This is a genomic window from Collimonas sp. (assembly GCF_035566375.1).
In the GTDB taxonomy this organism is placed as follows: Bacteria; Pseudomonadota; Gammaproteobacteria; order Burkholderiales; family Burkholderiaceae_D; genus Collimonas.
In genome coordinates, this window is sequence record NZ_DATMRK010000030.1 from 114,865 (window position 1) to 171,694 (window position 56,830).

Sequence of the window (56,830 nt, forward strand, 5' to 3'; positions counted from 1 at the left end):
CAGGGGCGGGGCGAGAGGTCCAGATGCGGCTTGGTGGGCATATGGTTGGAAGTAAGGCTGAAAACCAATGAAGCTGAGCATCATGTTATTCCTCCTGTTGTACTGCCATGTGCCGGCGCCGCATGGTGGTGCGCGCCGCATCATTTTTATTGTGGCCAGGGTTGACCATGGGGATGGAGTTTATCCCCACATTTTCCTCAGCGGCAATGTATTTAATTGTTACGGGGAAACAAAATTGTAACGAAATGATTCGAGGTGATACAGTTGTCCAGCCATTGCATGCGAATGATTATTGGTAAAAAAAATGACAGCCGCAGCTGTCATTTTTTTGCCTGAATCTGATCTGAATCTGATCTGAATCTGATCTGAATCCGATCTGATTCTCGATCAAATTCTCGATCAGGATCGCTACATTTATTTAAACAGCAAACGGATCGAATCCCACGCGCGGCCGAAGATGGTGGCCTGGTTCACGTCTTCCAGCGCCACCACCGGGAATTCGGCGATGGTCTTGCCGTCGGCGTTTACCTTGACTGTGCCGACCTTGGCGTTTTGCTTGATCGGTGCGATCAGCGGGTCAGTGCGTTCCAGCACCGGCTTGATCTTGTCGGCGATACCCTTTGGCACGGTTACGTAGACATCATGCGTGAAGCCGATCTTGATCTGGCTCTTGGCGCCTTTCCAGACTTGCGGCGTATCGATTGCCTGGCCCTTGGCGTACAGCTTGACGGCGTCGAAGTTCTGGAAACCCCAGTTCAACAGTTTTTGCGCTTCCTGGGTACGGGTGCCGTCGGAGTTGGTGCCGATTACCACGGCCAGCAAACGACGATCGCCGCCGGCGTTCGGACGTTTGGCGCTGGCGATGATGGAGTAGCCGGCGCTGCTGGTGTGGCCGGTCTTCATGCCGTCGACGGTCGGATCCAGCCACAGCAGGCGGTTGCGGTTAGGCTGGGTGATTTTGTTGTAAGTGTATTTCTTGGTCGAATCGATTTTGTAGAACTCGGGGAAATCGACGATCACGTGGGCTGCCAGCGTCGCCAGATCGCGCGCGGTGGAGTAAGTGTCGGCGCTTGGCAGGCCATGCGGATTGCCGAAGTGGGTCGATTTCATGCCCATCCGTTCAGCTTCGTGGTTCATCAGCGCGACGAAGGAATCTTCGGTGCCGGCCACTGCTTCTGCCAAGGCTACCGCAGCGTCGTTGCCCGATACCACCATCAAGCCGTACAGCAGGTCATTGATCGATACCGGCGTGGCTGGATCGATGAACATTTTCGAGCTGCTTGGATCGACCTTCCAGGCGCGCACCGAGACGTTGACCATCTGGTCCAGGCTGATCTTCTTGTCCTTGAGCGCATCGAAAACCACGTAGGCAGTCATGATCTTGGCCAGCGAGGCCGGCTCGATGCGCATGTCTGGATCTTGCGACGCGACTACCTGGTTGCTGGTGGTATCCAGTAATAGCCATGATTTGGCGGCCACTGTCGGCGCCGGTAATGTCTGGGCAAAGGCTACGGATATGGAGAGGACAGTTGCAGCGAGCGCCGCGAGTATTTTTTTCATGGAGTATCGAGTAATGAAATCAGTAGCAATAAACCAGCGCCATTGTGAACAATGAGCAACTTTATTTGCGTAAGGGGTTGAAAAATGCGTAAGCGGAGGCGGCAAACAAACAACCGCATACAACCATGCTGACAGAATTATAGCCTCACCGCCTGCCCGGCCGGCTCAATCGCTATGCAAAGGTGCTTGCACAGCGATTGAACCGAGGCCTTTCCGCGGCCTTTCAGCGATGCCACATTTCGACCATGAGATTCTTGATATGTTGCAGCCGGCGATGAAAAAAATGATCGGCGCCGGGAATCACGATTACCGGGATGTCTTGCGGGCGCGCCCATTCGAACACGGCTGTAAGCGGAATCGTCTCGTCCAGTTCGCCGTGAATCAGGATGCTGTTGGCCGGCACGGTTGGCATCGGCCATTTGCCGGCGGCGGTGCCGACTAGCACCAGCCGTTCGGCCGCTGTCCCAGTCTCAGTCAGGCGCTGCTGTAATTGCGCTTGCACGAAAGTGCCGAATGAGAATCCGCTCAGCGCCAGCGGCAGATCGGGATATTGCTGGCGCATGTGAGCCAGCAGCAGCGCCATGTCATCGGTCTCGCCGCGGCCCTCGTCGTGGACGCCGTCGGATTTGCCGACACCGCGGAAATTCATGCGTGCCGTTGCATAACCCAGCGCCAGGAAACCGCGCGTCAGCGTATGCACCACCTTGTTGTCCATGGTGCCGCCGAACAGCGGATGCGGATGGGCCACCAGCGCCAAACCGCGCGGTGCGGCAAATGTTTGCGGATCAGGCAGGTCTAGTGCACATTCGAGCTGGCCGGCAGCGCCAGTGATGAAGAAGGGAAGCGTTTGGGCGTTCATTGACTTAATTCGGGGTGATGAAGAGAAGACGGAAAGCGTTTTTGCCAGTGGGTCTGTTTAGATTTTCAAGCGTTCGACAATTTTTCCGCCGACGATATGGACATCGATGATTTCGTCGATATCTTGGGTGTCGACGTAGGTGTACCAGACGCCTTCCGGATAAATCACCAGCGCCGGCCCCTGTTCGCAGCGTTCCATACAGCCCGCCTTGTTGATCCGCACCTTGCCTTCACCGGCCAGGCCGAGTTGCTTGACGCGGCGCTTGGCGTGTTCTTGCGCGGCTTGCGCACCGGCATTGGCGCAGCAGACGCGTTCGCCCGGCTCGCGTTGGTTCAGGCAAAAGAATACATGGTGTTCGTAATACGGTTTGTCGCTCATTGCAATATTCTTGGAAGGTTGGGTATAGCAGGGATCATACACCGCCGGCATCTTCATTTCAGGAGGCGGCCTGGCTCTATCCTATCTCGATTCGCGCAACTGCAGCTTGCGGCGCCGCATGTGCATCGGGTGAAACAGGAACCAGAGCGTGCAAAACGGCCACAGCAAGGCCAGGAACTGGGCGACGCCGTTAAAGTTCAGGAATTTCCCCTGTGACCAGGTTTGCAAGGTTTCGGTGTAATAGGGATTGTCCGGCATGATATTCACCAGCAATAAAGCCATGATCAAGGTCAGCCCGGCCAGGCGGCGTTGCGCCAGCTGCGGCGCGTAAGCCAGGCCGCCCAGCATCAGGCCGCCGATCAGCAAACCGCCGAACGAACCCGGGGTCAGCCAGACCAATGCATTGTCCGGCGCGAACAGCAGCGCTGTCGCCAGCGTCTTGGTCATCAGCGTGACAAACACCAGCAGCAAGGTCAGCGGCAGTTTCGGTGCTTGCTGGCGCAGCACGATCAGGAAGGTCAGGGCGGCGCCGGTCAGGCCGCAAGCGGTGATGATGGTTTCGGTCAGCCAGTATTGGTCGGCGCTGAATTGAATATCGTTGGTCAGCCAGCCTTGCAGATCGACGGGCTGTTCCAGCAGGTCGGACAGCCAGGTGGAGAGCATGGAGGTGAACTGGCCGAAGCCGAACAGATGGCTGAGCGGATAAATCTGCGCCAGCGGCCATAGCGCCACTACCACCATGCCTTGGCTGGCTTCACGATTGAACCAGCGGTCGCGCAGTTGCAGCAGGCGGTTGTCGGGGCCAAAGCGCGGCCGCAGGATGGCGCCCAGCACCGCGCCGAGCAGGGCGCCGACGCTATTGGTCATCAGATCCAGGTTGGAGGCAACGCGAGTGGGTAAAAAGGTTTGCACCGCTTCCATGCAGCCGGAGATCAGGATCCCGGCCAGGGTCGCCAGCAGTACCGCCCAATACGGCGACCAGCGGCGCCAGCGCTGCAGCGGTAGCGACAGCACCATCAGCATGCCTAGCGGCAGGTAGCCGGCGACATTGGTCCAGACATCGAACACGGTCCAGTAATGCGGCAATGGCGCGCGCAGATAGGCAAACGCTGTCAGGCCGAGATCGCGCCAGCCGGCAAACGGATACCAGCTGGCGTAGACGATCAGCAGCAGATAAATCAGCAGGCTGACGCGGGCAAATGATGGCGCGGCAGCGGAAGTTGCGCTGGTCTTTTGTTCGGTCATTATTTTTTCGGCGCTACCGTCGCCAGCCAGCTCATCAGATCATCGATCACGCCATCGTTGGCGGCCACAAAAGCACTGGCGGCGCCGGCGGCGTCGGCACTGGGGGCCGTGGCCTGGCGGCTGAAATTCTTTTGCGCCAGCAGCACCCTGCCATTGAACAGCGAAGCGCGCACTTGCAGCGTGGCCACGCTGTGCGACGGCGTATCGAAGGTTTGCGTGAAGTCATCCAGATCGATCCGCAGCAAGGGAATGTTGAGCGCTGCATCGGACATCGCCAGCACCGTGCCGCCAGCCTGGGCCAGGCGTGATTTCAGGCGTTGCTGGAACAGCTGCGCCGGCGGCATGGTCCAGCGGCTGCTGGCGTAAGGGCGCGGTTGCAGCTGGTTGGCGTAGGCCAGGCGGAAGAACATCATGTTGTTGTCGAGCCAGGCGGGTGCATTGACATCGGCCAGGCTGATGGCTGGCAAGATCGTTGCGGCCGTGGTGGCGACAGGGGTGGCAATTGCAGCAGCCGGCAGCAGACCCAGATCGTATTGGGTGGGCGCGTCGATCTTGCTGGCGCAGCCGGCGACCAGTGCTATTGCGGCTAAAGACGGCAGGATTCTTGGCATGGTCATGGCTTAACCTTAGTTATTTTTAATCAGTTGCGGACAGAGTAATCTTAGCTTGGCGGCACTTAAACTCTGCCCCCGATTTGTTATCTGGCGGGAGCGACAAATCCAGCTTCCCCCGGGCCCGGAGGCAGGCTTGTACCTCCAAACAAAATGCTTTGCGGCTGCTGCTTGAATTGGTCCAGGGTCTGGTTCAGGGTGCGCATCGACGAACGCGCTTCCGTGGCCAGGGTGTTGAAACGCGGCAGTGCATCGTATTCAACGCCGTTGGCGGCCGAACCGATATTTTGCACCGCTCCCGCCAGATTAGCGACGGCTCCGTCCGGTCCTTGCAGGCTGGCGGTCAGGGTATTCAGGTTTTTGCTGAGCACGCTCATGTTGTTGGAGAGCGTCGTGACCGAGGTCAGCGCCTGGTTCAGTTCACTGGTCAGGGCAGGCAACTGGCGCAAGGTCGGCTGCAACTGCTCCGGAATGGGTCGGTATTTGTCGGCGGTCTGGCTGACGTCGCTGAACGCTTTGAGCATGGTTTTCTGATTCTCCGGGTCCAGCAAGCCGTTGAGTTTGTCCACCATCTCGCTGGCCCGCGCCAGGATCGCCGCGCCCTTGGTCTGCAGATTATCGAACAGGCTGGGGCGCAATTCTATGCGCGCCAGATGCTGTTTGCTGCTGTCGAGTTTGAGCGGCTTGCTGCCATCGTCGTCCAGCTGGATATAGGCAATCCCGGTCACGCCCTGATAACCCAGTGTGGCAAAGGTGGATTGGGTCATTGGCGTATCCGGATTGATCTTGATCCTGATCAGGATCTGCCCCGGCGCTTTGGGATCGAAGCTGATGGTATCGACTTTGCCTGCATCCAGGCCGCGGTAGCGGACATCGGCTTGCGGGTTGAGCCCCGGCACCGAGAGTTTGGTGGCGATCTCGTAAGGAATCCGTTCCACCCGGTCGCTGTTGAACCACATGACGCCGAGCAGCGCCGCAATCAGCAAGGCTACCGTGAACAGCCCGGCGATCAGGGCGTGCGCTTTATTTTCCATAAAACTTCCTATCTACGCTTTCCTGCAACCGCTGATTTGCATGCTATCCGCAAGTGTCATGCTCAAAACGATTGGCAGTGAGAAAAAATGATTCAATAAACGGATGGCGCACCTGCATCACGCGCTCCGGTGTGTCGTAGGCGATCACATGTTTGTCCGCCAGCACCGCAATCCTGGTCGACAACGCCAGCAGCGGCTCCAGATCGTGGGTGATCATCACCACGGTCAGGCGCATGTCCTGGTGCAGCGAGCGGATCAGTTCGATAAAGGCGGCCGACGATGCCGGATCGAGCCCGGCTGTCGGTTCATCCAGAAACAGCAATTCCGGTTCCAGCGCCAGCGCCCGTGCCAGCGCCACCCGCTTGACCATGCCGCCCGACAGATCGGACGGCATTTTCAGCGCATGTTCAGGGCCGATGCCGGCCATCTGCAGCTTGAGCAAGGCCGCATCCCTGATCAGCCGGTCCGGCAAGGCGCGCAACTCGCGCATCGGCAACGCCACATTGTCTAGCACCGTCAATGCCGAAAACAAGGCGCCCTGCTGAAACAACATGCCCCAGCGATTTTGCAGCGCGTACATTTGCTCGACATCGGCCTGATTGATGTCGGTGCCGAACACCATTACGCGGCCCGTGGTCGGCCGGTTCAAGCCCAATATCTGCCGCACCAGGGTCGTCTTGCCGGAGCCGGAGCCGCCCACCAGGCCGACGATCTCGCCGGCGTCTATGCGCAGATCCAGATCCTGATGGATCACCGCCTGGCCGAACTGGGTCCAGAGCTTATCGATTTCGATGATCGGCGTCGGTTCAGCCATCAGAATCCCACGCCGCTGAAAATAATCGCAAATATGGCGTCGGCGACGATGACGATGGTGATGGCGCTGACTACCGAAGTGGTGGTGCCATGTCCCAGGCTTTCGGTATTCGGTTCGATGCGCAGGCCGAAGTAACAGGCCACCATCGCAATCAAGCCGCCGAACACCGCGCCTTTGCCGAGACCGATCAGATAATTGGGCAACGGTACCGCGTTTGGCAACTGCTGCAGGAAATAGGTCGGCGACAGACCCAGCTGCAATTGCGCTGCCACCATCCCGCCCAGGAGCGCGATCGCATCGGTCCAGATCACCAGCAAGGGCATCGCCACCAGCAACGCCAGCACGCGCGGCAAGATCAGCCGGAAGCCGTGCGGCAAGCCCATCACCAGCATCGCATCGAGTTCTTCGGTGACCCGCATCACGCCCAGTTGCGCGGTGATCGCCGAACCGGAGCGGCCGGCCACCAGGATCGCCGCCAGCAACGGCCCCAGTTCGCGGATGATGCTCATGCCGAGAATATTCACCAGGTAGACATCGCCGCCAAAGGTATGCAATTGCTGTGCCGACAAAAACGACAGCACCACGCCGATCAGGAAACCGACCAGCGCAGTAATCCCCAGGGCCTGGTAGCCGACATGGTAGATATTGGCGGAAATCTCTTTCCACGGCGCCCGCTGCGGTACTTGCAGCATGCGCAGGAAATCCAGCACCAGTTGTCCCAGCAGGGTGATGAAGCCGGATATATGCGCCAGGATGTCGACGCCGACGTCGAAGATCACATTCAACAGGCGGCGGCGCGGCGGTTTGGGCGGCAGCGCCAGGGCGCCGGCGCTGGCCAGGCGCTGGAAGAAATCGCGGTGTTGCGGCGCCAGGGTTAATTGTTTGGGCCGGGTTTTACCCCATGCATTCCATAAGAATTGGGCGCCGATATGATCCAGCCTGCCGATACCGGATAAATCCCAGCGCAGCGTATCGGCTTGCCTGGCCAGGACTCTCAATTTGGCTTGCAGCGCCTTGATCACTCCCGGCTGCGTCAAGGCATGTACCTGCCAGTCGCCGTGCGCGGCAACCAGGCTGCCATCTTTGAAATCGAGAACGGGAGGTGTGGAATCTGGGTTCGGCATCGCATCAGTTTAAGGGAGAATCGCTGTTAGCACTATTGCAGTAATGATAAAACCAGGCCGCGACAGGCGATCGGATCAGCGCATTGGCAGGAATCGGCGCGAATTGGCACGAATTGGCAATTAGCAGCGAAATATGCCATAGGGTGGTCAAACTAGCTGTTTTTTATTGTGTTTTCTCGCGTGATCGCATGCATAGCCAGCCGCATTTCGCTCGCATTTCGCCCGCATTTCTCCATAACTCCCGCTACAATGCGCGGCATGACTGCACAATCCACTGCACCCCCTGTTGCCCCAATTTCGCCCGCGAGCGCTTTGTCCGCCGCCCGTATCGCCGCATTTGCCGGCCATCACGCCGAGCAATGCCAGATCGAAGTAGTGGCCGAGACCGGTTCCACCAACGCCGATCTGCTGGCGCGCGTCGCTAGCGGCGATCAGCCGGGCACGGCCGGCGCGCGTGCGCTGAGCGCCCCGACCTTGCTGGTGGCGCAGACGCAAACCGCTGGCCGTGGCCGCGCCGGTCGTGCCTGGCTGACGGCGCCGGCGGCAGCGCTGACGTTTTCGCTGGCCTGGCCGTTTGCCGCACCGTTGCAGGCGCTGGTCGGTTTACCGCTGGCGGTAGGCGTGACGATTGCCGAGACCCTGGCCGATTTTGGCGTTGAGGTCCAGTTGAAATGGCCGAACGATGTCTTGCAGAGCGGCCGCAAACTGGCCGGCGTCCTGATCGAAACCGCGACCGCACCGGAGCAGCAAGGCCAGCAGGTTTGGGCGGTGATCGGCATCGGCATCAATCTCGCCATGCCGGAACAATTGCAAGAACAGATCGGCCGCCGTACCGCCAATCTGCCGGCATCGGCGGCGCGGGATCGCGAACTGTTGCTTGGCGCATTATTGAGCGGGCTTGCGCAAAGCATGCGGCAATTCGAAAGCCAGGGACTGGCGGCTTTTGTCGAGCGCTGGAACCGCTTGCATGCGTTTGCCGGCCAGCAGGTGCTGATCCTGGACCAGGGCAAGACACTGCACGAAGGCCGGGCGCTGGGCATCGACCGGATCGGACGCTTGTTGTTGCAGACGGACGGCGGCAGCAGCCCGATTGCCATCATGGCCGGCGATATTTCATTGCGCCCGAAGGAGGGCTGATCCATGGCTATGTTGTTGATCGATGTCGGCAATACCCGCATCAAATGGGCAGTCGCGGAACTATCGGAGCCTGGCAGTTTGCCGGGCCAATGGCTGGAAAGCGGCTCGGCTGCGCTCAGCGAACTGGTGCGGCTGAGCGAACGCTGGCGCAAGCTGGCGGTGATGCGCATACTGGTTTCAAATGTTGCTGGCGAGCATACACGGGGGCGTTTGCAGACGCTGCTGGAGACGGTTTTCGGCGCTGACATGCCGCCACACTGGTTTGTCTCGCCGCCGCAATTGGGCGACCTGCGCAACGCCTATCGCGATCCGGCGCAACTGGGTTGCGATCGGTTTGCGGCGGCGCTGGGGGCGCAACGCTTGTTTCCGCAACAGGCCTTGATTGTCGCTACTTGCGGCACGGCTACCACGATCGACGCCGTCAGCGCAGACGGCGTATTCACTGGCGGCATGATCCTGCCGGGCCTGGGCTTGATGGCAACTTCGCTGGCGCGCAGCACCGCGCAATTGCCGCACATTACGGATCACGTGCAAGTCAGTACGCTGTTTGCCGACAATACCGATGACGCTATCGTCAGCGGCTGCATCAACGCTCAGGTCGGCGCCATCGAACGCGCGGTTGCGCTGCATCAGCAGCAATCCGGCGACAAGCGCATACGCTGTATCGTGGCAGGCGGCTCGGCGGCGTTGATTGCGCCGTATCTGTCCATAGCGCATGAAACCGTTGATAATCTGGTATTGATCGGTCTACAAACTGCCGCAGTGACACTCTAAAACTATGTTGAAACTCATTTTCTGGCTGCTGTTATTGGCGAACGCCGCTTTGTTCGCCATGCAAAAAGGTTATCTCGGCGCGCTCTACAGCGACGGCCGGGAGCCGACCCGCATCAGCAAGCAGTTGCAGGCGGATAAAATCAAGATGACGCCAGCCGACGCTGCTCCTGCTGCTGCGGTGGCCAGCGCAGCCAGTACGGCGCCAGCACCGACAGCCGCCGAACTGGCGCCAGTGGCCTGTACTGAAGTCGGCAACTTCAATGCAGCCGAAGCACGGCGTTTTTCGAGCCAGCTGGCGGAACGCACGCCCGCCGTCAAATTTGTCCGCCGTGAAATCCAGGAAGTGGCCAGCCATATGGTGTACCTGCCATCGCTGGGCAGCAAGGAAGCGGCGGATAAAAAGGCTGACGAGGTGCGCCGGCTCGGGATCAGCGACTTTTTTGTGATCCAGGATTCGAGCGCGCTGCGCTATGGCATTTCCTTGGGTATTTTCAAGACCGACGAAGCGGCGCAGAAGCAAGTGGCCAACCTGGCCAAGCGTGGCCTGAGCGGCGCCAAGGTCGGCACGCGCAGCGTCAGTTCCAGCAAAGTGGCGTTCCAGCTGCGTGATTTGGGCGGCGATGCAAAGCTTGCCTTCGACAAGATCAAGGCCGATTTTCCTGGCCAGGAAGTGCGCAGCTGTCCCTAATCGTTGTTTTTAAAGCGACGGTTTCTGCTGCTCGGCGGCGCTGGCTGGTTCCTGTTGCAGCAAGCGTTGCAGGCAAGCCGGGCAGTAGCACTGCGCTGCCGCTGCCAAGTCAGCCCCGGCCAGCGGCGGCAACAGGCTGCACCAGCAGGGCTGATCGGCATGCTGGCCGGCGCCGCAAAAAAACTGCTGTTGGCAGACGGGGCATTGCGCCATGATGCTTTTCCTTTGCGTGGTTTGCGTGGTATTGCGTAGTGGCCAGGGACGCCAGCGATCCTGATGTCGATCGCCGATCAAGGCAAATTCTCGGGCGCGCAAAACGACGCACTTGCGCGCACTTGCAACGTCATGATAACGATCCTGGCGGCCTGTGCAACCAGCGCCACACTTGCGGCGCTTGTCACAGCTTGTCACACCTAAGCAAGCGCATTTCCATGTAAAATCGCGCTGATCCATCGCGCAGCGATTTTTAACTCCCCCGAGTTGCAGTCTTTGCACCCCTTTTACTTTCTTCCGACAAACTGTCTGAGGTCGACGGGTCGTTAGCCGCCGGTATTGGACCGGGCCGCGACCACCCCGCACCCCAAGCTTTTCGGAACTCTCTTGTAGGACTGTTCATGGCCGATTTGACCAACAATCTTGCCAACGTTGCACCAGGAATCAAAGCAGAAATTCTGGCCGAGGCGTTACCGTACATCCGTCAATTCCACGGTAAAACCATTGTCGTCAAATACGGCGGCAATGCAATGACCGAAGAGCGCCTGAAGCATGGCTTCGCGCGCGACGTGATTTTGCTGAAACTGGTCGGCATGAATCCGGTGGTGGTGCACGGCGGCGGCCCGCAAATCGACAACGCTTTGAAGAAAATCGGCAAGCAGGGCACTTTCGTGCAAGGCATGCGTATCACCGACGAAGAAACCATGGAAGTGGTGGAGTGGGTACTGGGTGGTGAAGTGCAGCAGGATATCGTGATGCTGATCAACCATTACGGCGGCCAGGCGGTTGGCTTGACCGGCAAGGACGGCGGCTTGATACGCGCCCGTAAATACCGCATGCCGGACCGCGAAAAGCCGGGCGAATTCCTCGACATCGGGTTTGTCGGCGAAATCGAAGCCATCAATCCGGCAGTGGTCAAGGCCTTGCAGGATGACGCTTTCATTCCGATCATTTCGCCTATCGGCTTTGGCGCCGACGGCCAGGCTTACAACATCAATGCCGACGTCGTGGCAGGCAAGATCGCTGAGATCCTGCATGCGGAAAAACTGATTATGATGACCAATATTGCTGGCGTGCAAGACAAGCAAGGCAATCTGGTCACTGATCTGTCGGCACGTGAAATCGATGAAATGTTCAAGGATGGCACCATCTCCGGCGGCATGCTGCCGAAGATTTCATCGGCGCTGGATGCGGCCAAGTCGGGCGTCAACACGGTTCATATCATCGATGGCCGGATTGAGCACTCGCTGCTGCTGGAAGTGTTGACCGAACAGGCGTTCGGCACCATGATCCGCTCGCACTAAGGTCGCGCGAGAGCCGAGGACAGAAAAAGCAGACAAGCGCAAGGCTTAGGCCTTGCGCTTTTTTTTTAATTGTTCATATTTTAGGCAGGGACTAACAAGGCCAGGTGCTCCGGCTCCAGATAGCACCACTCCCCCAGTTCCAGTTCCAGCGCGTCCAGCGTCAGGCCGCCGATGGCGGTACGGCGCAAGGCGGTGCAATGGTTGCCGGCGGCGACCAGCATGCGCTTGACCTGGTGGTATTTGCCCTGTTCCAGCACGATCTCGATTTCATGCGAGCCCAGCATGCGGCAGCTGACGGCAGCCAGGGTTTGCGGCTCATCATGCAATTTGACGCCAGCCAGCAGGCTTTGCACCAGTTCCTCGGTCACCGGTTCATGGGTGGTGGCAACGTACAGCTTCGGCACATGGCGCTTGGGCGAAGACTGGGCGTGGATAAAGCTGCCGTCGTCCGACATCAGCAGCAAGCCGGTGGTGTCGTGATCGAGCCGCCCGACCGGCTGCACATCGCGCCAGCTGAATTGCTCCGGCAGGATGCTTAGCACGCCGGGGTGATGGCTGGGTTTGCGCGAGCATTCGATATCGGCTGGTTTGTTGAGGACGATGTAGACGTGTTCGCGATAGGTCCACTCTTCTTCGAACAGAGTGAACACCAGGCCGTTGGTGTCGGGCGTGGATTTATAGTCGGTAACGGCGGCGCCGTTGATGACGACTTCACCGTCTTCAATTAACTCACGGCAATATTTTCGGCTGCCGAAGCCCTGCGATTGCAGGATTCGGTCTAAGGTCAGTTTAGGCATGGCGGGAATGTAGCAGAACGGGGTGAGGACGGGAAGAGGGCGGCAGTTTGCTGACTGTGATTAATGGCGCGTGACAATCGGCCTTAGCTTATTTGTCCGTTGGCGGCCACTGCTGAGCCGTGTGTTTTACACGTAAGATTTCGATCTGCGCGGCGAGTGCGCGATAAATCACCACATAATTCGTATGGACGACTAATTCTCTGGTGCCGCGCTTGCGGCCAGCGCGCCCAATTTCCGGATGCGTTGCAAGCGGCGTTAGCTTGTCTTCGATGAGGTCAACCATTTTTTCTGCGTTCACAGGACTGTCTTTGGCGATCTCCTGGCCGATTTTGATCAAGTCGTTGATGGCCTGTTTCTTCCAGTGTATGGCGTACACGTGCCGCCTTTAGGCGGGCTTGATCGCAGCACGAATCTGGCGCATGGCTTCATCGTGCTGGACCGTTGGGCTAGTGTCGTCAATGGCTTGCTGTATTTCGGTTTTTAGCCACTTTGTATAAGCGGCAGCTGCATGTGCGTCTTTCATCGCAGCAGCCCGATCGGGCCGTTTGCGTGCCGCCGCAGTATTGGGGTCATAGTTGACAGCGTCTACGTCGAAATATGGGATGCCAATTCCTTTCAGGTAGTCAACCAGCGTTTCCAGCTTGCGAAAGATGCGCACCTGGTGGCTGCGCTGGGCGGCCAGTGCGCGCTCAGTATTGCCGTATTTGACTAGAATCCCCCAGCCGCCTTGCTGTCCAATAACGTGTGCGCTGTGCACGACACCTGCCGCGGCTAGCGTAGTCAAAGTGGTGTGATCGATGGTTTGAGTTGTCATGTCCTTACCCCGCAATTTTTAGATAACTATCTATTAAATTATCCGCAATTTATAGAAGTTTGCAAGTTTGGTTGATGACGATGTAAAAATAACAAGGACGTTTATGGCTGGGCTTCAGAATTCTATTTTATCTTTTTGATAAGGAGGCAAAAGGTCTGTTTTTGACAGTAATTTCCTAAATTATGTGCGGCAGGCGGCAATCTGAATCCAGATCGCCGCCTGCTCATCATTTACGCCAGTTGCTTGGCGGCGTTCAACTTGGCATAGGCAGCCAATCGCAGTCTTCCAGGTTCAGGCCAGGCCCAGTTCATTCAATGTCTCCAGCAAATCGCTGCGTTCTTCATTGCCAGAGTTGCAATCGACCAGGGTAGTGGCGTCGACCCTGCCTTCCGGGTTGTAGAATTTTTGCAGCTCCGGCGTCACCGCTTGCAGCCATCCCGCACCGGAATTACTTCATTACTTCTGCACCGTTGCATGGCGTCATTAGCCCTTTACCACAGCGTGCCGGAAGCACTCGACGCAATGATCGTTGACCATGCCGATCGCCTGCATATAGGCGTAAATGATGGTGGAGCCGACAAATTTGAAGCCGCGCTTGGACAGATCCTTGGAAATGCGGTCGGACAAGGGTGTCTTGGCAGGATTGCCGCCCAGTAATGTCCATTGATTCTGGATCGGCGCGCCATCGACATAAGCCCACAAAAACGGCGCCAGGCCGCCGGTTTCGGTATGCAGGCGCAGATAGGCTTGGGCGTTGCTGATGGTGGCGGCGATCTTCAGGCGATTGCGGACGATGCCGGCGTCGGCCAGCAGCGCAGCCACCTTGTCCTGATCGTAGCGTGCGATTTTTTTTGCGTCCCAGTTGTCAAAGGCAAGCCGGTAGTTATCACGCTTGTTGAGAATGGTTTCCCAACTCAGGCCGGCTTGCGCGCCTTCCAGATTCAGCATTTCGAACAGCCGCACCTCATCGTGGCAGGGCTGGCCCCACTCCTCGTCGTGATAGGCCAGATAGCGCGGATTGGCGGGATTGGCCCAGGCGCAGCGGGTAACGATGGTGGTCATGGTCGGTGCAGGGGAGGAACTTTGCCGGTTCCTCGGAGTTGAGTTAGGCACATGCTACCGCATCACGTCGAAATCATCTGGCCGGTCATGGCAAATAGGCGGGATGCGCTGATCACGCTGGATGCGCTGGAAGCGGAAAAAAGCCCATTCGTCTGTTTTCCGCATACTTTTTTTGCATACCCTGCCACCTTGCGCTGTGCCAGAATTGGACTCTCTACTTTTTCAGGAATCCGATCATGCAAGACCCGCTGGTCTATCTCAATGGCAGCATGACGCCGCTGTCCGAAGCGCGTATCCCGGTGCTGGATCGCGGCTTTATTTTCGGCGATGGCGTGTATGAGGTGATTCCTATCTACGGCCGCAAATTATTCCGCGCCGAGCATCATCTGGCGCGCCTGTTTCGCAGCCTGGCAAAAATCAGTATTCCAAATCCGCATGACAAAGAGCAGTGGATGGCGCTGATCCAGGGCGTGATCGACGCTCATCCGGCGGACGACCAGATGGTCTACATCCATGTCACCCGCGGCGTCGCCAAGCGCGGCCACGCTTTCCCGAAAGAGCCGCTGACGCCGACCGTGTTCATCATGACCAATCCGCTGGTATTGCCGAGCGCTGCCTTGCGCGCCAGCGGCGTGCCTTGCGTGTCGATGGAAGACCAGCGCTGGCTGCATTGCGAAATCAAGTCGATTTCCTTGCTGGGCAACGTGCTGGCGGCGCAGAACGCGGCGGAGCACGGGGTGGTCGAGGCGATCCAGTTTCGCGATGGCTGGCTGACCGAAGCATCGTCATCCAATGTCTGGATCGTCAAGCACGGCAAGCTGATGGCGCCGCCCAAGGATAATTTGATCCTGGAAGGGATTCGTTACCGTCTGATCGAGGAATTGTGCGCCGCCGGCGGGATTCCGTTTGAAGCGCGCCGGATTGCTCGGGAAGAAGTGTTCGCAGCCGATGAAGTGCTGCTGTCGTCGGCCACCAAGGAAGTATTACCGGTGGTTTCGATTGACGGCAAGACTATTGGAAACGGTGAACCTGGCCCCATATACAAACAGTTATACGAGGCTTATCAGCAAGCCAAGGCTGCTGCCTGAAAGGGACCGCTTTCTTACAGATAGTCGGACGGATGGTTGCAGGGCGGGAATTTCCGCCCTGTTTTCATTTGAACAAGCGATTCTTGCAGAATGGCGTGCCGCTGATGAGCAGGTGTAGCGTTCACGGAGTAAACTACCTGCCTGTAACATCACTAAAGAGTAAAAGACCATGACCGACCTGACCAAGCCAATCGATCCAGCCGACAGCCTGATCGAATATCCAAGCGTGTTCCCCATCAAGATCATGGGGCCGACGCACGATGCTTTCGCAGAGACCATCATTGGTGTGGTGGTGCAGCATGATCCTACTTTTCATATCGACAAGCTGGAAGTGCGGCCGTCGTCCAAGGGCAATTACACCGGCCTGACGGCCAATGTGTATGCCGTCAACCGCGAGCAGCTCGATAACCTGTACCGGGCTCTGTCATCGCATCCGATGGTGAAGATGGTCCTGTAAATCCAAGGCGAATCATGGCTCGGGTGCGCCGGGCCATTCGCTTTGCGCCTTGAAATTTCTGATCTCTTCCAGCAGCCAGCGATGAAAAGCCTGTACCTGCGGCTTGCTCATCGCTTCCTTGGTGCAGGCGAAATAATAGGATAGCGGACAGCGCGCAACAACATCGAACAAACGCACCAACTCCCCCGAAGCAATTTCCTGCAGCGCAATCGCATGCCGGGTCAATGCAATTCCCAGTCCATCTGAAGCCGAACGCAGCAGCATCGACGCATCCTCGATCAGCAAGCCGCCAGTCGGCTCCACCAGATCGACGCCGGCAGCCTCGAACCACGGCAACCATGACGATTCGGTATCCATCCGCAACAGGCTGCACTGTTCCAGTTCTTGCGGCGATTTCGGCAGGTTGCCGCCACGGTAGTTCGGGCTGGCCACCGGATAATAAAAATCATCCATCAATTTTTCCACCACCAGGCCCGGATAGTGGCCCAGGCCGTAGCGCAGGCCGACATCGATAGGTTCGCGCTCGAGGTCGTTGAGGTGATTGCTCGATTGCAGCACGACCTCGGTATCGGGATGCAGGTCGATGAATTTCCATAACCGCGGCGCCAGCCAGCGCGCGGCGAACGACGGCAGCGCGGAAATCGTCAGCCGCTTCTGTTTGGCGTCCATTTTCAAGGCCTCGGCCGCAAACGCGATTTCATTCAGGGATTTGCGGATGACGGCGGCAAAGCGCTGCCCCTGTTCGGTGATGGTGATGCGCTTGCCGTGGCGGCTGAACAACATGATGCCCAGTTCCTGTTCCAAAGCCCGAATCTGATGGCTGATCGCCCCCGGCGTCACATAGATTTCTTCGGCGGCGCGCGAAAAACTGTCATTGCGGGCCGCGGCTTCGAAGGCGCGCAGGGCGGAGAGATTGGGCAGTTTCCGGAGGTCGGCCATGTTATATGAGGAAAATTAGCAAGGGGAAGGAAAATTACTCGTTTTGTTACTGCCAGTCAGTTGACTAGAATGACTCCGTAGAAGCAAGGAATGCCTATATCAGGCGGTCAGCAGGAGATATAGCGTTCACCAACGGCAAATATACCAGCAGTTCCAAGGAGTGACATCATGAGAAAATTATTAGCTAACGAATCGTTGAGCATCGGCGCCGGCCAAGCCACGTCGGTCATTGCACCGGTAGCGCAAACCCTGCAAATCGTGCAGGGCCGGGTGTGGGTGACGGTGGCCGGGCAGGGCGACGACTACTGGTTGTCCGCGGGGCAATTCCTCAACGTTGCAGCCGACAGCCATATCGTCATCGAAGCCGTCAAAAGCAACAGCGTGGTGCAAATTCAACAGCAATCAACGCGTCTGCCGGTTGTGAGCGCACGCGCTGGTTTCGGCAAGCCGCTGAACGGCAATCCCGTGGCTTGCTGACTTGTTGAGAAGGCAATCCCATGAAGCCTTGTTGAAGGCTTGACGGCGCACCGGCGGCACACGCCGGCCGCCGATTTTCGGTACACTTGCGGAATGTCCAGCGCGCCGCAATTCATTTCTCCAGATCTTCCGCCCAGCCTCCAGATTATCCAGCGCGGCGTCGAACCCTACCAAGTCAGTTTTGACGCGATGCGCGCGTTTACCGATTCCCGTTGCAGCGATACGCCAGACCAGCTTTGGATAGTCGAGCACCCGCCGGTGTTTACACTTGGCCTGGGGGCCGATCCTGGCCACGTGCTGGCGCCCCATGCAATTCCTGTGATACAGACCGATCGCGGCGGTGAGGTGACTTATCACGGACCAGGCCAGGTGGTGATTTACCTGCTGCTGGATTTGCGCCGCCGCGGTCCCGGCGCTCGTCTGTTCGTGCGCGAATTCGTGCACAGCATCGAGCAGGCGGTGATAGACACGCTGGCAGCGTATAATCTGGCCGGTGAACGCAAGGCCGGCGCGCCTGGGATTTATGTTGCAGACGGCGCCTGGCAGGGTGCGAAAATCGCCGCTCTTGGCTTGAAAGTAAGGGCCAGCGGTTGCACTTACCACGGTGTGTCGCTCAATGTCGGCATGGATCTGGAGCCTTTTTCCTGGATCAATCCATGCGGCTACGAAGGCCTGGCTACCGTCGATATGAAAACATTAGGCGTTGACATCGCTCTCTCTGAGATGCAGTTAGCGCTTGCTCACAAACTGATAGACCGTTTTAACTGAATCTCCTTTCGAGACTCCAGCAAGGAAATGCCTAGACCATGACCACAGAAACCACGCCGTCGTTGCCTGCCGAAACCAGCGTTGCCAGCGCTAGTTACAATCCGTCCGAAAAGCAAAAAGGCGCCAGCAAGACCGCGCGCATTCCAATCAAGATCATCCCGATTGAGCGCCTGCAAAAGCCGGACTGGATCAGGGTCAAGGCAGCCTCGCCATCGTCGCGGTTTTACGAAATCAAAGACATCTTGCGCGCCAATAGCCTGGTCACCGTGTGTGAAGAAGCCAGCTGCCCGAATATCGGCGAATGTTTCGGCAAGGGCACGGCAACCTTCATGATCATGGGCGACAAATGCACCCGCCGCTGCCCGTTCTGCGATGTCGGCCACGGCCGCCCCGATCCGCTGGATGTCAACGAACCGGAAAACCTGGCCAAGACCATCGCCGCGCTGAAATTGAATTATGTCGTCATCACCAGCGTCGACCGCGACGATTTGCGCGACGGCGGCGCCGGCCATTTCGCCGAATGCATACGCCACGTGCGCGCGCTGTCGCCGAATACCCGCATCGAAATCCTGGTGCCGGACTTCCGCGGCCGCATGGACCGTGCACTGGAAATCCTCAACCTGGCGCCGCCCGATGTGATGAACCACAACCTGGAAACCGCGCCGCGCTTGTACAAGGAAGCGCGTCCCGGCTCCGACTACGAATATTCGCTGAACCTGCTGAAACGCTTCAAGGCGCTGCATCCGAACACGCCGACCAAATCCGGCATCATGGTCGGCCTCGGCGAAACCGATGAAGAAGTATTGCAAGTCATGCGCGACATGCGCGCCCATGATGTCGACATGCTGACCATCGGCCAGTACCTGATGCCGAGCGGAAATCACCTGCCGGTAAGGCGTTATGTGCATCCTGACGTGTTCAAGATGTATGAGGAAGAAGCCTACAAGATGGGCTTCGCGCACGCTGCGGTGGGAGCTATGGTGCGCAGTTCTTATCACGCAGACCAGCAAGCGCATGATGCCGGCATGGTTGTGAAAAATCAGTAGTTAATGAGACAAATTAGAAGTTAGCGAGACAAATTCAGAAGTTGATGAGACAACATATGCTGCTTAAATGGTATTTGGTCATAAAAAATCATTCATAAACAAAGAGTTACCTTCTATCTCGGCTCTTACCAAGGGCAATAACTCTTGGCGAATAGATTGGTTCGGAGATTTGGCTTTCCCGAACCGTCTATTCCGCCGGACTCAGCCATCGCTGCTCGTGCACCTCTCCAAGGTTCTCGATAGCAGTTTTCATTACGATCCTTCCGTTCAACTCTCCCCTGACTCGACCACTCCTGCTCGGTTTCAACGCAAGGTATGGGTTTCGGCCGGTACTTTGCCGCTACTGCGCATCGGTGACATTTGGCGTGACGGAAAACTAGAAGCCAGCCCCGACTACCAGCTTGAACGCTTCGTCGACCTGCAGATTGATGACAGCACAGTTCATCTGGTCAAGGCGGGCCTGAACCTGGACGACAAGGGTTTCCTGTTGCCGCTGTCGGAACATCCATGGCATTTGAACTGCACGCATTCCTATTGCGTGATGGTGGAGCTGCCAGATGGCCGTCAGCTGATCATTCCTTGCGTCGAGCTGATTCGATTCTATTTTGGATCGTCGAGCGGGCTAATCACCAAGCTGTTTCTGCCACCCCTACAGCGTAAAACTCTCTATGGCAGTCCCCAATTCGATCCGACCACCAAGCGCCTTGTCCTAGAGCTGGCCGAAAAAATATCTGGCGCATCAGCGGCGGATATAGGGCGGCTGCATTTGGATCCCATCGCCTGGCGTGCTGCCATGCATATTGGTACGTCGGCATTGAAAGCATCGGTCGCCCGGCAGACTATCTATCCGCAAGGTTTCTTTCCATTCGAAGGCACGACTACCTTGGCGGCCGCAGGGAAATGGTTGAGTTTGGGCGATCGAGCGGAGGCAACATTTCTCGTGTATAGCCTTCGTTCGTGCTCTCATCCGTTCCCCTTTCGCTCATTGCGCTACAAAGTACAAAATGTGTTTTCTCGTGCGAACAGCAAGTCTCCTCGCCAGAGCCTCATCCAGGGTTCTGTCAGCGATGCACCTCAGCAAGTAATTGTAGAGCGGGACGCATCAAATAGCCTGGCGCCGAAGACGATTCAGGTACGTCTAGAGCCACGCTTTCCGGATTTGCAGAAAAAGCCGGTCTGGAAAGACAAAGTGCTGGCGACCACCGACGGCGTTGGGCGCACAGGTGGTCGTGTGGGTCAAGCTGTCGAGTCGGCTGCTGTGGGCGAGCCTGGTTCTGAGCAACGAATCCGTCCAGTGAATTTGGACGTGTTGCTCAATACTGATCCAGCGAAACGCGACAGCATCCCTCAATTTTTATGCGATGCGGTCGAAGCGCTTTCAGTATTGGACGGTCTGGATATCGATCTCCTTACTGATAGCGATGAGGACGGGTGGACGGTGCCGATTACTGCGTTATCAGATGAAGATGGCGAGATCGACTTACGGCTTTCTGTCAGCAGCGATGGGGGAGTCCCACGACTGCGTCGGGCATCGGCATTTGGAGTGAGGCGCGGCCAAGTCCACGTGAGCGTCGTATTTATTGAGTCATCTCCTCTTTATATCAAGGTGTACGCAACAAATGGCAAGAATCTTGATGAAGTCTGGGAGACTCTACACAAGGCCGGTGTGCATTATCTTCATCTACCGAACGAGGAAAATCTTAACATCGGCAATTGCACCAGCCTGTTACGGGAAGTGTTGGGCTGATCTGTACAATTCCCATTGCCGTGCGCATCGGCATCGCCACTTGCCGGGAATCGTCGCCAAATATGCGAAAGTCGGTCCAGAGCTTCGCGCCTAAGAAACGGGCCTGTCCAATAACATGCTCACAGGACTCTGATTTAGCGATTGCGTTGATGCAAAGTAGTCACTTCAATGCATTAACCTAAAATAAGACGCGTTCTGCGGATACTTAGCCACTCCTCGGAATAATTATCCTTGAGGGTAGCTGCTAGTTTGCCTTTAAGGTGTGCATTTAATATTTCCAGCGACACTAGACGATCCAGCCATGCCCGGCTATGTGCATGTCGAACTGCTGCCATGTCAGGGCTATTCAATAGCCATATTTCGGCAACAGGAATTGTGCCAGCATAAACGAGCAGGTCTCTTTCTCCATCATCCAAAAGTACTTGAGGAAATGCCTGATGAAATTTTGCGCGCATTTCATCTGTAACCGTCGCGACATGTTTCATTGATGCGCGAAGTTTTGCCTCATCAATATGTGTCCCAGATGGCCTATTTTGCGCGCCAGTTTGCGTCTCCTCGATTACCTTCTGGACTGTCTCAAGAGCAAAATAATTAGCAATAGTATTCCAGCAACCTGTGCGATGGGCTTCAATAATTACATTGGTATCTACAAGTACTCGCTGCTTAGGGAAAAATGTCATATTTTCCCTATAAATCAAATGGAGTGGAAAGCCCATGCTCAGCAAATAAATCTTTAAGATCATCAACTGAGATTGCTAAGAGCTGCGCGACACGACGTGCGGAAACATGGCCTTCATCGATACCCCAAGATATTGCGGAAACAAAGCGTTTGCTATACCTGGCAGGTAGATGATTATTGGTTTCCTCAGTACTTGATCTTAGAACTTCATCTGGCAAAGAATCTAGTTGCGATAGCTTAATCACTCCCATATTTAACAATCGCCACTTTAAAGCGGGGCCACTCACACCAAGTTTTGTTGCGGACGATCGTATCCATCCAGCTAGAGCAAGTCCTTGTGGAGGTGAGCTATTTGCAACTAGTGTTTTAATTGTTCGCGTAGGCATTAATAGCCCTGCAGCGAAATTGTCTGCTAACTGCTCTACACGTTTCTCATCTTTTTCTGCCGGTAAGGAATTAGATTCGATACGCTTTGGCGGCATTGTTTGCCAGGTTAGAAGGTGAAATAGTTCGTGAGCCAAATCGTACGATCTGCGTGCGAGAGGTTCTCGGCGATTAATTAGAATCGCGTTTAGCTGATCGAGCTGGCATGCAGCGCCGGAGACACCTCGCACGGTATCGATGTACAAAACTAAGGTGTCTAGCCGATCTTGAACAGCTTCACCTAAACGCGCTGATGGTATATCGCCAAGATCCAATGTGGCACCAATAGCTTCTCCTTCCGCAGCCGCATCCTCAAACGTGGACTTGGTAGTCAATGCGACTCGGCGCAGCGAGGAGTGTATCGAGTCCCCTCGAAGTTTACCCAGGTGACGAAACGCGGCTATCCAACGACCAGCCTGATGCTCGAATTCATCTAGAGCTTCCGGGTCTGCATTTGTTTGGCGCCATGAAAATTTCCCTTCACCGGCCAGTTCAAAAGGATCAGTAAAGAAGTCGATACCGACACCAAAAATTTCCGCCGCGCGCACCATCTCTTCAAAACCCAGCTTACGCTCGCCCAACTCAATTTGAGACAAGGTCTGACGGTCCTTGAATCCGAGAGCTGTTGCAAGCTCCCCTTGAGTCATTTTTTTACGCTCGCGTAACGCGTGTAGCCGAAAGCGAATTGCCGTCGCGTCCATGGTTTCCCCCTAGGTTAACGGGATAGATTACATTGCTTATGAATAATATGCAAGAAAATCTTGCGCGATGAAGTAGTGCAAGGTTTTTATAAAGTGGGTCAAGCTACGGCACCGAAATCGCATTTTCAGGAATCGAGTAAAACACCTTTGATTTCCGATCTCACCTTAAAAAGGGCGCGTATCCTGCAGATTTCTAGTGTCAGAAAGCGCTTCAAATATCACAACATTAAAAACCGACTTCGTTGGTATTTTTAGAAATATAGTTTCTATTTGTCAATGTTTTAGATGTACACTTTATAAAAAGTTACTCGCCTTGCCGTGAGGTAAGGTGCACGTGCTTCTTGAAATTCTTTTCGATGAACTGCTTTCACGTTGGACTCGATGCAGTAGGGGAAACTTTGCGTTAGACGTTAGAGCAGTAACATGGATGCTGTGTGAAGAATCTAGGCAATTTATTTGATGAAATGAGAATTACTGAGCCGCCAAGCACTTTGGACGGATGGGAAAGGCTTCTCGTTAAATACTTCCTGGCAGTAGGAGGAGACGGGGATTCCAGTGATTTGCATGCTTTCGAGGTGTCTACCAGAACACTTGCAATTGCATGTGGTCTTGACACTCAGGAAATCGAAGTTGAAAAAGCATTTCACGAGGTGCTGGTTAAGGATCCATCATTGGAGAACGTTCTCCAAGTTGGTGCCCATCCCAGAGCAGCGTCGGAGGTGCCTGGTTTTTTTGTCTATTTAGTACTGACTTTATTCATCGATGGTCTCTTGGATGAGCACCAAAGCATCAGTGGTGCATTTAGGAAAAAACTAGCGTCCTGGCTTGGGATAGATCGTAGCTTTAATGACCTTCAAGGCATAGCTACTATGTGGAAGGCTCTTGAGGCGTGGCTGGCGCAACGCGTGGCCGCAGGTGAACCATTTCGCCGCTTGGTTCTGCCAGATCCAGGAGGATGGCACCAAATCGGTCATACGCGGCGCCTTTCCTTTCCCACTCGCCATGACTTTCGGATAGTTGAGAATTTTGTTTCGGAAAACAGTATTGGTTTAGATAGCCCGACGGCGTTATTTATCGCCTTTCAACCATTGGTCAATGATGTATCGGATGGGTTGAAAGATGCATTTGAAGATTTCCGACGTTCTTATTACTTGCATCGCCGGGCCCTCGCGGATCATCGCTTCTGGCGCCTAATTACCCGTGTACGAAGCTCTGCAAATAACGAACCGCGTCAGCAAGCTATTCTCCAAATGACGTTCAATGACTACGGAGAGTCTGAGTTTCGACGATCTATATATCAAAGCTCCGAAATGCAAAGCTATGTCACTTTGGGAGCTGCGCTTGCGGACACTGGTATCGCATCCAGTTCGAACTTTGTGACCGCAATTAATCAGGGTTATCTATTTTTCCGTCAGATCGGCATGGGGCTTTGGCAAGCCGAGGCCAATTTGACGCGCTGCAATGAGCGTGTATTCGTTGCACTCTCGACCAAAATTCAAAGCGTGATGGGCATGCGTTTGGGATCTCTATTGGGTGACTCAACCTGGCGAATGACGACGGAAGCCAAGTCAATTAATGCAGTGGAAACAGCATTCGCTCAAGTACGCCTTCTCGTTGACGCTGGCGATTCAATTTTTCGGCCCACTGTATTCAACGGAATCCGTGTCTATGGGCGATGGCTGGGATTACCTGGCTTCCTACCTTCGATTGAGACGGACTCAAGTCAGATTACGCTAGTAGCTGAGGTCAATGACGCACCTGTTATTGATTGCAATGGTGTGGGTAATATTGTGCGGCTTGTTGCCGAAGAACCTTTGAACGGGACCTATAGCGTTGAACCCGAGCTGCGTCGCGGCGAGTATTTCTCACCTTGGCGATTACGACTTCAATTTATTTCACATGCTTTGCCTCATTCCTCGCTAAGTCGCACTCGTCAGAGATTGCAACAGTTGAAAGATTGGGATGGAGTTGTGAAGGTATCCGCTAAATACGATGCTGATGAGAGTCCTGTTCGCGAGTTTGGAAGCTCAGCGATGAAATGGCTATTGGAGGCCGTATACGCTGATGGTTATTCTGGATGGGACGAGGCAGACTTGGTTAGCCTTGTGCGACGTACTGCTGTAGATTTCGAGGCTGACCCGTGGATGATGTTGCATCTCCTTCAGGACGCGGGGATTATTGAGCCTCGACTCCGGCAGGGATGGAAAGGCCGAGTATGGACACTGGTACCACCTCATATTGTGCGAGCACACAGGGGCGAAAATGAGGTGGCCTTGGTGGAAGGTGCCTTGTGCTTCAGGCAAATTGAGGACTTCAATTTAGCGGTAGAAGGTCTTGGTGGAAGTATGTTTAGGCATCAAGATGACACCCGATGGTCGGCACCAGTAATCGGAGCGAGTAACTTATCGTCAGCAATTTTAGCTGAGCGACTAGGGTGGCCTCTCGCCTTGGAAGTAGATTCAGCAAGCAAGTCACCGCTTGCTCTTGCTAGCACTGAGCGGCAAGCGGAGTATTACCGCATTTCTTCAGTTTGGTGCTGGAACGCAAAGCGATTCGTGTCTTCCGGGGCGGTAGAAGATAGTGTCCGACTGACTAGACGATCGCACCGAAATGGCACGGACCATGACGTCTTTTGCGTTGAGCATATTGGCCGCTCTTTTAATTACTTATCGAGGTGCGCTGCGATTACTCATGCACATGCCTTAGCCAAGGTCCCTCTATTTAGATTTCATGACGATCGCATCGAGCGCATTGCGCAAGATGGCGCTCTACCGGACATCCTTGCTTCGGCTCTGCGTAGACGGCGACTCCGTGCCGCTGGAATGACAGGTGGGGTTTATTCATATCCGGCAACGGAATCTGATGCTCGTTGGATTCTGTCACTACTTCCGGGCTGTATAGCCGGAATAAAAGTCGGCGAATCGCAGTCAGCGGGTTCCATTATGGCTGCTGTTCGTAGGTCCAAAGGAAGATTGCGAGCAGGCTGGAAAGATAATCAGTTAGTCATACAAATGAATAAATCAACGAGAGGTTTTAATGGTAGCTAGCTCTGGCCGACCATGGTATGCCGGGCACTGTGTAAGCCGGCATGAGCATGACAAATTAGTGAATATAGAGGTCATTGCTCGTTTGGATGAAACCGGGTGGATACCGCTCGAGAACGCGCGACACCTATTTGGAGGAGTCCAAGAAGTCGAACTGCATTGCAGCCATGCCAAGACAATCAAGATCGGCGAATGGGAGATGTTTCAGCTATCAAAAAAAGGGAAGAAATTTTGGATTGTTGGTGAACATAAAAAACTCCATCACTTTGCTGATTTATCGAATCTAGGCAACGCTTCGCAGATCCAACGTTATATAGCATCTAATGAATTGAAAACAACAGAGGCCTCTGGTAGCTGGATTTTGCGATCGCGGGACACCGAGATCTTGCAGGTTGAACTGAGGCAGATACAAGGTGTTGGACACCTCGCTACTGCTTCTGGAAAGATTCCTGCATTTCCTTTTGATCCTGACTGCATCGCTCGCATTCCTCTTGGCGGGAGAGAAATTGAACTATACGAATTTCGTCATAGAGGAGATCCAACTGCAATCTACGATTGGTCCTCTGACGAGGCTTATGCGGCGCGCGTTATACGATCTATCGCGAATGCGTCCGATCCTCGGGTAAAGGCTACGATTGGTTGGCTCGAAGAGCACGGGAGGACGAAGCAATCTTTAGAGTCGCTCGATGCAGTAGATATTGCTGCGGCCAATGATGCACTTCGATCTGACAAGCTTGCAAAGCGCCTTTCCTCCGACCAGGCGCTGCTGTCTTCGCTCGTGAACGCAATGATTAATGATTCTCGAATCTTAGGCTTGATTAAATCCAAAACCGATCTGATTGCCGAAGAGGAGCGCACCGCGTTGCGAATTCGCGCCGAAACATTGTTGCAAGAGGAGTTGATAACCCTGCGGCAAGAGCGAATAGCGTCACTGGATTTAGAGATAGAATCTTTACGCCTTGATCGCATAAAGAAAATCGATGATAGATATGCTGAGTTAGAGCGTGAGCTAGCCGCGCGAAAAGAAAACGGTTTGATAGAAATTAATCGAGACCTTGGTGACTTGGTGATCGCTCTCCAGTTACAAGCTGACGAGCTCACAGATCGACGTAGCCGCGTGAAGGATGAGCTCGTTGAGCTAGACCAAAAATCCGATACGCTCAATGGCCAACTCCAGCTACTTCGTGATCAAGAACGAGATGTATTAATAAATATTGATAGGCTAGTCGCAATTACGAGCCTCGCGAAGTCACAGGTAAATACTGCTAGTGAAAAAATTTTGGCACTTCATTCTCCGCTGGAGCGAGGTGTACCATTAATGTCTAGTGACGTTAAAGAGTTTGTTGAGAGTTCGCAGCTTCTTTCGGAAAAAGGTAAGGAAATCATGCTGCAATTCCTTGCACTTCTGCTGGCAGGTGAAGTGCCCGTTTTAACAGGGCCGGATGTTGACGATTTTCTGTTAGTTGCAGAATCTATGTTCGCGAACGGTACATCAACGCGACTTGAAGGCGATCCGACAATTATCAACTTTGAAGATTTATGGCTACGCCCCGGTACAAACGTTCAAACAGCGTTGGGCGTTGCTCTCACTGGCACGAATTCAGACGAAATTGACGAGTCGACCAGGCTGGTGGTGATTAACCGAGCAGAACGCTCCGGCGCGCGATTTTGGTTTCCTGCACTTGCTGCACATGCGCGCCGCGGTGAGTTATCTAGAAGGTTACTAGCGTGCGTTACGATTCAAGATACAGAAAGCGAAGAAGCAGAAGCGGTCCTCAGTGAGGCTACACGGCTTGACATTCGCCATGCATTAACCGCAGAAGCTGCAATTGTTGCGATTGCCTCGGGGATCGAGTTGAGGCGTGACTTGGATCCTGCCGAGCGACCAACAGACCTTGCCGAAGCAGTTCCTGTTCTTGCACCACATCTTCAGCGACTAACTTTTGCGAGGGCTCAGCGCGCTGCGCGGGCAATAGTCGAGGCGAAGAATCTCGGTATACCAACACAGCCATTGGTTGAACTTTTTATAGTCGCGTCTGGCACCACCAACATCGCTGTCGTAGCTCAACTTAGGAGCTAAATTCATGCTTGATCCAATAGGCGGCTTTGGTCGCATCAGAGATTTTTTTATCTCCTACGTCGAGACTAGTTTCCGTATTTCTGACCCTGACGTAAGCAAGATACGTCGCAAATTACTTGAGTCTTACGATACTTTGGCTACGGAGCCGTTTCTCGAACCAGTGCTGCGGTACACGGGGCATCCTAAGTTGCTAGAGGATTTAGCAATGGATGACAATGGCCCTCTCGGGAATCTATCAATTGCCGGAAGACGGGCATTCGTCGAACTAGCTTTGTCAGGATTATTTGATGGAGACATTGCTGATTCAGAGATTAAACGAAAATCGCGTTACGCTCCATATCAACATCAGATATCTATGCTTGAGCGCGGGATTAAGCCAGGTCATCCTGGTATCGTCACTTCTGGCACGGGTTCTGGAAAGACCGAAAGTTTTATGTTGCCCATTCTAGCGGCAATCGCGAATGAGGCAGTGCAGTGGAAAAAGCCGGATGCATCATTTTTACAAAACCGGTGGTGGGAAAGCGATGATGCGTCTTGGCGAGCTATGCGCCAAGGTGAGAGGCGCCCGGCGGCAATGCGAGCATTGATTCTCTATCCAATGAATGCATTGGTTGAGGATCAAATGGTCCGATTGCGAAAAACGCTTGATTCAGAAGAAGCGCGAACGGTCATGGACGAACGATTTGACGGCAATCGCGTCTTTTTCGCGCAATATACCAGTGCGACTCCGGTCACTGGTTATGAGACTCACCCACGGATGGCCGATGACACGGACGAGAAAAAGCGCCGCTCTCGAGGGCTACGCAAGCTGCGCTCCGCCCTCAAGCGGGCCGAGCAAGATCAACAGGCCGCGCGTAAGCATGATGCAAACGCTGCTGCCGAAGCAGCTTTATCTGGAGAAAAAATACCAGACTTAACTCGCTACATTTTTCCCTCCATGGATGGCGGCGAAATGCTCTCTCGGTGGGACATCCAAGCTGCACCTCCCGATCTAATGGTAACCAATGCTTCGATGTTGGGAGCAATGTTGTCCAGGGAAGTAGAGGAAAAGATCTTTGACACCACTAGAAATTGGCTTATCTCGAATGACGATGCATATTTCTATTTGGTATTTGATGAGCTTCACCTAATTCGAGGTTCGGCTGGTACAGAGATTGCGTTTCTGATCAAAACATTAATTCAACGTCTTGGCTTAGATCAGCCGCAGCATCGATATAAGTTACGTATTCTTGCTTCATCTGCGTCGTTGCCAATGATTGGTGACGACGGCGAGCAATCTCGTACCTACTTGCGAGATCTATTTGCGCCATTTGGAACCAGTAAGACCGCAAACGATCCTGGCGCAACGGATTCGATTTTTTGGAAAGGCTGTGTTGTTGAAGGTGTTCCAAGTATTCCAATATGGAACCTTGAGGCCATCGATCCGGCTCCGTTCGTTAAGCTAATGCAGATAGCGCTTGCTGGCGGTGCGGACTTTGTTGCTAAGATGAAGTTTTCTGATGAGCTAATTCTTGCCGTGAAATCCGCGGCGTATGCACTAGGGATTGCTGGCCAATCAGAAGAAGACACTGTAAAAAATCTCGCAGAGGCGGCTGCAGCTGCTATGACGAGTGGATGTAGAGATGGTAAGGGGGTTCGCGCGACACGTCTCACTGAAGTAGCTAATCGAATATTTGCAGACGGCGGCCCTGATCATGAACTGGCCCTGCGAGGTTTAATGCTCGCTCGGGCTTTGCCGGAATCGGGGTTATGGGATAAGAATCGAGCTGGAGTCGCACTTACCACTCCAGCATTTAGAGTTCATACGTTCATTCGAAATATCGAGGGTCTGTTTGCTGCTCCCAGCCCAACCGCAGACGGAGTCGAATTTAGCAACCTCACTATTGAGCGCGGGCTTTCTCATGCCCGTCCAGACGCTAACACAAAGCGCGGGAAGCGCTTGTTCGAACTTTTGTATTGCGAGGCATGCGGAGACTTGTTGATTGGTGGCCAGCGGGGGGATAAAACTTTAACTGCGACGGCGACTGAATTGCTCCCATCTTCTGGCAACCTTGAGAATCTTCCTGAAGGTGCAGCTAATGAATACTATGATTCAATGAAGCTAGAAGAGTTTGCAGTATTTTGGCCACGTAGGACCCCACCATTATTACCTGAGCGCGACTACGATGACTGGCAGCTGGCCCATTTGGATCCACATTCAGGAGTAGTATTCACCCGACTCGATGCCGAGGTACCAGACGGGCATGTAGGTGGCCATTTGTACCGTCAGAAAGAGAATGCAGTTAGAAATGTAAAAGGCCGTGTTACTGGTCCGCGTTCTGCACAGCCTTTCTGCTGCCCTAAATGCGGCACTGATTATTCAAGGCGGCCAGTCACTAACCGATCACGATCACCTATTCGCGCTTTTCGCACCGGTGTTAGTAAAGCATCTCAGCTAGTGGCGACCGAGCTCTTTGAACTGTTGCTTGCTATAGGTGCGGAACCTAAGGGGATCTGTTTCTCTGACAGTCGGCAAGATGCCGCGAATCAAGCGCTCGAGATTGAAAACATGCATTTACTTGACGTGCGTCGCGAGATCCTCGTGGCCACGGCCCGGTCTTATGTAGCTAAGCAACGCGCTGAGTGGATTAACCCAGAGGAATTTGAAAAACAAACTACGGCGCTAATGAATGAAAAAAAATTCGCTGAAGTTGCGGCATATGGAGCTCGCTACAATGCGCAAGGGTCGGAGGGGGAAAGGCCTCCCGCTGAGGGACGTATTGTTCCGCTCGCAAAACTTTTACAACATAAGGAAGGCCATGGCCATGTTGGTGAATTGGTTGCTGAGTTCGTTCGTATGGGCGTCCATCCGTTTGACAAAGCTGGGCGGCAGAAATTTCGCGGCCACGAATGGCATGAATTGTTCGTGCCTGCAGGGACGAATGGCAACGATATAGCGTACCACGAGGAACTGACCGGAGCGGACCGTTTAAATTTGGCCGGATTGATTTTGAGTCAGCAATATGAGTTGGTCGATGATGTAATTTTTGCGAACACTTTTTTTGCGTTGGAAGAAACTGGGCTCGCGTATCCATGTGTATCTGATCGCGATATTGCTGGGAAGGACGAACTTGACGCCTGGTTACGCGTATTCGCTGGCGCGTATCGAATTCGCGACAATCAGTACTTTGATGAGGATGCCAAGAAAGAATGGGTTCTAGGCGTTGACATCACTAACAATCGAGTTAAAAAGGTTGCGCAGAAGGTATTCGGGGACACTTCCGTTGTTGAGAAATTGAGCTCAGTCCTCGGCCGCTTATCCGCGATTGGACATAAAAGCGGCTGGTTTGATATCGGCAATCTGCATTTGCGTGTTGCTGAAGCGGGAGATCCATATTGGCGCTGTAAGACTTGTGAACGAGTCCATATGCATTATGGGATACGTCATTGCACACGCTGTGGAGATCCATTGGCCCTCGGAGCAAGTGGTAAAGTTGAAGATCTGTGGCAAGAGAATTTTCTTGGCAAGCGAATTGTGCGAGGAGCCAAGGATGAGGTGCCGCGATTCCGTCTCCGCGTTGAAGAGCTTACCGGTCAGACAGATAACTTTTCCGATAGGCTGAGAAAATTTAAGGGAATTTTTGTCGATGGACAGAGTGAGACGAAGAAGCGAGCTACTGAAATCGACATGCTATCAGTTACAACGACTATGGAGGTTGGTATTGATATTGGCTCGCTGCAAAGTGTGTACCAGGCCAATATGCCGCCACAGCGATTCAACTACCAACAACGTGTTGGTCGAGCCGGGCGACGCGGGCAAGCTTTTTCTTTCGTAGCGACTTTTTGTCGCGGACGAACCCACGACGCATACTATTTTGCACACCCCAAGGCGATTACTGGAGATGCTCCACCTCCGCCATTTCTTGCAATAAATCACGAGCCGATTCCGCTGAGACTATTGCGCAAATCTTGGCTGCGCGCGGCATTTAAAATGCTGCGGCAGGAGTGCCACCAAAACAGCAAGCCATATCCTGGTGATCTGTTGTTGCCTCCTGATATTCATGGCGAGTACGTTACTATGGCGGACTATTATTTCGACGATGCGGCGGGTTGGCCTCAACGCCTTCGAGATGCGCTGCACTCAACTATATCTGTGCGATATGAATTTTTGCAGGCTGCAACGTTCAGCGTCGATCAACAAACAGCGCTAGCGACGCATGCAACTGTGGAGCAGCTGATGTCGGAAATTAATGACCTTAAACCAAATGAACCAACCGGTACCGGATTCGGGTTGGCGCGCTTTCTCGCCGAGCAGGGACTACTGCCGATGTATGGCATGCCGACCCGGGTTCGAAATCTCTACTTGGGCCTTCGAGAAGATGACGGTAAAGGCAGCGACGAATATGAATGGTCGACGATAAGCCGTGATTTGGACCTGGCCGTCTTCGAGTTTGCTCCCGGCTCTGTGCTCGTTAAGGATAAACAAAAGCATAAGGTGATAGGTTTTACCGGAAATCTTTCCGATCCGGTGAAGCGCGCGGGAGGTATCGCGGTCCAAGCGGTATCAGACTGGTGGGAGTCTGAAACATTTGTCGCCATATGTGATGCCTGCGGCTCTGCGAAGCACTATGAAACATTGCCGACAACAGAGCTTGAGTGCGATGACTGTCGTGAACAAATTTCGATAGCGAACTTCGCAGAATATAAAACGCCGACGGCTTTCCGGACAGATTTTAATCCTCAAGACAGCGGTGATGTAGTCGGGCGCATGAATCAACGTACTGTTGCCACAGTACTGAAAGAAGGTGAGCCAATTGTGCATCGAAACATTGTTGTGCGGCGCGGGGCCGGAGCCACAATTATGCAACTTAATGATGGGGTAGCTAATTCAGACGAGGTTGCTCAGCAATTTAGAGTCGATGAGGTGTCTGATTTACGATTGCCTTTGCCAGGAGCATCTAAATGGCTCAAATTGACGCGATCACAAGCGATCGAAACGAGCATTCGTGAAAAATCTCAGGCGAGTCGATGGGAGCTTAATGGAAATTTGGGTATGAAGTTCGGATTAATCTCTCGAAAAAAAACGGATGCTGTTTATTTAGAATTGAGAAAATTTGACAGCCGTTTAAATCTGAATCATGTTGCTCGTAAAGGGGAATTCTTCAATATAGCAACTCGTGCCGCCGCTGTTAGTGCCACCCAAATTCTAGTGCAAAAAGCAGCACTCATGCTTGACGTATCTGCTGAGGAATTTGAGGCACTTGAGCCTCGCCTTCGCGGTGGTTTGCCTATGCTGCAGATAGCAGACTCATTAGTCAACGGATCTGGTTTGTGCAAACGCCTCGGTGATCCGGACGTGTCGGGGGGCGTGCCATATATTGCCAAGTTGCTTGAGGAAATCTTGGAAAATGAAATTGTATGGCCTTTACAAGATTTCCTTGGCACGGATGGCGACGGTGCGCATGCGGAGCAATGTAAGACGTCTTGCTATCGTTGTATTCAACGATTTGGCAATCGTCGATATCATGGGCTGCTTGATTGGCGCCTCGGAATTGCCTACTTGAGGGCTATGATTCAGGATAACTATTCAGCTGGCATTGATACAAATGACAGGAATTTCCCAGAAATAGCTGAATGGCATGAATATGCGCATAGTTTGGCAGAGTCAGTTGTTGCAATGCGTCCGGGAACGATGAGCTACGTTGTTCTCGCAGCTTCAAAATTACCCTGCATCATTGCACGGTCTCTGGCAGGAGATGAGTTGTCCCGCACCGTCGTGGTTCATCCTCTATGGAGGAAAGACGAATCAGTGATGTCCAAGATCTTGGGTACCGATTGGGCGAATGGGCTCACTTTTACCGACACCTTCAACTTAGAAAGACGGCCTCTGCGAACTCTCGCGGAGATGCATAACAAGCAGGCAAATATAGAAAGCAAATAACCTGTAGTTAGAATTGCGAGATATTTGCCTTCTGTAATCGAGTTGGTCGGGCCAGTGATGGGAGCTCTGCTCCGCATTATTGGCCCAGACATTTTGACCTAGCTTCCGTCGAACCTCAACGCCCTTGAAACTCTGCGCGTAAACGAATAGCTTTTTTAATTTGCGAACGCACGCTGGATGATAGTTCGGCGAACTCGCCTTTACGTTCGAGAGCGTGAATTATATCCAACGGATCATTAGAGAGTTGGCGGGCATGCAAGATGCGCGAAGCACGATTAATTCTCGAAATTACGTTGCTGATGGTGCGAGGGGTGTACTCTTGAGTAGAAGATAACCACTCACGAAAATTTGGGTCGCTGAACATAGAACGCTGCTCCTCATAACGGGATATTGCGGCCGCCACATGCTCTGCCAAGGAGGCTGGCACGGCATTGGCAATCATCGTACTCTGATTAGTCATTGTTCCGGAAAACTGAAAATTCTCAGGAAAGGTTTGAATTCTTGCTCGCTCCCACGAAGATAGTGGCCGAGCTTCTTTGCATGGACCAGCGTCGTCAGGGTGTGGTTTATAACCTGGTGGAACGGGCCGGTTCGTTGATCGAATAGTCGGAGAAGGCTCGTCTAGCGAAAACACTCCTCGACGCCCCCAATTCCTTGGATGTCTATAGTAAAAATCGATGCCAAATTCATCGCCGACAAAGTTGCGTATAGACAGGGGATTTTCTGAACTCCCCATTTGAATTTCATCAAACAGGAAGTCATGTTCTTCGCCTATGCAGCCAATGGCAAAAAAACGCTTCCTATTTTGCGGTGCCCCGAAGTACGCTGCGTTGAGAATGCACTCAGTAATACCATAACCGGCTTTTTCCAAAACACTACGTCCTGACTGCCAAGCGACACTTTTGCGAGCACCTGGTACGTTTTCCAGCATGAACCAGCGCGGTCGCACTGCGCTTATGATTTTCGCAAACTTCAGTGTCAGTTCGGCTCGATCACTTTCAACGCGACCGCCTGCAACCGAAAATTCCTGACAGGGTGGGCCACCCATAATCAGATCTGGCCTCTCAGGACGAATTAGGCGAGTGGCGTCAGTTACCCGCCCTAAGTCCAGGTCTTTAACGATGTGATCAAAGTTGGCCTTGTAGACTTCCCGCGCAGGAGCCCAATGCTCTACTGCCAGCGTAAGCTCAAAGCCCGCTTGCTCAAATCCCTTACTCAACCCGCCGCATCCGGCGAAAAGATCCACAACACGCATTGACGCCTCCTAGTGGCGTCAATGTACAGCGATTGCACAAAGGCGTCAACATTTTGACATCCTGCTTTATGGCACCAAATAGCGGACGTTGGGCCTATATTCATGAATTCCCGTATGCAAATTGATGAAAGTGAGTAAGTAGGAAAATGAGTTTATTGTGTTTATATCATCAATTTCGGCGAGCCTGATTTTATGATTAAAACGCGTCCGCACGTGCCATTTACTCAGACCGCCCAGAATCATAGGGGGGAGTTGGCGGCCGATCTAAGGTCCTACCCAACCACTTATCAAACTGTGATTGGATATTGCAGCCGTCGGCACTCCGTCTCAACACGTGCCAACGATATGGTTCGATCCCAGGTTTTTTGATGTCGGTCCAGCCGCGTGGCAGGCCAAGCTCCTCTTCGGCATCTTCAATCGTCTTTCCTAGGTGCCTAAAGTTCTCCTCCGTGAAGTACCATTGGCCATCAACGATGGTCCGAAGATGTACATAACAGTCATGCACCAGTTCAAGCACGCTTTTGAAATACGTGTTGCACGCGGTGATCACATCCAACTCGGGGACGTTCGGCAAGTCACGGCAGGGAACAAAGTAATAGAAGGTACCCGCTTTACTGTGAGACCCGCCGGAGACTAAGTTCTCTCCGATGTGCTGCGTCACCGTTCGGAAATCATGGAAGAAGCGTGACAAGGGATCCTTTCGAAGCGCTTCTTGTCGAGGGGCATACCATACATCAAACTCTGGATTACCTTTGAGAGATGCTTGCATCGCGAACGTAACGCTGCGCGCGGCCGAGACAAAAGCAGAGACGCAGAACTGGACCGCCCAGAAATCGATTTTTTGGCCGTAGCGATGAACTTCGAGCAGAAAGAACTCAGCTTCCTGAACTTTATAATCCACCAGACCAAAAGATCTCGTCATGATTACTACCTAATGTGAATGAAACCGGGGCGCTTTAAGGCATCGAAAAGCTTACCGTGCATCCTGGCTTGTTCAATGGCTTGAACCCGATCGTCAGTGGAAATGTCCAGGGCTACAATTTGATTCAATACCGCCATACTTCTTCCTGATTCATTTTTTTTTGGTTTGGTATCGATGAGCACGATAGTCGCGGCCATTGTCTCGCCAAGAATGGTACCTCAACTTCACTTCGGTGGATGGATTCAGATCGCTAGTATAGCGGACGGCATCATCTGATCGACTGCCTGGCTGAGGTTGACGCCATTGGGGGTGGCGATTGAGCGATTTACATTAGGCGTATGCTCTGAATATCTGAGGTAAGTTTACTAAGGAGGTTGAGTGTGGACCGGATCTCTGTCGCTGAGCGCAGCCGCACAATGGCTCAAGTGCGCAGCAAAGACACAAAGCCAGAAATGATCGTGCGATCGACGCTTCATCGTTTAGGCTACCGTTACGTTCTGCACAGTCGAAAGTTGGTTGGGACGCCAGATTTGGTTTTTCCTGCCCGTCACAAAGTGATCTTCGTACATGGATGTTTTTGGCATGATCACTCGTGTAAATATGGTCAGTCCCGGCCAAAGAGCAATGTCGAGTACTGGGAGAGAAAAATTTCGGGCAATGCTTCACGCGACAAGAGAAATATTGCAATTCTTCGTCGGACCGGGTGGCGAGTGATGATAATTTGGGAATGCGATATCAGAAAAAGCATATGGTTGAAGAAAGCGCTGCGCTTTCTAAATGACCGAGAAATTCATAAAAAATTTTATGTCAGCTAGGTGCTAGCTGTATATAAATCGGTTTCGCCAATTCGAAAAATTGTCGACGATCCTGTTGTACCAAATAGGTGGTTGATGGAAATCTTTCACGAGCACGTTGTATCGAACAGCTTGTGCTCGCCATGCTGCAGTTAATCTCCGTTCGGGATCCATAAGCAGCCAAGCTGTTAATTGCGCCAAATGGTGCCGTTCTTCTATCGATCTCATCTCAAAAGATATATGTCCCTCTGCCAAAGGCATGTCTTGAGTTCCAATTTGTTCTAACACGAACTGTCGAAGGGAAACGTGTTGATATCGTGAAGTCATGAGTTTGCATAATTGATGCATGACTGAATATCGTCCCAAATCCCATTCTGGACTTGGTTTACCTCCGGTATCGACGATCCGACTTACCTTAAGCAATAATGCTGCGGTCGGGATGTCATACGCAATCGGTTCCGTTGCCGGTGCGGCCCGTAAGTCAAATCCGCAAATGTGGCAATATGAAAGTGGAGCGAGTTCTACGTCGGCTGGCCTAGCCATATCAAGACGGTGAACGGCGACAGCCACGCTACATTTCGGGCAACGGTCAAGGAGCATTGTTCCATGACGAGTACAGACCGTATTGAAAGCGATGCGCCAATTTTTCCTGAAATATGGAATAGTATCTTCGGCTAGGCACGTGGGACAGAACTGCAACCCATGCCCCTCTCGCTTACGGTGATACATTTTGAGTACGAGGATCCAATGCAACGCGCCGGACAATCTGAATTGCCTGTACAGCAGGCCCTCGTAGGTTCGCAAAGTCGTATTCAATACCGTTTCAGGGGAAGTCCCAGTTCGGCGACTAAGTTCATCCAATAGCCATGACGGCGCCAATCGGTCGATATCCCGATTCCATATTTGAATGCGATTGCCAAAAATAACGTTGCAGAAGGTTTGAGATTTCATACCGTGCCCATGCGCAAGGCGCACGAGCCAACAGGATAATAATTCATCGGGCAACGGCTTGTAATGAATTGGCCACAACGGTGAAGTAAGTCCCAACATGACAATCAGAGACGCTTATATTGCTTCCGCTTGGATGGAGGTACCCATCTCAGGGAGGTGATCCGATCAAACGTAATTCGTTCGACCTTGTTTCGAATTGCATCTACCGCCAATTCCTTAACCAAATCGACCATGTCGCCCAATGTGCCTTCGCTACGGGTATGAATGGCTAGCATAGTGGGAGGGTCCTTAAGATTTGATGCCTGCTTTAATGGGGCTCGCAGTTCGAGGGTGGCCAGCAAAGAACCGAATTCATTGTTCGGCTTCCAAACAGGAAGCTCTTCAGGAGTGAAGCGACTAGACATTTGAGGATCGGTGTTAAACGCATTGTAGGCATCTTCAGTTCCCGCCGCGACCATGCACACTCCGGTTTCGTTGCCCAGACTTTTAATCGCGTTACGAAATTCCTGCTGGCGATTCGTGCTGCCGGTAATCAAATGATGAATTTCATCGACGATCAACATATGCACATCCATTTGACGGAACAAGCGCTTAATCTGTGAGTATTTTTCTGGGGTCGATGCCGTGGGCTTATAGGGTGTCATCAGCACATCCAATATACGCGTGTAAAAATCTGAAATGTCTGGCTTTGGCGGCGCCTCTACCATTACCACGGGACAGATTGTCACTTCTCCTTCGGCATCCAAATCTGGGTGATGCAGCGACATGAAACGTTCCAGAATCGAGGTCTTACCATTAAACGATGGCGCGACTAAAAGCATGTTTGGCATGCGAGTAATACGCGGATAGGTCAATAGTTCCTCCATGCGTGCCAGAATGCGCTTGGCATCTTTGTAACCCAACCAGGAACCTTCGCGGATCGCGTAGATACGCTCTTCATCTGTGCGTTCGATTAACGCTAATGCAGCTTCGTTGAGATGAGGGAAATCTTTTTTTTCGGGCATCATTCGTCATCCAGTGGCGCCACTGCATCAGGATCGTATCCCCGTACCCCCGGCGGAGGTGCCGTAGAAGTCGGTGTGCTGACATTGGGTAAGTCCTCGTCCTTATGCTTGCGGGCTACGGCGTGCTGGGTTCGGCGCTGCTGTGCACGTCGCGCTGCTTTTGTTTTTTCTGCGGCTTCCGCTTCGATTTCTCGTTGTTCATTGATTAGGGCAAACACAGCTTTTTCGTTTTCGCGCGAGATACCCTTTTCATCGGCGCGTCGATACGCTTCCCGCAATTCCCAGATACTTACGGGCGGCAGACTCGTATCGCGATACGGAATGGAGAAGTAGCGTTGAGCTATTTCATCGAAAAAATATAAAACGCTGATATCTCTCGGATCTCGGTGAAATGGAAATTTGCGCCGATGTTTATTAAACTCCGGATGAGGCGTATTTATCCAAGGGCGTAGGACATCATGATAGTAGTGGACGTCTATCAGGACACCGTAATTTTGAATAGTTCGTTCGAAAAATGGCATGAAGTCGATACGCAGCTTTTCGTCATCAAGGCGACGTGCGGGCAGCCCGCGTCCCGGCTTTCCTTTTGTGCCGAGCAAGCCTTCTCGCCATTTAGCCAACGGTGAGGTGTTGATCCCAGCGTGTGGCTTCCGATGATATGCGGCAAAAAACAGAACCAACCAACGCTCCAATTCGCTGAAGGTCATGCAGGCATTGCCTTCGGAGTCGTATGCTCCCTTTTCATCTGGGCCGGAGAAGGTTGCTCCCTTCAGCGTCTTGAGTCCTTCGGACACAGTTCCCATTAAACGTTCAATGTGTGCCCCATAGCGGGGCTTTTTAACCGGACGTAAGTGAAGATCAATGTCGTATTCCTGACATGCCATGCTTAACATCTGACCTCGGAATTCGCGTGCGTTATCCATGTGCAGCACGCTCATGGTTCCCCAGCATGGCCAATCCGTTGAGGTGATATTCAGCCTTGCCATCCAACGTTCCTTCGGCAAAATGGCGTGGGAGATGCACATGCCGGCAGACATAGATGATGGAGCGTCGAGCGACAAATGCATTCCCAGGCAAACCCGACTATTGACATCGATAGCCAGCGTAATCCAGGCTCGCCGGATGGATTTGCGATACACGTCGTCGACGATGATTACTGGCAGTAAAGTATGATCGATCTGTACGATTGCTAACGGCCAATCTGCGTCTGGGATGGTACCTTTGATTGGATCGAATTGGTCGTGCGCGACTGCTTCACCTTTGCGACGTGCGACACGCTCTCGCCCCTTTGTTTGTTCGAGGCGAGCCCGGATTGTATTGGTTGCAGGTAAGCGAAGGTTTGCATTGGAGCAGCGTCTGCGAACCTCGGCGATCGTCGAAGCAACGGATTGGCTTTGGTCGGTATCGTGGAAATTTTCGATGCAGTCTTGAATAATGGCATCGACGTCGGCCGATAACCTAGCTTTCCCTTTACCTCCTTTGCCCCCTGGATTTGGTAGCAAGGAAGAGAGCAGGCCGGTATCTCTGAACGTCGCCAGCCATCTATAGATGGTAGCTCGACTGACGTCCGCTTCGGCGGCAATTTTATCCGCGAGAGCATCCGAGTGCTGATAATAGCTATTCAATAGCGGGCCGATGTACTTGCGGCGAGCTTCAGCAACTTGCCAATCTGCGTCAGAGACACCTGCCAGCGCTCGTTCTGGTTGCGGCATCGGCGTGGCTTCGCCAATGACCCTTGGTGGACCAATATCTCCGATTTTGAGTAACACCTTTTCTTCTGTCCCGACTTCTTTGGCCAAAACCAAGTTGATGTCAGCCAAAGCCACGACAACGTATTCGCGATCATTGTTGGTGATCGTCGCACCCTCTTTGATCCAAAGTAATGGGGGCTCTGTGGTATTCATAGGACACATTGCGGCAGATGAAGTGCAGCGTTATCGTCTATAGGCCTGTCCAAATCTGCCGCTATTTTTCGTGTGACTATCGAATGCCAGATGACCGGCAGCCAATACAGCCGATCGTCATCACTGGTCGCTAATTGATCAAGAAGTGTTTTCGGCGAAGAAACTCCTCCCGCTTCTTTCATTAGTCTGACAAGTTCGGCGCAGTCTTGCGCTGCGGGCTCAATATTGCGATATTCCCGTAGGAATTTGAGATTGCCCAGTCGTGGGGTGCGAATGTCGATCTGCGTCACGATGCGGAATTCCCAATTCCGCTCGAGGGTGTATTGTTCTGCCGCCGCAAACTTGGGAGCATATTTGTCGGCATTCCGATGCAAGTCGTCAGTGTGTTTGATTTCCGTGAGTTGTGGCTTGTGATCGGAGAGATAAAATACAAGCACATCCGGGGTATAACCGTTAGCCAGTCCGGGAATTGGAATCGTGACTGGCTGTGTTTCATAACGTTCGACGCTGTCGTCGAAATCGAGGAGCAGCAAGTACTCTTTTTCCAGCAAGGATTCAAATTGATCCATCTGGCCATTTTTACGACTGGCGAAACTGCCGGTAACGACCAGATGATTTTTAGGGATCTTCCGAACAGCCATAGCGTTCCTTGACGGTAAATAACCTGCACAATAAGCTGGAATATCGCATTGTCTTTTGGCAATTTTATAGCATAAGCTATTGTGGAAGTGACCATGCTGTCCCTTCCAGATTGTTCTATTCTGCTTGGGCTTGGCAATCGTTAAAATAGTTTAGTCAATGAGCTGACCCTTTGCCCCCAATTTTTTACCTCATTGATCCAGCGCGGTCGTTTTAATGATCAACTCGAATTCAGCTAATACTTCGGGCTGCCGTTGGCGGAGATAACGGGCAACTGTTGGGTTCTCCAATAGCTTCGTCAAATAACCTTTGGCGAGAACCAAATTGAGCACGTCCTGACCGTAGTTTTGTTCGACCATTTTGTATTGCCCTTGGAGATTTGCCATTTCCCGCTCCATTTTTGCCATCTGCTCCTGCGTGACACCGGTCAGCTTCAACGTCTTTTTTGCTTCTACCAGGAATTCCTCCGGCGTTGCCACCAGCATAGCTTCAGCATAAGCCACCGTCACGGTGTTCGCAGCAATCATCAACTCGACGCACTCCACCTGCCGGGTTGAATTCATCTTGCGCAGCACCCTAGATATTTCCACCGAAAACTGTCGGTCTTTCAACATGTCCGCTGCCTCGGTGCAGATGCCGTCGAGTAAATTCATTTTCTTGAGTATTTGACTTACGTCGACACTCAACACTTTGGCAAGCCGGTCAGGCGAGACTCCACGATCAATGGCGCGGCGGATCATGAAATGCTCCTGGATCGTCGATAGCCGATTGATACGACTGTTGTAGGTATATGCTTCATCGTCCGTCGACACCAAGCACGGCGCATCGACAAATCCAAGATCGCGCATCGCGATGAGGCGGATGTGCCCATCCAGAAGCATATGTTGCTCTAAGTCGCGAATGACTGGCGTAATGGACAGGGGTTCGATTAAACCGACCTCTCCAATAGAGGAGCAAATCTGTTTGAATTTGCGAGACGTGATGAGACCCTCAGGCATCTTTCGTGATGGAAGGATGCAGGTGAGCGGAAGCGATAGCGGTTCAAGAGAAAAGCCGAGCGATATCCCCGTCATGGCTTGCTCCCAGCCGTCCATATTCTATCCGTCAAATATTTTGGCAAAGTATCCAAGCCTTCGGCGCGCAGTAAATTGGTAAAATTTTCGTCAGCGAGAAGCTGACGTAGGGCGCCGACGACAAATAGCAGGCGTTGTTGCGCAAATTCGGCCTTCTTTACCATCAAACGTTGTCGTTCGACTTCCTTCTGATAACTCCGCACCAAACTGGACGTTGTGACGTCTATTCTTTTACGGGGCGTGCCGCGCGCCACCGATCGTCCCAGAGTTTGGCGGCGCTCGATTACGCGCCTAGCTTCTTGCAAGTGTTTGCCGCGCAGCTTACCTGATTCATAGGCTTCCTGTAATGCGGCCTGCACGGCTTTGTCGTCGTCGCCTGCACCAACTATCGCGATTGCCGCATTGAGTGGAATCTTTCCTCTCTCGACTGCAACCAGCAATCGCTCTTCGCCACGCTCCAATAGTGCAACAATGCCGTGCACATACTCGAGGGTTAGCCCTGTTTTCGAAGCGATGGTTTTTTGGTCATATCCTTGATCGAACAATGCTTGTATGCTCGCGAATAGCTCCAGCGGACGATAGTGTCGACGCGCGATATTCTCGGCAAGGCTCATGATGAATGCATCTTCATCGCTAACAGAGACAACTAGTGCGGGAATGGTGGTTTCGCCAAAGGACTTGAACGCCTTCATGCGTCCTTCGCCACAAACTAATAAGTAACGTTCTTCGCCATCGGAACCGGCGCGCGGCGTCACGGTGATCGGTTTTTTGAGCCCGATCATCTGTATATTTTTTGTGATTTCCTCAAACACTTTATTATTCCGCTCGCGAGGATTGAGTACGTCGATACGGTCTACGGGGATCATCCTTAACTCGCCAGGCTTATGATTCTGAGTCATGCGGCTCTCCTCATGCGAGCACGCTCCGCCATGCCATAAAGATAATCGAGAGTGTCAAAGCGATAGCTGTCAAATTCGATCGAATTTTGCTCTGCGAGGTTAAGGCGTGCCTGACCGAAGTCCAGTCGCGGCAAAAGATAGTAATCAAGGGGAGACTGGTTCGTTTGGTCGAGACGTACGGCCACAGTGATGTCTGGCACCAGGCTGCTGTCGAACCGGATTTTCCAGCAGTTACGACCTGAATCATGGGTCTGGCAACGGGCTAGCACCAGGGATACCGAGAATTCCCGATTCACCTTCAGCAGGTCGGTTGCCGAGTCGCGAACAACCTGCCCACCTAGCTCGGCTATATTGGTTTCAGTCTCCAACACAATTTTCGGATGCAGACGTCGCAGGAATCGGTTTATTTCGAGATAGCGATAATCTCGATCGGGCGTAAAGCCCACTATTTCATAGGCTCGGATCAGACTGCCAAATCGATGAGCATACACAGTGGATGACGGCATGCCTTCCATTTCGTCGATGATTAGTCCCGATAGGAATCCTCGGTTCTTGTACAAGGAGCGAAGGCGATCAACCAATTCCTCGTCGGTGAAACGCCGAGCTCGTGCGCGCATGATGCCTTGCGCAGTATAGAAAATTTCTGGAGGTACTACAGATTCGAAGGCGCCATCTTTTCTAATCCACATATCCGCGCTATTCACCACTCGCATCTTTTTCAATTTAAAAGAAATGCGGTTATAAATGTTGTTGCCGACATATTTCTCATTGGTCAGCACTTCGTGTACGGTAGCGCGCGTCCAAGATCGGCTGAGATCAGTCAAGATATTCATGCTGTTTAGGCGTTCGGCAATCTCATATTCATTGAGGCTGTCATTGATGAACCATTGATAAATCTGATTAACTATTTGGACTTCGCTTTCGGGACCTGGCATCAAAATTACGCGATCCGTCTGGAGACTCTTGTGTTCGCCACGTGCAAGCTCGCTTTTGACGGAACCGAATTGGTCAATCAATACGCGCCGCAAGCCATAGCCAGCGGGACCACCTTGTCGATATCCAAGTTCAATTAGTCGACATTGTCCGGCGAATACCTTGGCTGACAATTCACGGCTGTATTCGCCAGCCATGGCCCGTTTGACGCCTTTGACGATGGTCGAAACCGGAGAGCCGTCGTTCTCGAATTGCTCGGCACAATAGGCGACCTGGATACCAGCGCGTCGACACACGTACTCGTAATACGCGCTTTCGTCCGCATCTTGAAATCGTCCCCACCGGCTGACGTCATACACCAAGATGATCTGGAAATCGGCAGAGCCCGTCTCGACGTCCTTAATCAAACGTTGCAACGCCTGACGACCATCGATGCGCAGGCCGCTTTTACCTTCGTCGGCATAGGTGCGGACGATCTCGATGTTGCGTTGGGCAGCGTATTCGCGAATTTTGTCGCGTTGATTTTCAGTCGAGTATTGTTGGTGTTCGGTTGACATCCTCACGTACTCTGCTGCCTGGGATTGCGAGGCATTCAGAGCATCGCCATCGCCTGCCTGATCTTGTAGCATACGGTTCGCCCTCCAAATTGCGGCAGACGATGTTGCGCACGGGAATTTTCTTTCTCGCAATCACTGCATTTGATCTTGCATGCTTTATACATCGCGCACCTGAAGCTACAGTAACAGCGGTATGTCGCTGCGCCTATCAAGTCCTCTCTTTGCAATTCCCTCGGGTTACCGGTAAGTCTCTGAAACCAAAGTGATTTCCACAATCCACGCGTTCTTCTTTGCAATACCAGCTGACGCGACGCCAGCAATGCGATATATCCCTGATTGCAAACGGAAAATCGGTTCTGACGCGTCCATCTTTGCAATTGAACTCACCCGCGCTTGTTCATTGCGTTCAAGTTGCTGAGTACGATTTCGCTTCATATACTCCGGATGAGTGATGCGGTAATCGCGCCAGTAATCTGGATGTCTTTTGCACCAGGCTTGTTGGGCCCGAGTCTGGTTGTCCTGATAGTCAGGATCGGAATGTCGCTTTATTTCTTGCCAGCGTCGTCGTCGTTCACGCTGGCAGACAGGGGCAGCACAGTAGTTTTGTAGCGGAACTTGGGGGCGTGGGTAGAATATCTGACCGCACGCTGCACAGTGCTTGCTTTTCATGCGACCCTCGTACATAAGCTATGAGAAGGGAGGGCGGGGGCGTAGTAGTTACATCATAAAATTGATTCTGCAAACAGGAATCCGGAGCGTAATAGCATTTCAAATAACCATCATTTTTGGGTGAGCTATGATATGGAAATGCGCATATGATCGGTTGTCATGCGTTGGCGGTCCGTTTGACCCAATGAGTGCAATAAAAAATGGCAATAGCGATATTTGGTTCATTGCGCACGGGCAATTCGCATGCAATCTTTGTTAGCTTCTGGCCACCTCCGATGATGAAAATTCAAATCGCCTCTGACTTGCATCTGGAATTTCTGGATCAACGATTTCCTGACTATCGCGTGATTGAACACACGGATGCAGATGTGCTGGTTATCGCCGGTGACATTCATCGCAATACCAAAGCGATCAGTGTCTTCTCGGATTGGCCGGTGCCGGTGATCTATGTGCACGGCAATCATGAAGCCTATAAGGAAAAATATTTCGATCTTGTTGATGAATTGGAAAATTTTGAAGTGAGCGGCAACGTGCACTATCTTGAACGGAAAGAATATATCTTCAACGATGTACGTTTTCTTGGTTGCTGCCTATGGACAGATTACCGCATCGATCCATCCAATCCGCTGACTGCCATGCGAGAAGCTGAGCGCGAATTGAACGATCATCGTGTGATTCGAGGTAGGCATGGTCGGTTCACCGCGCAAGATGCGTTGAAGATTCATCAAAAATCCCGTCTTTGGTTGGAAGAAAAACTGTATGAGGATTTTGATGGCCGCACGGTGGTTGTCACCCATCACGGGCCGCATCCGAATTCCATCCATCCGCGTTTTGCCGGCACTTTATTGAATGCGGCATTTGTTAGCGACTTGACGCCATTGATCGAGAACGCGGATTTGTGGATACATGGGCACGTACATGATAATTTTGATTATCAGGTCGGGACTACGCGCATCGTTGCCAACCCACGCGGCTATCCATTTAATGTGAGAACGGCGCCTCATGTCGATCAACTTGAATGGGAAAACGAAGCGTTTGATCCAGCATTGGTGATCGAGATCTAAAGATGACTCTAAAGATATTTCTCGACACGGAATTCACAGACTTTATTCGCCCACATTTGATCAGCATCGGGATGGTCGCAGATTCCGGCGAAGAGTTTTATGCGGAAATTCCGTATCCAGATAGCGATTGCAGCGATTTTGTGCGGGAAACGGTTATTCCATTACTCGGGCGTTTTTCAGGTGCAATATGTTCCAAGGAAGATTTGTCCGTCAGATTACGAACCTGGCTAGAGCTTGTTAGGGCTGAACGGGACCATATTGAAATCTGTGTTGATTCTCAAACGGACTGGGATCTATTGATCAATGCCTTGGAATATCAGGTGCCGAAGTGGTGTCGACAGACGTTCGTTGGTAACAGCATCGATGAACTGCTTCGCTGCGATTTCTACGAAAAAACTAGATTTCCTGAGCATCATGCGCTTTATGACGCCATGGCGAATCGCCATGCTTTTCGATAGCTCTAAACTAGAGCGGCCGTAATACCACGTACTCGTGGCGACGGTGTTGCGCATTTTAGAAAACGTCGCTTAATCGACGGTGCCGCTACGACTCGACATCGTTGCGTCGAATGTAAGCCTATTTAAGCAAAGGAAAATTGTGCTCAGCGTAACTTATAAAATGGAATCTTCGGTAAGTCGAATTTATATTATTCATACAGAGGCCACAAAAAATACTTCTCGCAGACTTGAAGAAGACTTACAACCACTAAGCAAATTTTCAGGCCTTTTACCGGATATTGCATCAGCGTATTCTGTGGGCTCTGCAGATGATGTGAAAAATGTATTTGGAGCGATTAAAAAAGACTGTATCGATAACAATGTAAAGCCGCTACTACATGTTGATTTCCATGGTTCTGAGCAGCACGGGTTGGTCGTAAAACCTGGTCATTATCTATCGTGGGAATGGTTTGCCTCTCGTTGCCGAGAGGTGAATATCGCATGTCAAAATAAATTTGGTGTTGTGATGGCATGTTGTTATGGTTTGAACGCAATCCGCGGGGTGCGTATTGGTGAACTTGTTCCATTTCAATATTTAATAGGTAGTCAAGAAACAATCTATGAAGGTGCAGATATTGACGACTCTTTTTCTCTCTTTTATAAAAAATTATTTGAAACGCGCTCTTTTGAGGTTGCCCTTGTCGGTTTACCGAATAAATTTCAGCCTTTTTATGCGGAAAAAATGTTGTTTATAGTACTGGCAAAATATTTAAAGGCGGGGACCTATGGCAAAGGATTCCAAGAAAGAAAAGAGCGATTAATTACAGAATTGGTGGAGGCGGGACAGTACCCGACTCCACAAAATTTAAAATTGCTTCGCGCTTCAATAACTGAACGTTTGAAATTTGATAAGGATGGCGTGCAAGAGGTTATAGATAAATATTCCGCAAGTTTCTTAGGGCAACCAAGCCAAATTAAGATAGATGATCTTATGACAATTCTTGATCGCTAAGAAATATTTGAAAGCTTGGGAACGGCGTAAGACAAAGATGTTCATTGTGATCTGGGACCGAATCGCAAGCATTCAGCTCATATTTGAATTGCATTCTGAAGCATAGAAAATGCAAGCATAATATGAAAAATAGCTTGCATTAGTATTTTGCTCGAATATAGAATGCAAGCATCTTTTGTGAAAGGTGCTTGCAATGAGTGATGAAATTGATAAACCCATAACGGGACGTGCCAAGGGTGGCGTTGAGAGGGCAAAAAGACTTACGCCTGAAAAACGTAGCGAGATTGCGAAAAAAGCGGCGGCGGCGCGGTACGCGCAAGGAGGTGCACTACCGAAGGCAGACTACAAAGGGCAACTTGCCATCGGAGATATCTTGATTCCTTGCGCAGTTCTCAACGACGGTCGCCGCGTCCTCTCTGAGCGCGGAATTACTGATTCATTTTTCAGTGGCCGTCCGAACGCTCGACAATTCGAGCTTGCCGCCGGCGCCGGATTGCCAGTTTTTGTTGCTCAAAATGAGCTTAAGTCTCTGATAGATAAGGAATTTTGGAGTGGCGCCGGGAAGCCGATTGAGTATCAGAATGGAGACCAAATAGTTGTCGGTTTTGAGGCTTCCATTCTTCCCGTTGTTTGTGACGTTTGGCTAAAGGCAAGGCAGGAAGACTTACTGTCAAAGACGCAGAAGGGGCGCGCAGAAAAGGCAGAAATATTGATGCGGGCTTTGGCGCATGTCGCTATCAACGCCCTCGTGGATGAGGCAACGGGATATCAGGAAGTCCGCCCGAAAAATGCCTTGCAAGCCTACTTAGAAATGCTGATCCGCAAGGAATTGGCAGCGTGGGCGAAGAAATTTCCAGATGAATTTTACGAAAACATATACAAATTAAAGGGGTGGCCCTGGCCCGGCATGGGCAAAAACCGCTATAGCGTCGTAGCTCACTATACGCGCGATCTTGTTTATGAACGTCTCGCGCCCGGCATTTTGAAAGAGTTGGAAAACAAAAGCCCGAAGAATGAGTCAGGTCACCGCCAGAACAAGCTGCATGAATGGCTCACCGATGATATTGGCAATCCGCTGCTTGCACAACATCTGCACACGCTAATCATGTTTCAGCGCTCGGCAATTGCAAACGGTTTTGGATGGAATCGTTTTTTGAAGATGGTGGATCAGGTCATGCCGAAAAAGGGCGCAACGCTAGAATTACCTCTCGGTATTGATGACAATCTGGAAGAAAAGAAAAAGAAGAACTAACCTTTTTTGCAGCGGCTTTGCGCCGCCTTCTTGACGATCTCGGAGCGCGCTTGCCTATGGATCGCAGCTCTCAAGCCCCTATTTCCAAGTGACCACAATTATGAAAGAGGATGAGGGTGAGCCACATCTGTGATATCGATATTCAATCCAAGCTTGCCGGTCCGCGTTTAGCGGAAATTGCTATTAAATGAATTTTCTTAGTTAACAATATTCTTAAATAATTTTGTCATATTCTCAAATAGCGCTAACTGCACCATCTACGACGCCGCACATGCCCCTGATGACCCGCTTCATGCGGACGTGATGGTCGATGCTAGCGACCTTACAGGGCAGCTCAAGGCGCAGCGAAAGTTGCTTCGCGTGATGATGATGACTGTGGCATGCCGACGTGGCTTGTTTGTTTCTCCTCATCTTGCGCCTGATGACCCAAGTCTGCAGAACATCCAGATACAGCTGCATAGGCCCAATCAGCAAGACGCCGCTACCGTTTTGGCTGCTTCTGAATAGTTGGGCGACGAGCAAAGTAAATTGAGGAGTTGATACCGACGAGTTATTGCTGCGATTGATTACGAATAATCGGCATATAAATGGCTTACGCAAATTCCGCATACTGCTCTTCCTATACTTGCGCATTTAATACGAGCGTTTTTCTCATCTTCGCAAGCAAATTCATTTCCCGCAGTTTGTGACTTAGTCATTTTCTTGCAAATGGACTTTTCATCAGAGGTGCATTTCTGAGGGGTTGTCATCTTTCCCTCAAACAAATGCAATTCGGCAGTATCTTTGTCTTTCTTTAGAGTGTAAGCAGCGGCCATGTTTGTAATCTCCGGAGATATTTGTAAAAAATCTGACGTCATTTAGGCCAGCTTACGCTGCTTCGTGCATGTTGAGTCATGGAATCAAAATGGTTTTTCAAATAACATGACATTTTGAAAATAAGAGCATCCGGAATAGCTCCACAATCGATGACTCATCACCTCAGTGTCGAACTAATTGGTATAAAACTCGTAGGATGACCCATTAACGGCATGATTTTTGCGTTCGTGGGTGTGACCGCTAACAGGTGCGGTTCGCTTGTGGTAAATCTAAATTAAACGTTAACCAGAATTCAATGAGCCAGAGGTCTGGCCTAGGGGGAGACAAATGGGTTTCGTCGGGGAAATTGCGTTGACGCGAAAAAAATCTCGTTAATTATTGAATTTGTCTCGCTAATTAATGAATTAAAAGGCTCTAAACAGGCAAATTTGTCTCATTAACTACTGATCATTCACAATGGTTGTGAAAAATCAGTAGTTAAGTAGTTAAGTAGTTAATGAGATAAAGCTAATGAGATAAGTTAGAAGTTAGCGAGACAAATTCAGGCATGGTGTCGCTCCTCCTGAGAAGGCTCGACAAGCGTATCACTTCATCCCGTGTCCTTGGTCCAGCCCGAGGGGTTCGGTCCAGGGCGGCAGCCGACGTGCTTAAAGAATTGCTACTCTTGAGGCCGGTGCGTGCATGTTGAGCTGTGTATAATGATAATCAGATTATCATTCATACCTGTCCAGCCCATGGAATCAAAAACTGCGCGACTCACAATCTTGATCGATCCCGTGAAGAAGAAAGCGTTTGACGAGCTATGTCTTGCACAAGACTTGACGCCATCTCAGGTCATCCGCCAAATGATCCGCGAGTATCTGGAGCGGCATGATGTTGATTACGCGACGAAAGCCGCCATTAAGACACCCAAGCCGAGCAAAAAATAAGCCCGTTATCAGCTGGCAAAGCATCCCTTTTGCTAGATCAGTCTTTCTCGCCAAAAAAATAGTCTTTGCTGGTTTTGATCAGGTTTTCCGCATAGGCGTTTATTTTTGCTGATTTCCTGACGTGCGGAGCGTGAGTATCGTGTTCTATATCCATCAAATCCTGGCTGCGATTTAACGCTGACGCAAAATCCTCACGATAATCCTCGACGCCAATCAATTCCAGCAGCCCGGCCCGCATCAGCTTTGTTTTGACCTTGGGATTCGCCTCGCACAATATCATTCGAACACCGCGCTTCTGCATGTTCAGCACCACTTCTTCCAAAGTCAGCAGCCCCGTCATGTCCACGAATGGCACCCAGCGAAGGCGCAATATCAGTATGCGGGGATCGGTGTGGGTATGGATCAAGGCTCTTTCAAAATTCTCGACGGCGCCGAAGAAAACCGGTCCTTCGGTCGCGTAGACCAGTTGTAGGCAACCACGAACAGGATTGCCGCAAACGCCGCCAAGGGAACATTCGTCGCCAGCGGCGCCAGTAATACAATGACCAGGACCAGCATGATGGCGTGGATAATGCCGGCCAACGGGCTACTGCCGCCATTGCGAATGCTGGTTGCCGTGCGTCCGATGGCTCCCGTGGCGGCAAAACCGCCGAACAAGGGCGTCAGCATATTAGCCAGTCCTTGACCGATCAACTCCTGATTCGAATCGTGTTTGCCGCCAACCATGCCGGCCAGTATGACAATAAAGGCGCCACTACGCCGACGATCGCACCGGCAATCACGGTGGGCAGCAGTTTGTCTCTTGCAAAGAGGCCTGCCTTGCGAGCTTCCAGGATATTAATCACACATCACCGTGAGTTACGCAGGAAAACCAAGCGTTATTCGGAGCTACGCCACGCGATCCGATGGCGTTTCCGGACTAGGAAAACACAAATTCGTGACAACGGCCTACCAATGCATGGATTGCTCAGTTCCAATTTACACCATATGCGTATGCTATGATCATATGTAATCATAGTATGATAATCTGATTATCATTAAACATGATGCATGAAATCCTGTAGGCGCAAGCAGTTAATGGACAAGCACAGCCAGACCATCAAATTTTTTAGGGAACGTATCCCTGCATTTGCCTGTATTCCGGGATGTCACGACTGCTGCGGCCCCGTGCTGACGTCCACCGTTGAAATGGCGCGATTGCCCCGCAAGAGCGAACAAGAACAGGAAGTCGCGCTTGCCGCATTAAGCTGCCCGCACCTGGGAGCCGACGGCTGCCAGGTGTATGAGGAACGTCCGCTGGTCTGCCGGCTGTTCGGGACAACTCCCAGGCTGGCCTGTCCGAACGGCAAGCGGCCTGCTGTAATGGTCGCTCCTGCCATTGAAGAGGGGGTCTACCGCTATTTCGAGCAGGTACGCCACGTACTGGTTTGATACCCCGTTTTTATCCGATGACGTTGAAGATACAACCATGCTTTTAGATAACATCCGCGAACTTTCAGCGTTTTCCAGCGACGGCAAACCGTTCATCTATAAAAACTCGCATTCTGTCTCCCTGCAGTTCGACAATACCGCGGTGCAAAGCGAGATGTACGTGACAGCGCCGGATGCACTGTTGCTGGGTTACACGGTGACAATGATGGGTTTCCTGCTGTTCAACCATAGCCCCGATACGATCGCCATGATCGGACTGGGCGGCGGCTCGCTGGCAAAATATTGTTACCGCAACCTGCCGCAATCGTCGATTGTCGTCGCTGAGAATAATCCTGACGTGATTGCATTAAGGGATCATTTTCACATCCCTGAGGATGATTGCCGATTGGAGATTCGTTGCCAGGATGGGCGCGACCTGGTGCGGCATGCCGACAGCGATTACGAGATTCTGCTGGTGGACGGCTTCGACCACACGGGACAACCACCTCAGTTATGTAGCCAGTCATTCTACGATGACTGTTATCAAGTGCTGACGCCGGAGGGTATCATGGTCGTCAATTTGTTGGGCAACAGCGCAGACAAGGCGCTATACCTTGACCGCATTCAACACAGCTTTGACGGCGCAGTGATCGCTGTCGACGCCTTGGAATCCAATAACATGATTGCGTTTGCATGCAAGGGGCAATTACTGGAAGCCTCGGACCAGGCCATCATGAGTGGACTGAAAGATCTGGAGTCCGGCCATGCGCTATTGCTTCGCATGACCGCACAAAACATATTGCGGCAGCGCAGAAACGACAAATTAATTGCAGCGCTACGCCTCTCCGCCGAACAACTGCGCGCAGGGTAGAGAATCGAGTAACGGCGGTAGCAAGTCTCTTCCATCACGCTGCCCTTTGCAATGCAGATTGGCCTGATCGATCACCAGCCGGCAGCACGCTACGTTCTGACATCACATGACAAATCCTAATTCCTTCGAACACCTGCTCCAACAAAGTGAAGGAAACCCCTTTGTCTTCGACAACGACGACATGCGCACGCTGCATTTCGACGAAAAGTATATACAAAGCGCGATGTCGATTTCTGCACCTGACAAGCTATTGCTGAGCTACACCCGGGCCATGATGGGTTTCCTTTTGTTCCAGGCGGCGCCAAAACACATCTTGCTGGTCGGTTTGGGTGGCGGATCCTTGGTCAAATATTGCTATCGGTATTTACCTTCGACACGTATCACTGTGCTAGAGCTGCACGCTGAAGTCATTGCGCTGCGCGATAAATTCATGATTCCAGCCGATGATCAGCGTCTTCGAATCATTCACTCGGATGCTGCAGCGTATATGCAAGTCCAGCAGGAAAATATCGCCGATGTCATCATGTTGGACGGTTTTTCTTCCGATGGACCGGCGCAGGAATTAAGCAGCAGCGACTTCTATGCTGACTGCTTGCGTAGCCTTACCCCGCAAGGCGTTCTGGTATCTAATTTGTGGGACCGTCCTACCTCCTTGGTCCCTGCCGTTGCCCAGACGCTGCTGGACACCGATTGGCGCATATGGTGGTGCAGAACCGATGACAGTCACAACTATATCGCCTTTTTCGTGAAAGGAAATGATGCGAGCATATTTCGGCCGGTGGTGTTCAATCGAGCCCAGAAATTGGATCAACGCTTTGATCTGCGGTTATCGGAACTGGTGCCTTCTTTCCGGCTCGTCAATCATCTTTTGAAAGAAACATGATGGGTCGCATTTTCAGCGGCTATGCACTCAGCGTTCGCAATGAAGTTAGCTACGGCGCCAGGTGTGACGACCGACTACCATTGGGGAGATCCGAAGATCCCGTGGGAGTAAGTATTAACAAGCAATTTTATAGAAATGTATAAATGCTAACTGAAGCTGATCGACAATTTGCATTAAGCATTGATTTCTCACAGAGGAATTGATCGCAGGAAGTGAGAGTAACAAATCTGGATATAGCCTTATCGGGGATACCTCCGCACCAAGACCCGGTATGTCAATGGAATAAGTTTTCGCGGTATTCCTGGCGGCGCGCTAGCCAGGCGCCTTAGTCAGCTTATTTCCCGCGCCGCATCTGCGCCAGCGTAGCCAGTTGCGCGGTTGCTTCCGCCAGTTCGGCTTGCGCCAGTGCGTAGTCGATATTCGACGCTATGTTTTGCAAACGTTCTTCGGCTTGCTGTCTGGCCGCAATGGCCTTGGCTTCGTCCAGATCCTTGCCGCGGATCGCGGTGTCGGCCAGGATGGTGACGGAATGCGGCTGGATTTCGGCGTAACCGCCTGCGACATAAATGAAATCGTCTTCGCCGGTCAGCCGTTTGATATGGACCGCACCTGGCTTCAAGCGCGTCAACAGTGGTGTGTGGCCGGGCAAAATACCCAGCGAGCCGGCGATGCCCGGCAAAGTGACCAATCCGGCGCTCCCTGAGTACAGCTCGCCTTCCGGGCTAACGACCACGACTTGAGTTTCCGACATACGGGTTCCTGTAACTAAACTGCATCAATGGGGCGTTTTTTATCACTTTTCATCACCCTGTCGAAGCAATGATACAAGATCGGCCTGCAGGAAATCAGGAAATCAGGAAATTAACGGAATCCGGATACGTCACAATCCCGGCTGCAATCAGTGCAGCTGGCCGCCGCCTTCGATCACATCCTGGTGTAACGTCATGGCGCTCTGCAACGCGACGCGCAAACCGTCGATGACTGTTTCCAGCGCCAGGCTGGGTTGGCCGGGATGGCGTGCCGCCTGCGATGGAATGTAGGGAATATGGATGAAGCCGCCACGGACTTCAGGCGCATGCGTAGCCAAGCGGTGCATCAAGCCATAAAACACATGGTTGCAGACAAAGGTGCCGGCAGTTTGCGAAACCTCGGCCGGGATGCCGGCAGCGCGCATCGCCTTGACCAGACCCTTGATCGGCAGCGTCGAAAAATACGCTGCAGGAGCGTCGTTGCATATCGGCTGGTCGATAGGCTGGCGGCCAGCGTTATCGGCAATCCGTGCATCGTCGACATTGATCGCTACTCGCTCCACCGATAGCTGGCTGCGGCCGCCGGCCTGGCCGACGCAAATCACCAGTACCGGCTTGAGCTCAGCGATCAATTGATCCAGCACCTGCAACGCCGTGCCGAAAACACAGGGCAATTGGCGCGCCGCCACGCGCGCGCCTTCGCATGGCCAACCGTCCAGTGCGCGTACTGCCTCCCACGATGGATTGAGCGGTTCCTGCTCGAATGGCTCAAAGCCGGTTAGCAAAATGTTTTGCCGAATCTGCTGAATCATTAATTGTCGGCCTTAGTTTGAATTTTCCATCGCCAGCATGGCAAACGTCGCCAGCCAATGCTCGCCGGCGTACTCGCCGCTGACGACATGGGGCAGGCCGGCGTCGATATGACGGCGCGCCGCTGCGGTCAGTGTGGCGCTAGCCGGATCGTTTTCCGGCAGGCGCCGGGCAATCCGTTTCATGCACCAGGCGCGGCTCAGATTCAAGCCGTTCAGGTGGGCGATCTTGGGGTCGCTATGGTCGCTGACGTCAGCCGGATTCATCAGCCGGTCGATATCGGCCAGCTTGGGCAGGTACTGCGCAAACCAGTCGACGAAGACATCCGCATCGAGTACCTCTGCCATCAGCAAGGCTTCGGTTAGCGCTCCTGACAGGAATTCGTCGCCGCCGGGTTCGTAATGCGCCGGGTAATTGCTATCGCCCATGAAGTAGCGGCAGGCGGCGTTGACCACGGCGCTTTCCAGTTCGGCGTCGCCGCGATGGCGGGCGAAATCGAGTATCAGTTTCAAGGCAAACGCGCTGTTGTAATGGGTGCCGACGCGAATCGCATAACTGAGCTTGGAGAAATAGCTGAACACGCGGCTGCGTATTTCGGCCACCAGCGGTTCCATCATAGCCAGCCAGGTTTTGGCCTTGGGATGCTGCCAGGTTTCCAGCTCCTGCGCCAGCGCCATGACCCAGCCCCAGCCGTAGGGGCGTTCAAAGGAAACTCGTCCCGGCGTCTGGAAATACAGCAGCTCTTGCTGCATGTTGGCAGCGCTGAAGTGCTCGTCGAACATCTGCGCGATCTCGTCCTGTTGCGGCAAGGCCGGATACAAACGAGCGCAGCGCGCCAGCAGCCAGTAGCCGTGCACCGCCGAGTGCCAGTCGTAGCAGCCGTAGAACACCGGGTGCAGGGCGCGCGGCGAGAGGATGTCTTGCGGGCCGTTCAAGACATGCATGATGTGGTTTGGATATTCCTGACGCAGCGAGCGCAAGGGCAAGCGCACGAAGGCAGCGACCTGATCAAGGGTTAAGTGCATGATTTCTCCTTAGCGGAATACCAGGAAATACATCAGCAGTATATTCGCTGCCAATAGCGTCAATGCGGTCGGAATCTGGGTTTTGATGACAAGGTATTTATCCTTCAGTTCCAACAGCGCCGCCGGCACGATATTGTAGTTTGCGCCCATCGGTGTCATCAATGTACCGCAATAACCGGCCAGCATGCC

55 protein-coding genes and 1 pseudogene (1 of these 56 cut by a window edge) are annotated in these 56,830 nt (G+C 52.5%); 22 read left to right on the forward strand and 34 right to left on the reverse strand.

Translation table 11 applies throughout. The features are described 5' to 3' along the window. Nucleotides 1-414: 414 nt before the first annotated feature. The 8 genes from VNZ60_RS09765 to VNZ60_RS09800 all read right to left on the reverse strand — a co-directional run bounded on the left by VNZ60_RS09765 (nt 415) and on the right by VNZ60_RS09800 (nt 7,625). The gene (locus VNZ60_RS09765; protein ID WP_325658543.1) at nt 415-1,560 is read right to left on the reverse strand and encodes a D-alanyl-D-alanine carboxypeptidase family protein; all 1,146 of its coding nucleotides are present in this window, start codon (nt 1,558-1,560) and stop codon (nt 415-417) included. 223 nt (nt 1,561-1,783) lie between these two features. Then, nucleotides 1,784-2,419 (reverse strand): alpha/beta hydrolase, encoded by a 636-nt coding sequence (locus VNZ60_RS09770; RefSeq protein WP_325658545.1) that lies wholly within the window; start codon nt 2,417-2,419, stop codon nt 1,784-1,786. Nucleotides 2,420-2,476: 57 nt separating this feature from the next. Then, a complete protein-coding gene (locus tag VNZ60_RS09775) occupies nt 2,477-2,797 on the reverse strand; it encodes a (2Fe-2S) ferredoxin domain-containing protein (RefSeq protein WP_211461559.1) in 321 nt (106 codons plus the stop codon). 81 nt (nt 2,798-2,878) lie between these two features. Beyond that, nucleotides 2,879-4,042 carry a VanZ family protein gene (locus tag VNZ60_RS09780; protein ID WP_325658549.1) on the reverse strand — a complete coding sequence of 388 codons (1,164 nt, stop codon included), beginning with the start codon at nt 4,040-4,042 and terminating at the stop codon, nt 2,879-2,881. Beyond that, on the reverse strand, nt 4,042-4,659 hold the full coding sequence (locus VNZ60_RS09785; RefSeq protein WP_325658551.1) for an ABC-type transport auxiliary lipoprotein family protein: 618 nt from the start codon (nt 4,657-4,659) through the stop codon (nt 4,042-4,044). The genes VNZ60_RS09780 and VNZ60_RS09785 overlap by 1 nt, the downstream gene beginning before the upstream one ends. Nucleotides 4,660-4,739: 80 nt before the next feature. Next, on the reverse strand, nt 4,740-5,687 hold the full coding sequence (locus VNZ60_RS09790; RefSeq protein ID WP_325658553.1) for an MlaD family protein: 948 nt from the start codon (nt 5,685-5,687) through the stop codon (nt 4,740-4,742). Nucleotides 5,688-5,730: 43 nt separating this feature from the next. Then, nucleotides 5,731-6,501, reverse strand: a complete 771-nt coding sequence (locus tag VNZ60_RS09795; RefSeq protein WP_325658555.1) for an ABC transporter ATP-binding protein — start codon at nt 6,499-6,501, stop codon at nt 5,731-5,733. Further along, nucleotides 6,501-7,625: an MlaE family ABC transporter permease gene (locus VNZ60_RS09800; RefSeq protein ID WP_325658557.1), complete on the reverse strand. Its 1,125-nt coding sequence runs from the start codon at nt 7,623-7,625 to the stop codon at nt 6,501-6,503. Before VNZ60_RS09800 ends, VNZ60_RS09795 begins: the two co-directional genes overlap by 1 nt. A gap of 258 nt (nt 7,626-7,883) precedes the next feature. Between VNZ60_RS09800 and VNZ60_RS09805 the strand changes: the two genes are divergently transcribed. From VNZ60_RS09805 to VNZ60_RS09815, 3 genes are read left to right on the forward strand one after another with little or no spacing between them, the layout of a single operon-like run. Further along, nucleotides 7,884-8,762, forward strand: coding sequence for a biotin--[acetyl-CoA-carboxylase] ligase (locus VNZ60_RS09805; protein WP_325658559.1), 879 nt, complete (start codon nt 7,884-7,886; stop codon nt 8,760-8,762). Between the two features lie 3 nt (nt 8,763-8,765). Next, entirely contained in the window at nt 8,766-9,536 is a 771-nt protein-coding gene (locus VNZ60_RS09810) for a type III pantothenate kinase (protein WP_325658561.1), read from the forward strand. A 4-nt stretch (nt 9,537-9,540) separates the two neighbouring features. Beyond that, nucleotides 9,541-10,224, forward strand: a complete 684-nt coding sequence (locus tag VNZ60_RS09815) for an SPOR domain-containing protein (RefSeq protein ID WP_325658563.1) — start codon at nt 9,541-9,543, stop codon at nt 10,222-10,224. Between the two features lie 9 nt (nt 10,225-10,233). On the opposite strand, the gene VNZ60_RS09820 is transcribed toward VNZ60_RS09815, so the two are convergent. Next, on the reverse strand, nt 10,234-10,437 hold the full coding sequence (locus VNZ60_RS09820) for a cysteine-rich CWC family protein (protein WP_325658565.1): 204 nt from the start codon (nt 10,435-10,437) through the stop codon (nt 10,234-10,236). Between the two features lie 401 nt (nt 10,438-10,838). Here VNZ60_RS09820 and argB point away from each other — a divergent pair, with 401 nt between their 5' ends. Next, entirely contained in the window at nt 10,839-11,741 is a 903-nt protein-coding gene (gene argB, locus VNZ60_RS09825) for an acetylglutamate kinase (RefSeq protein ID WP_325658567.1), read from the forward strand. Nucleotides 11,742-11,821: 80 nt separating this feature from the next. Here the strand turns inward: argB and VNZ60_RS09830 are convergent, their stop codons facing one another. From VNZ60_RS09830 to VNZ60_RS09850, 5 genes are all read right to left on the reverse strand, one after another. Further along, complete coding sequence (locus VNZ60_RS09830; protein WP_325658569.1) at nt 11,822-12,538, reverse strand: pseudouridine synthase; 717 nt, start codon at nt 12,536-12,538, stop codon at nt 11,822-11,824. Between the two features lie 88 nt (nt 12,539-12,626). Continuing rightward, nucleotides 12,627-12,914, reverse strand: coding sequence for a type II toxin-antitoxin system RelE/ParE family toxin (locus tag VNZ60_RS09835; RefSeq protein WP_325658571.1), 288 nt, complete (start codon nt 12,912-12,914; stop codon nt 12,627-12,629). A gap of 9 nt (nt 12,915-12,923) precedes the next feature. Continuing rightward, nucleotides 12,924-13,352 carry a hypothetical protein gene (locus VNZ60_RS09840; RefSeq protein ID WP_325658573.1) on the reverse strand — a complete coding sequence of 143 codons (429 nt, stop codon included), beginning with the start codon at nt 13,350-13,352 and terminating at the stop codon, nt 12,924-12,926. Nucleotides 13,353-13,643: 291 nt separating this feature from the next. After that, nucleotides 13,644-13,775 (reverse strand): hypothetical protein, encoded by a 132-nt coding sequence (locus VNZ60_RS09845; RefSeq protein ID WP_325658575.1) that lies wholly within the window; start codon nt 13,773-13,775, stop codon nt 13,644-13,646. 60 nt (nt 13,776-13,835) lie between these two features. Then, a complete protein-coding gene (locus tag VNZ60_RS09850; protein ID WP_325658577.1) occupies nt 13,836-14,414 on the reverse strand; it encodes a DNA-3-methyladenine glycosylase I in 579 nt (192 codons plus the stop codon). Nucleotides 14,415-14,650: 236 nt separating this feature from the next. Here VNZ60_RS09850 and VNZ60_RS09855 point away from each other — a divergent pair, with 236 nt between their 5' ends. After that, nucleotides 14,651-15,502, forward strand: coding sequence for a D-amino acid aminotransferase (locus VNZ60_RS09855; protein WP_325658578.1), 852 nt, complete (start codon nt 14,651-14,653; stop codon nt 15,500-15,502). A 169-nt stretch (nt 15,503-15,671) separates the two neighbouring features. Then, nucleotides 15,672-15,959, forward strand: coding sequence for a DUF493 family protein (locus VNZ60_RS09860; protein ID WP_092395541.1), 288 nt, complete (start codon nt 15,672-15,674; stop codon nt 15,957-15,959). Between the two features lie 12 nt (nt 15,960-15,971). On the opposite strand, the gene gcvA is transcribed toward VNZ60_RS09860, so the two are convergent. Continuing rightward, complete coding sequence (gene gcvA, locus VNZ60_RS09865; protein ID WP_325658582.1) at nt 15,972-16,898, reverse strand: transcriptional regulator GcvA; 927 nt, start codon at nt 16,896-16,898, stop codon at nt 15,972-15,974. A gap of 168 nt (nt 16,899-17,066) precedes the next feature. Between gcvA and VNZ60_RS09870 the strand changes: the two genes are divergently transcribed. The 4 genes from VNZ60_RS09870 to VNZ60_RS09885 all read left to right on the forward strand — a co-directional run bounded on the left by VNZ60_RS09870 (nt 17,067) and on the right by VNZ60_RS09885 (nt 20,936). Beyond that, a complete protein-coding gene (locus tag VNZ60_RS09870; RefSeq protein ID WP_325658584.1) occupies nt 17,067-17,375 on the forward strand; it encodes a DUF2917 domain-containing protein in 309 nt (102 codons plus the stop codon). Between the two features lie 93 nt (nt 17,376-17,468). Next, nucleotides 17,469-18,143 carry a lipoyl(octanoyl) transferase LipB gene (gene lipB, locus VNZ60_RS09875; RefSeq protein ID WP_325658585.1) on the forward strand — a complete coding sequence of 225 codons (675 nt, stop codon included), beginning with the start codon at nt 17,469-17,471 and terminating at the stop codon, nt 18,141-18,143. Nucleotides 18,144-18,181: 38 nt separating this feature from the next. Beyond that, nucleotides 18,182-19,189, forward strand: a complete 1,008-nt coding sequence (gene lipA, locus VNZ60_RS09880) for a lipoyl synthase (protein ID WP_325658586.1) — start codon at nt 18,182-18,184, stop codon at nt 19,187-19,189. Nucleotides 19,190-19,256: 67 nt separating this feature from the next. Continuing rightward, on the forward strand, nt 19,257-20,936 hold the full coding sequence (locus VNZ60_RS09885) for a hypothetical protein (RefSeq protein ID WP_325658588.1): 1,680 nt from the start codon (nt 19,257-19,259) through the stop codon (nt 20,934-20,936). Between the two features lie 173 nt (nt 20,937-21,109). Here VNZ60_RS09885 and VNZ60_RS09890 read toward each other — a convergent pair whose 3' ends face one another. Together VNZ60_RS09890 and VNZ60_RS09895 are read right to left on the reverse strand one after the other, a co-directional pair. Further along, on the reverse strand, nt 21,110-21,679 hold the full coding sequence (locus VNZ60_RS09890) for a hypothetical protein (RefSeq protein ID WP_325658721.1): 570 nt from the start codon (nt 21,677-21,679) through the stop codon (nt 21,110-21,112). Continuing rightward, nucleotides 21,624-22,739 carry an XRE family transcriptional regulator gene (locus VNZ60_RS09895; RefSeq protein WP_082793206.1) on the reverse strand — a complete coding sequence of 372 codons (1,116 nt, stop codon included), beginning with the start codon at nt 22,737-22,739 and terminating at the stop codon, nt 21,624-21,626. Before VNZ60_RS09895 ends, VNZ60_RS09890 begins: the two co-directional genes overlap by 56 nt. Before the next feature lie 434 nt (nt 22,740-23,173). Between VNZ60_RS09895 and VNZ60_RS09900 the strand changes: the two genes are divergently transcribed. Genes VNZ60_RS09900 through VNZ60_RS09910 form a run of 3 tightly spaced genes read left to right on the forward strand, consistent with a single transcriptional unit; the run spans nt 23,174 to nt 33,783 of the window. Next, on the forward strand, nt 23,174-25,786 hold the full coding sequence (locus VNZ60_RS09900) for a hypothetical protein (RefSeq protein ID WP_325658592.1): 2,613 nt from the start codon (nt 23,174-23,176) through the stop codon (nt 25,784-25,786). A 58-nt stretch (nt 25,787-25,844) separates the two neighbouring features. Then, the gene (locus VNZ60_RS09905) at nt 25,845-27,863 is read left to right on the forward strand and encodes a hypothetical protein (RefSeq protein ID WP_325658594.1); all 2,019 of its coding nucleotides are present in this window, start codon (nt 25,845-25,847) and stop codon (nt 27,861-27,863) included. Between the two features lie 4 nt (nt 27,864-27,867). Beyond that, nucleotides 27,868-33,783 carry a DEAD/DEAH box helicase gene (locus VNZ60_RS09910; protein WP_325658596.1) on the forward strand — a complete coding sequence of 1,972 codons (5,916 nt, stop codon included), beginning with the start codon at nt 27,868-27,870 and terminating at the stop codon, nt 33,781-33,783. 115 nt (nt 33,784-33,898) lie between these two features. Here VNZ60_RS09910 and VNZ60_RS09915 read toward each other — a convergent pair whose 3' ends face one another. The 3 genes from VNZ60_RS09915 to VNZ60_RS09925 all read right to left on the reverse strand — a co-directional run bounded on the left by VNZ60_RS09915 (nt 33,899) and on the right by VNZ60_RS09925 (nt 36,157). Beyond that, nucleotides 33,899-35,038: a DNA cytosine methyltransferase gene (locus tag VNZ60_RS09915; RefSeq protein ID WP_082793204.1), complete on the reverse strand. Its 1,140-nt coding sequence runs from the start codon at nt 35,036-35,038 to the stop codon at nt 33,899-33,901. 220 nt (nt 35,039-35,258) lie between these two features. Next, nucleotides 35,259-35,960, reverse strand: coding sequence for a hypothetical protein (locus tag VNZ60_RS09920; RefSeq protein WP_325658600.1), 702 nt, complete (start codon nt 35,958-35,960; stop codon nt 35,259-35,261). 5 nt (nt 35,961-35,965) lie between these two features. Then, complete coding sequence (locus VNZ60_RS09925) at nt 35,966-36,157, reverse strand: hypothetical protein (RefSeq protein WP_325658602.1); 192 nt, start codon at nt 36,155-36,157, stop codon at nt 35,966-35,968. 183 nt (nt 36,158-36,340) lie between these two features. Here VNZ60_RS09925 and VNZ60_RS09930 point away from each other — a divergent pair, with 183 nt between their 5' ends. Continuing rightward, the gene (locus tag VNZ60_RS09930; RefSeq protein ID WP_205631635.1) at nt 36,341-36,775 is read left to right on the forward strand and encodes a very short patch repair endonuclease; all 435 of its coding nucleotides are present in this window, start codon (nt 36,341-36,343) and stop codon (nt 36,773-36,775) included. Nucleotides 36,776-36,778: 3 nt separating this feature from the next. On the opposite strand, the gene VNZ60_RS25245 is transcribed toward VNZ60_RS09930, so the two are convergent. The 8 genes from VNZ60_RS25245 to VNZ60_RS09965 all read right to left on the reverse strand — a co-directional run bounded on the left by VNZ60_RS25245 (nt 36,779) and on the right by VNZ60_RS09965 (nt 45,383). Continuing rightward, a complete protein-coding gene (locus tag VNZ60_RS25245; protein WP_414648807.1) occupies nt 36,779-37,804 on the reverse strand; it encodes a TniQ family protein in 1,026 nt (341 codons plus the stop codon). Nucleotides 37,805-37,809: 5 nt separating this feature from the next. After that, nucleotides 37,810-38,712: a TniB family NTP-binding protein gene (locus VNZ60_RS09935; RefSeq protein WP_325658606.1), complete on the reverse strand. Its 903-nt coding sequence runs from the start codon at nt 38,710-38,712 to the stop codon at nt 37,810-37,812. Next, a complete protein-coding gene (locus tag VNZ60_RS09940) occupies nt 38,709-40,613 on the reverse strand; it encodes a transposase (protein WP_325658608.1) in 1,905 nt (634 codons plus the stop codon). The genes VNZ60_RS09935 and VNZ60_RS09940 overlap by 4 nt, the downstream gene beginning before the upstream one ends. Continuing rightward, nucleotides 40,610-41,254 carry a TnsA endonuclease N-terminal domain-containing protein gene (locus VNZ60_RS09945; RefSeq protein ID WP_325658610.1) on the reverse strand — a complete coding sequence of 215 codons (645 nt, stop codon included), beginning with the start codon at nt 41,252-41,254 and terminating at the stop codon, nt 40,610-40,612. The genes VNZ60_RS09940 and VNZ60_RS09945 overlap by 4 nt, the downstream gene beginning before the upstream one ends. A gap of 189 nt (nt 41,255-41,443) precedes the next feature. After that, nucleotides 41,444-42,325, reverse strand: a complete 882-nt coding sequence (locus VNZ60_RS09950) for a plasmid partitioning protein RepB C-terminal domain-containing protein (RefSeq protein ID WP_325658719.1) — start codon at nt 42,323-42,325, stop codon at nt 41,444-41,446. Next, on the reverse strand, nt 42,322-43,224 hold the full coding sequence (locus tag VNZ60_RS09955) for a plasmid partitioning protein RepB C-terminal domain-containing protein (protein WP_325658612.1): 903 nt from the start codon (nt 43,222-43,224) through the stop codon (nt 42,322-42,324). The genes VNZ60_RS09950 and VNZ60_RS09955 overlap by 4 nt, the downstream gene beginning before the upstream one ends. Continuing rightward, a complete protein-coding gene (locus VNZ60_RS09960; protein WP_325658614.1) occupies nt 43,221-44,786 on the reverse strand; it encodes a recombinase family protein in 1,566 nt (521 codons plus the stop codon). The genes VNZ60_RS09955 and VNZ60_RS09960 overlap by 4 nt, the downstream gene beginning before the upstream one ends. A gap of 165 nt (nt 44,787-44,951) precedes the next feature. Further along, the gene (locus VNZ60_RS09965) at nt 44,952-45,383 is read right to left on the reverse strand and encodes a hypothetical protein (protein WP_325658616.1); all 432 of its coding nucleotides are present in this window, start codon (nt 45,381-45,383) and stop codon (nt 44,952-44,954) included. Nucleotides 45,384-45,583: 200 nt separating this feature from the next. Between VNZ60_RS09965 and VNZ60_RS09970 the strand changes: the two genes are divergently transcribed. From VNZ60_RS09970 to VNZ60_RS09985, 4 genes are all read left to right on the forward strand, one after another. Further along, nucleotides 45,584-46,447, forward strand: a complete 864-nt coding sequence (locus VNZ60_RS09970) for a metallophosphoesterase (protein WP_325658618.1) — start codon at nt 45,584-45,586, stop codon at nt 46,445-46,447. A gap of 2 nt (nt 46,448-46,449) precedes the next feature. Next, the gene (locus VNZ60_RS09975) at nt 46,450-46,905 is read left to right on the forward strand and encodes a hypothetical protein (protein ID WP_325658620.1); all 456 of its coding nucleotides are present in this window, start codon (nt 46,450-46,452) and stop codon (nt 46,903-46,905) included. 139 nt (nt 46,906-47,044) lie between these two features. Further along, entirely contained in the window at nt 47,045-47,896 is an 852-nt protein-coding gene (locus VNZ60_RS09980) for a hypothetical protein (protein WP_325658622.1), read from the forward strand. 193 nt (nt 47,897-48,089) lie between these two features. Continuing rightward, entirely contained in the window at nt 48,090-49,148 is a 1,059-nt protein-coding gene (locus VNZ60_RS09985; RefSeq protein WP_325658624.1) for a P63C domain-containing protein, read from the forward strand. 566 nt (nt 49,149-49,714) lie between these two features. On the opposite strand, the gene VNZ60_RS09990 is transcribed toward VNZ60_RS09985, so the two are convergent. Next, nucleotides 49,715-49,963, reverse strand: coding sequence for a hypothetical protein (locus tag VNZ60_RS09990; RefSeq protein WP_325658626.1), 249 nt, complete (start codon nt 49,961-49,963; stop codon nt 49,715-49,717). 735 nt (nt 49,964-50,698) lie between these two features. On the opposite strand from VNZ60_RS09990, the gene VNZ60_RS09995 reads away from it, so the two are divergent. After that, on the forward strand, nt 50,699-50,893 hold the full coding sequence (locus VNZ60_RS09995) for a ribbon-helix-helix protein, CopG family (protein WP_325658628.1): 195 nt from the start codon (nt 50,699-50,701) through the stop codon (nt 50,891-50,893). Between the two features lie 37 nt (nt 50,894-50,930). Here VNZ60_RS09995 and VNZ60_RS10000 read toward each other — a convergent pair. After that, a pseudogene (locus VNZ60_RS10000) lies at nt 50,931-51,634 on the reverse strand (SulP family inorganic anion transporter); the annotation flags it as partial. 336 nt (nt 51,635-51,970) lie between these two features. Between VNZ60_RS10000 and VNZ60_RS10005 the strand changes: the two are divergent. From VNZ60_RS10005 to VNZ60_RS10015, 3 genes are all read left to right on the forward strand, one after another. After that, nucleotides 51,971-52,324 carry a YkgJ family cysteine cluster protein gene (locus VNZ60_RS10005; protein WP_325658630.1) on the forward strand — a complete coding sequence of 118 codons (354 nt, stop codon included), beginning with the start codon at nt 51,971-51,973 and terminating at the stop codon, nt 52,322-52,324. Between the two features lie 37 nt (nt 52,325-52,361). Beyond that, nucleotides 52,362-53,174 (forward strand): fused MFS/spermidine synthase, encoded by an 813-nt coding sequence (locus VNZ60_RS10010; protein WP_325658632.1) that lies wholly within the window; start codon nt 52,362-52,364, stop codon nt 53,172-53,174. A gap of 106 nt (nt 53,175-53,280) precedes the next feature. Further along, nucleotides 53,281-54,057 carry a spermine/spermidine synthase domain-containing protein gene (locus VNZ60_RS10015; protein ID WP_325658634.1) on the forward strand — a complete coding sequence of 259 codons (777 nt, stop codon included), beginning with the start codon at nt 53,281-53,283 and terminating at the stop codon, nt 54,055-54,057. Nucleotides 54,058-54,391: 334 nt separating this feature from the next. Here VNZ60_RS10015 and VNZ60_RS10020 read toward each other — a convergent pair whose 3' ends face one another. The 4 genes from VNZ60_RS10020 to VNZ60_RS10035 form a co-directional block, all read right to left on the reverse strand. Then, complete coding sequence (locus VNZ60_RS10020; protein WP_325658636.1) at nt 54,392-54,808, reverse strand: F0F1 ATP synthase subunit epsilon; 417 nt, start codon at nt 54,806-54,808, stop codon at nt 54,392-54,394. A 147-nt stretch (nt 54,809-54,955) separates the two neighbouring features. Continuing rightward, complete coding sequence (gene pcp / locus VNZ60_RS10025; protein WP_325658638.1) at nt 54,956-55,618, reverse strand: pyroglutamyl-peptidase I; 663 nt, start codon at nt 55,616-55,618, stop codon at nt 54,956-54,958. A 12-nt stretch (nt 55,619-55,630) separates the two neighbouring features. Further along, the gene (locus VNZ60_RS10030; RefSeq protein WP_325658640.1) at nt 55,631-56,641 is read right to left on the reverse strand and encodes a DUF2891 domain-containing protein; all 1,011 of its coding nucleotides are present in this window, start codon (nt 56,639-56,641) and stop codon (nt 55,631-55,633) included. A 9-nt stretch (nt 56,642-56,650) separates the two neighbouring features. Continuing rightward, on the reverse strand, nt 56,651-56,830 hold the 3' end of the coding sequence (locus tag VNZ60_RS10035) for a DUF979 domain-containing protein (protein ID WP_325658642.1). The gene runs 807 nt beyond the window's last position; only the last 180 of its 987 coding nucleotides appear in the window; its start codon lies beyond the right edge, outside the window; it ends in the stop codon at nt 56,651-56,653.

Excerpts from the sequence above, each read along its gene's own strand:
- VNZ60_RS09850 (WP_325658577.1), bottom strand. The coding sequence starts at position 14,414 with ATGACCACCATCGTTACCCGCTGCGCCTGGGCCAATCCCGCCAATCCG.
- VNZ60_RS09995 (WP_325658628.1), top strand. The coding sequence starts at position 50,699 with ATGGAATCAAAAACTGCGCGACTCACAATCTTGATCGATCCCGTGAAG.
- VNZ60_RS09965 (WP_325658616.1), bottom strand. The coding sequence starts at position 45,383 with ATGAAAAGCAAGCACTGTGCAGCGTGCGGTCAGATATTCTACCCACGC.
- VNZ60_RS09975 (WP_325658620.1), top strand. The coding sequence starts at position 46,450 with ATGACTCTAAAGATATTTCTCGACACGGAATTCACAGACTTTATTCGC.
- VNZ60_RS09885 (WP_325658588.1), top strand. The coding sequence starts at position 19,257 with ATGGTATTTGGTCATAAAAAATCATTCATAAACAAAGAGTTACCTTCT.
- lipB (WP_325658585.1), top strand. The coding sequence starts at position 17,469 with ATGTCCAGCGCGCCGCAATTCATTTCTCCAGATCTTCCGCCCAGCCTC.
- VNZ60_RS09950 (WP_325658719.1), bottom strand. The coding sequence starts at position 42,325 with ATGACGGGGATATCGCTCGGCTTTTCTCTTGAACCGCTATCGCTTCCG.
- VNZ60_RS09910 (WP_325658596.1), top strand. The coding sequence starts at position 27,868 with ATGCTTGATCCAATAGGCGGCTTTGGTCGCATCAGAGATTTTTTTATC.
- VNZ60_RS10010 (WP_325658632.1), top strand. The coding sequence starts at position 52,362 with ATGCTTTTAGATAACATCCGCGAACTTTCAGCGTTTTCCAGCGACGGC.
- VNZ60_RS09830 (WP_325658569.1), bottom strand. The coding sequence starts at position 12,538 with ATGCCTAAACTGACCTTAGACCGAATCCTGCAATCGCAGGGCTTCGGC.
- lipA (WP_325658586.1), top strand. The coding sequence starts at position 18,182 with ATGACCACAGAAACCACGCCGTCGTTGCCTGCCGAAACCAGCGTTGCC.
- gcvA (WP_325658582.1), bottom strand. The coding sequence starts at position 16,898 with ATGGCCGACCTCCGGAAACTGCCCAATCTCTCCGCCCTGCGCGCCTTC.
- VNZ60_RS10020 (WP_325658636.1), bottom strand. The coding sequence starts at position 54,808 with ATGTCGGAAACTCAAGTCGTGGTCGTTAGCCCGGAAGGCGAGCTGTAC.
- VNZ60_RS09800 (WP_325658557.1), bottom strand. The coding sequence starts at position 7,625 with ATGCCGAACCCAGATTCCACACCTCCCGTTCTCGATTTCAAAGATGGC.
- VNZ60_RS09780 (WP_325658549.1), bottom strand. The coding sequence starts at position 4,042 with ATGACCGAACAAAAGACCAGCGCAACTTCCGCTGCCGCGCCATCATTT.
- VNZ60_RS09945 (WP_325658610.1), bottom strand. The coding sequence starts at position 41,254 with ATGGCTGTTCGGAAGATCCCTAAAAATCATCTGGTCGTTACCGGCAGT.
- VNZ60_RS09840 (WP_325658573.1), bottom strand. The coding sequence starts at position 13,352 with ATGACAACTCAAACCATCGATCACACCACTTTGACTACGCTAGCCGCG.
- VNZ60_RS09940 (WP_325658608.1), bottom strand. The coding sequence starts at position 40,613 with ATGAATACCACAGAGCCCCCATTACTTTGGATCAAAGAGGGTGCGACG.
- VNZ60_RS09805 (WP_325658559.1), top strand. The coding sequence starts at position 7,884 with ATGACTGCACAATCCACTGCACCCCCTGTTGCCCCAATTTCGCCCGCG.
- VNZ60_RS09765 (WP_325658543.1), bottom strand. The coding sequence starts at position 1,560 with ATGAAAAAAATACTCGCGGCGCTCGCTGCAACTGTCCTCTCCATATCC.
- VNZ60_RS09785 (WP_325658551.1), bottom strand. The coding sequence starts at position 4,659 with ATGACCATGCCAAGAATCCTGCCGTCTTTAGCCGCAATAGCACTGGTC.
- VNZ60_RS09820 (WP_325658565.1), bottom strand. The coding sequence starts at position 10,437 with ATGGCGCAATGCCCCGTCTGCCAACAGCAGTTTTTTTGCGGCGCCGGC.
- VNZ60_RS09855 (WP_325658578.1), top strand. The coding sequence starts at position 14,651 with ATGCAAGACCCGCTGGTCTATCTCAATGGCAGCATGACGCCGCTGTCC.
- VNZ60_RS09925 (WP_325658602.1), bottom strand. The coding sequence starts at position 36,157 with ATGGCCGCGACTATCGTGCTCATCGATACCAAACCAAAAAAAAATGAA.
- VNZ60_RS09960 (WP_325658614.1), bottom strand. The coding sequence starts at position 44,786 with ATGCTACAAGATCAGGCAGGCGATGGCGATGCTCTGAATGCCTCGCAA.
- VNZ60_RS09990 (WP_325658626.1), bottom strand. The coding sequence starts at position 49,963 with ATGGCCGCTGCTTACACTCTAAAGAAAGACAAAGATACTGCCGAATTG.
- VNZ60_RS09920 (WP_325658600.1), bottom strand. The coding sequence starts at position 35,960 with ATGACGAGATCTTTTGGTCTGGTGGATTATAAAGTTCAGGAAGCTGAG.
- VNZ60_RS10015 (WP_325658634.1), top strand. The coding sequence starts at position 53,281 with ATGACAAATCCTAATTCCTTCGAACACCTGCTCCAACAAAGTGAAGGA.
- VNZ60_RS09955 (WP_325658612.1), bottom strand. The coding sequence starts at position 43,224 with ATGACTCAGAATCATAAGCCTGGCGAGTTAAGGATGATCCCCGTAGAC.
- VNZ60_RS10005 (WP_325658630.1), top strand. The coding sequence starts at position 51,971 with ATGGACAAGCACAGCCAGACCATCAAATTTTTTAGGGAACGTATCCCT.
- VNZ60_RS09915 (WP_082793204.1), bottom strand. The coding sequence starts at position 35,038 with ATGCGTGTTGTGGATCTTTTCGCCGGATGCGGCGGGTTGAGTAAGGGA.
- VNZ60_RS09870 (WP_325658584.1), top strand. The coding sequence starts at position 17,067 with ATGAGAAAATTATTAGCTAACGAATCGTTGAGCATCGGCGCCGGCCAA.
- VNZ60_RS09790 (WP_325658553.1), bottom strand. The coding sequence starts at position 5,687 with ATGGAAAATAAAGCGCACGCCCTGATCGCCGGGCTGTTCACGGTAGCC.
- VNZ60_RS09895 (WP_082793206.1), bottom strand. The coding sequence starts at position 22,739 with ATGGACGCGACGGCAATTCGCTTTCGGCTACACGCGTTACGCGAGCGT.
- VNZ60_RS09815 (WP_325658563.1), top strand. The coding sequence starts at position 9,541 with ATGTTGAAACTCATTTTCTGGCTGCTGTTATTGGCGAACGCCGCTTTG.
- VNZ60_RS09810 (WP_325658561.1), top strand. The coding sequence starts at position 8,766 with ATGGCTATGTTGTTGATCGATGTCGGCAATACCCGCATCAAATGGGCA.
- VNZ60_RS09770 (WP_325658545.1), bottom strand. The coding sequence starts at position 2,419 with ATGAACGCCCAAACGCTTCCCTTCTTCATCACTGGCGCTGCCGGCCAG.
- VNZ60_RS09860 (WP_092395541.1), top strand. The coding sequence starts at position 15,672 with ATGACCGACCTGACCAAGCCAATCGATCCAGCCGACAGCCTGATCGAA.
- VNZ60_RS09795 (WP_325658555.1), bottom strand. The coding sequence starts at position 6,501 with ATGGCTGAACCGACGCCGATCATCGAAATCGATAAGCTCTGGACCCAG.
- VNZ60_RS09890 (WP_325658721.1), bottom strand. The coding sequence starts at position 21,679 with ATGATCTTAAAGATTTATTTGCTGAGCATGGGCTTTCCACTCCATTTG.
- pcp (WP_325658638.1), bottom strand. The coding sequence starts at position 55,618 with ATGATTCAGCAGATTCGGCAAAACATTTTGCTAACCGGCTTTGAGCCA.
- VNZ60_RS09985 (WP_325658624.1), top strand. The coding sequence starts at position 48,090 with ATGAGTGATGAAATTGATAAACCCATAACGGGACGTGCCAAGGGTGGC.
- argB (WP_325658567.1), top strand. The coding sequence starts at position 10,839 with ATGGCCGATTTGACCAACAATCTTGCCAACGTTGCACCAGGAATCAAA.
- VNZ60_RS09935 (WP_325658606.1), bottom strand. The coding sequence starts at position 38,712 with ATGATGCCCGAAAAAAAAGATTTCCCTCATCTCAACGAAGCTGCATTA.
- VNZ60_RS09775 (WP_211461559.1), bottom strand. The coding sequence starts at position 2,797 with ATGAGCGACAAACCGTATTACGAACACCATGTATTCTTTTGCCTGAAC.
- VNZ60_RS10030 (WP_325658640.1), bottom strand. The coding sequence starts at position 56,641 with ATGCACTTAACCCTTGATCAGGTCGCTGCCTTCGTGCGCTTGCCCTTG.
- VNZ60_RS25245 (WP_414648807.1), bottom strand. The coding sequence starts at position 37,804 with ATGTTGGGACTTACTTCACCGTTGTGGCCAATTCATTACAAGCCGTTG.
- VNZ60_RS09970 (WP_325658618.1), top strand. The coding sequence starts at position 45,584 with ATGGCAATAGCGATATTTGGTTCATTGCGCACGGGCAATTCGCATGCA.